We start from the raw sequence: 57,671 nt of genomic DNA, 5'->3' as shown, positions 1-57,671 counted from the left end.
GTGCCCTCGCGCAGCGGGAACGTGTGGTCGTAGTAGCGAAGCGTCTCGCCGTCGACCGTCAGGTCCTCCAGCTCGTCACCGAGCCGGTGCGCCAGGACGGGCAGCAGCACCTTGCCGCCGCCGCCCTCCCAGTCGATGTCGAACCACCGGGCGTACGGCGATCCCGGCCCCTCCCTCAGCACCTCCCACAGCGGTCGGTTCAGGCTCTCGGGCGCCGGTACGGCCATATGGTTCGGCACGATGTCCAGAATCAGGCCGAGACCGTGCGCGGCGGCCGTGCGGGCCAGCGCCCGCAGTCCCTCCTCGCCGCCGAGTTCGGCCCGCACGCGCGCGTGGTCGACGACGTCGTACCCGTGCTGGGAGCCCGGCACGGCTTCGAGCACGGGTGACAGATGCAGATGCGAGACCCCGAGAGCGGCCAGATGGGGCACCGCCTCCTCGGCGGCCGAGAAGGGGAAGTCGGAGTGAAGCTGCAGACGATAGGTGGCGGTGGGCGTCATGCGAACGTACGTACCCGCATTGGGGCCATCTGTGACATCGGCCCATGCGTACGTGTGATGAACCGGTAGTACGTTCACCTGCAGCCTGCCGTCGGGGTGGTGGCGGCCACGCTCTGCGCCGTACTCGCGTGGACCGCCCGCCCCGCTCCCGCGGCCGCCCCTAAGCAGGCCGCTGCAACACCACCAGACTGCGCCCGATCAGCGTGACGTGTTCGCCCGCGCCCACCTTGGGACCGCTGCCGGGCGGCACCCCTTCGGGCCGCGCCGTGTCGACCACGACCTGCCACTGCTTCCCGTGGTTGACGGGAACGGTGAAATGGAGATCCTTCGCGCTCGCGTTGAACATCAGCAGGAAGGAGTCGTCCGAGATCCGCTCGCCGCGCGGCCCCGGCTCCGAGATCGCGTGACCGTTCAGGAACACCGTCAGCGCCTTCGCGTGCGCCGCCTGCCAGTCCCGCTGGGCCATCACCTTGCCGTCCGGTGTGAACCACGCGATGTCCGACAGATCGTCGTGCGTGCCCTCCACCGGACGCCCGTGGAAGAAGCGCCTGCGCCGGAAGACCGGATGGTCCCGCCGCAGCCACACCATCGTGCGCGTGAAGGCGTGGAGCGAACCCTCCTCGGCCTCCTTGTCCGGCCAGTGGACCCACGACAGCTCGTTGTCCTGGCAGTACGCGTTGTTGTTGCCGCGCTGCGTCCGGGCGAACTCGTCCCCGTGCGACAGCATCGGCACGCCCTGCGACAGCATCAGCGTCGCGATGAAGTTGCGCATCTGACGGGCGCGCAGCTCCAGGATCGCGGGGTCGTCCGTGTCGCCCTCCGCCCCGCAGTTCCAGGACCGGTTGTGGCTCTCGCCGTCCCGGTTGCCCTCGCCGTTGGCCTCGTTGTGCTTGTCGTTGTACGAGACCAGGTCGGCCAGGGTGAAACCGTCGTGGCAGGTGGCGAAGTTGATGGACGCGAGCGGCCTGCGGCCGTCGTCCTGGTAGAGGTCCGACGACCCGGTCAGGCGCCCCGCGAACTCGGCGATCGTCCGGGGCTCACCGCGCCACAGGTCCCGCACGGTGTCGCGGTACTTGCCGTTCCACTCGGTCCACAGCGGCGGGAAGTTCCCCACCTGGTAGCCGCCCTCGCCCACGTCCCACGGCTCGGCGATCAGCTTCACCTGGCTGACCACCGGGTCCTGCTGCACCAGGTCGAAGAAGGACGAAAGCCGGTCCACCTCGTGGAACTGCCTGGCCAGCGTCGCCGCCAGGTCGAAACGGAACCCGTCGACGTGCATCTCCGTCACCCAGTACCGCAGCGAGTCCATGATCAGCTGGAGTACGTGCGGCGAGCGCATCAGCAGCGAGTTCCCGGTCCCCGTGGTGTCCATGTAGTACCGGGGATCGTCGGCCAGACGGTAGTACGAGGCGTTGTCCAGGCCGCGGAAGGAGAGCGTGGGACCCAGATGGTTGCCCTCCGCCGTGTGGTTGTAGACGACGTCGAGAATGACCTCGATGCCGGCCCGGTGCAGCGCCCGTACGGCCGTCTTGAACTCCAGGACCTGCTGGCCCCGGTCGCCCCAGGAGGCGTACGCGTTGTGCGGGGCGAAGAAACCGATGGTGTTGTAGCCCCAGTAGTTGCTCAGATTCGCGTCGACCAGCCGGTGATCGTTGACGAACTGGTGCACCGGCATCAACTCGAGGGCGGTCACCCCCAGTTCTGTCAGGTGCGAAATGATCGAGGGATGCGCCAGCGCCGCGTACGTACCCCGGAGCTCGTCGGGGAGATCCGGGTGCATCATCGTCAGGCCCTTCACATGGGCCTCGTAGAGGATGGTGCGGTGATAGTCCGTGCGCGGCGGGCGGTCGTCACCCCAGTCGAAGTACGGGTTGACCACCACCGAGGCCATCATGTGCGGCGCCGAGTCCAGGTCGTTGCGCGAGTCCGGCTTCCCGAAGTGGTAGCCGTACACCGCCTCGCCCCAGTCGATCTTGCCGCTGATGGCCCGCGCGTACGGGTCGAGCAGCAGCTTGGCGGAGTTGCACCGCTTGCCCTCCTGCGGGGCGTACGGGCCATGGACCCGGTAGCCGTAGCGCTGGCCCGGCATGATGCCGGGCAGGAAGGCATGACGTACGAACGCGTCGGACTCGCGCAGTTCCACCGCCGTCTCCGAACCGTCGTCGTGCAACAGGCACAACTCGATCCGGTCCGCGGCCTCCGAATAGACAGCGAAATTCGTTCCGGCGCCGTCGTACGTGGCGCCGAGGGGGTAAGCCTCTCCCGGCCAGACCTGCATGCGATCGACTCTTCCACTTCTGATCCGGGTTCTGCGGGGCACTTCGCACAGATCTTCTCCGAAAGCGGGGCAACCTCCTAGGACTTCGCACCGTCCTACCGGGTGACCACGCATACCCGGTATGCCAGTTGCTGTCGCGCGTGACGCGCGGAGCGACGGAGGGCTCTCGGGAGAGTAGGGGGGCATTGTGCACAGGACAGTGCGCCGGCATCTGGGGAAGATGCTGGCGGGGGCCGCGATAGCGGTGACCGGAACCGCGGTGATGATCGGGGTGACGCTGCCGGACCCGGCAGGTGCCGCCGACGACACGCGCGGCGGCCGGACGGGGAGCGCGGCCGTCACCGGGGCCGACCGGGGCGAGCAGAGCGCCCGGGGGAACCGGGACGCTGGGAGCGCGGCGCCGGGGCAGGCCCCGGCGCCCGGGGTCGTCGAGGACGCCCCGGCCGAGGGCGAGCAGGGCATCGGCCGGGACCCCCTGACCGACGCCGAGCTGGAACGGGTGGAGAAGCTCGCGCTGACGCCGTCGCAGTTCGCCGCCGGCCGGGACGTCGAGGGGGACCGGGGCCCGCAGCACCTCGCCACGAACCTGAGCGAGACGCAGCCGTCGGAGGCCGACGACGCCGCGCCGCCGCGCCGCGCGGAAATCTCGTACTACGACTACAAGAGCGACGAGCTGGTGACGAAGACCGTCAACCTTGCCACCGGCAAGGTCGAGCGGACCGGCGTGCTGAAGGGCGTACAGCCGTCGCCGACCCGCGAGGAGAACCGTGAGGCCACGGAGCTGATCCTGGCGAGCCCGCTCGGTCAGGGGCTGAAGGACGATTACCAGGACGCCATGGGCAAGCCCCTCACCTCGGTGGACCAGCTGTGGGTGAACGGCGGGATCTTCCGGGCGGACCTGGAGAAGACGGTGCCGCGGGCGCTCGCGAAGTGCGGCGTGCACCGCTGCGTCCGCGTCACGTCCAAGGTCGTGAACGGACCGTGGATCGACACCCGTGATCTCGTCGTCGACCTGAGCGCGAGGACGGTCGGCCGCGTCGGCTGACCCTCCCGACTCACCCGTCCGACTCATCCGCTTCAGTCCCTTCCCGCACTTCCGTACGAGGGAGTTCATCCTCATGCACATCAACAGAACTTCTGGTGCCCGCAAGCGGGCCGCTGCAACCCTCGCGGCCGCCGCCCTGATGGGCGGCCTCGCCACCGCGGGCGGTTCCGCGGCCTCCGCGGCGCCCAAGACGGCACCCAAGACGGCGCCCAAGGCCGCGCCCGCGGCTCCCGCTCCGGCCCCGGCCGACTGCAGCGCGGCGTACCGCATCGAGCAGAAACTCGACGGCGGCACCACCTGGCGCATGTGCTGGAACTACAACAGCGACGCCGGCCTGGTGCTGGAAAAGGTGACGTACCAGCCCAAGGGCGAATCCAAACCGATCCGCGTCCTGACGAGCGGCAAGCTCGCACAGGTGCACGTGCCGTACGACAACGGCGAGGCGGAGTACGACGATCTGACCAGCTACGGCTTCGGTCAGGGACTCCAGAACCTGAATCCGGCCGAATGTCCCGGCGGCACCATCCGGACCGTCCGGCTCCGCGAGGTGGGCAACGTCAAGGGGATCTGCGCGACCACGCGTGCGCGCGGGCACGCGTACCGCCTCGCCAGCGACGAAGGCACCAAGGTCTGGCAGGCCCAGGGCAAGGACCTGCTCGTCTACACCGTCAACAAGGTGTCCTGGTACGAGTACATCACCGAGTGGCGCTTCTCGTCCGACGGCACCATATCCGCCAACGTCGGTGCCACCGGCAGCCTCGCGCCGGGAGATTACGACGCCACCGACGGCCGGGGCTGGCCGATCGGCAAGGGCGCACGCGACTACGCCACCAGCCACAGCCACAACGTCTTCTGGCGGCTGAACTTCGGTCTCGACGGCAGCTCGAAGAACCGGATCGAGCAGTACGACTCGAAGGTCACCCCGCCGCGTGGCAACGGCAGCCCCACCACCAAGACCACCCGTACCCCCATCACCAAGGAACTCGCGGGCGACGCCAAGAGCATGCGGTGGTGGCGGGTCGTCAGCGCGACCGGCAAGAACAAGGACGGACACGCGCGCTCGTACGAGATCGTGCCGGGGCCTTCCAACAAGCACCCCGGACGCAGCTTCACCCAGCACGATGTCTACTTCACGAACTACCGTAAATGTGAACAGTTCGCGAGCAACAACATCCGCGACTGCGGTGGCGCGAACGCGCCGAACAGCGTCGACAAGTGGGTGAACGGCGAGACCCTCAAGAATCCGATCACCTGGGTCAACATCGGTTTCCACCACGTGGCCCGCGACGAGGATCAGCAGCCCATGCCGGTCCACTGGCAGGGTTTCCAGCTCGCGCCCAGGGACGTAACCGCTATGAATCCGCTCACTCCGGCTGATCTCGCAGGACAGAACGGGAACTACCAGCAGGGGAGTTGAGAAAGGAGCCTGCGGATCGGCTGCACCGCCTCCCGCTCGCGGAGTACCCTTCCTTGATCGTTGGAGACGGGGCTTCCAGGAGCTGAAGGCGGTGCGTGGGTGAGCTCGGGAGGGCTGGAACTGCCCCCCGGTGACGCAGGTCACGAGGGGGGTTCCGCAGGCGTCCCGCCCGGAGCGGTCTCGCTCGCGCGTCCGATGGAGATCGGCGCGGAGCTGGACTGGGGCGCGGACGACTGGAGCGAGGTGCGTACGCGCGCCCAGCGGGCGGGGCGGGCCTACATCTGGCTGAACCTCGTGGAGCAGCGGCTGCGTGCCGTGGTCGCCGCCGTGCTCCGGCCCATCTACGAGCCGGTGCACGGCGAGGACGACTGGGTGGTGGCGGCCGCGGGGCCGGCCGGGCAGGAGTGGGTGCAGCGCGCCGTCGCGGTGCGGGAGGTGTCCCGCAGGAAGGGCTACCTGCTCGACCCGGCCGACGACAACGTCATCAGCTTTCTTACGCTGCCGCAGTTGCGCGAGCTCATGGTGCAGCACTGGCCGTGCTTCGAGCCGTACTTCGACGACCGGCGCGAGGTCGAGCTGGCCCTGGACGAGCTGGAAGTCACCCGTAACGTCGTCTCGCGCAACCGTGCGCTGTCCGAGGCGGTCCTCGCCCAGGCGGAACGGGCGTCCGCGCGGCTCCTCGAAATCCTGGGCAGCGGGGCCGGCGTGCAGTCCGGCGGCCGGCTCAAGGTGGACGCCGTCGAGGAACTGGTGGGGGACCGGTACGCCGATGTCGTCAGCGTTCACCCGGACCGGGTACGCCTCCAGCGCCAGTTGCCCGCCGAGGACCTCTTCGGCGGCGCGCGGCGCCTCGACGCGATCGGCATAGGCCTGAACCTCCTCGTCCAGAACTTCTCCGGCAGGCGGCTGGTGCGGCTGGCGGAGTCCGGCTGCCGCATACGTCTGCTCTTCCTCAATCCGGCGAGCAGCGCGGTCAAACGGCGCGAGCGCGAACTGGGGCTCAAGAAGGGCGAACTGAGCCGTTCGGTGGAGATGAACATCCTCCACATGCGGCGCGTGCGCTCGAAGCTCCGCGATCCCGGCGCGTTCCAGATCCAGGTCTTCGACGAGACACCGCGCTTCACGGCGTACCTCGTGGACGGGGACGGCTCGGACGGACTGGCCGTTGTCCAGCCGTATCTGCGCAAGGCGCGTGGCATGGAGGCGCCGGTGCTGGTGCTGCGGGGCAGTGGGCGTGGCGTGGTCAGGCACGGACAGGACAGTCAGAACAGCGAACACGGCCTTTTCGAGACGTACCGGGAGGAGTTCGAAGCCGTGTGGACGGACTCCCGGCCGGTGTCCTGACCGGTTCCCGACCGCTGTCCTGCCCGCCTCCGAGGGCGTTGTCAGTGGTGCGTGCGAGGGTGGTTCTCCACCGGGGAGCTTCCGGGGGAGCATCACGAAGGAGGTCCCACGATGGGATGGCACGGGGAACCGCTGGTCGGATTCGACCTGGAGACGACCGGCACGGAGCCGCTGGAGTCCCGCATCGTCACCGCCGCGATCGTCGGCGTGAAGGACGGCAGGGTGTCCCGGCAGCGCGACTGGCTGGCCGACCCGGGCATCCGCATTCCGGCGCAGGCGTCGGCGATCCACGGGATCAGCAGCGAGCGTGCCGGGGCGGAGGGCAGGCCGGCCCGTGAGGTAGCCGACCAGATCGCGGAGACCCTCACCGGGTACTGGGCGCAAGGGGTGCCCATCGTCGCCTACAACGCCGCATTCGATCTGACGCTGCTCGCGGCCGAGTTGCGCAGGCACGGGCTGCCGTCACTGAGTGAGCGGCGGGGCGGCGCCGGCATCGGCCCCGTCATCGATCCGTACACGATCGACCGCGCCGTCGACCGCTACCGCAGGGGCAAGCGGACGCTGGAAGCCGTCTGTGTCGAGTACGGCGTGGTCCTGGACGGCGCCCACGAGGCCTCGGCCGACGCGCTCGCGGCGGTCAGGGTCGCCCGCGCGATAGCCGAGCGCCACCCGTCGATCGCGGCGCTGACCCCTGCCGAGCTGCACGACAAGCAGATCCAGTGGTACGCCGACTGGGCCGCCGACTTCCAGGAGTTCCTCCGCAGGAAGGGCTCCCCGGACGCGGTCATCGATCCCCGGTGGCCGCTGCGCGAACTCAACCCGGTCGCGCTCTGACCCGGATCGAGAGGCGGCTGCCCCGCATCCGGAGGCGGCTGACCGCGCCTCAGAACGGATACCAGCGGACCTCCGGGTCGCCGTCGCGCAGGGACGCCACCCGCCGGCGGAACTCGGCGAGCGCCGCCGGGCTGGACGGGGCGTGCTGCGCCACCCAGGCGGCGCTGGCCGTCTCACGGGCCCCGCGCAGCACCGCGAAGCCCGCCCATTCGCGTACGTCCCAGCCGTACGCCGAGGTGAACGTGTCGTACGCCTCGGGCGCCAGGCCGTAGCGGTCGCGCGAGAGGGCCATGACTACCAGGTCGTGCTCGCGGAAGTCGGCGGCGAAGGTCTCCAGGTCGACCAGGGCCGGCCCTTCGGGACCGACATGGACGTTGCGGGGAAGCGCGTCGCCGTGGATCGGCCCCTGAGGCAAGTGCGGGGTGAGCGCGGCCGACGCCGCCGCGAAGCCGTCGCGCCGCTCGCGCAGGTACGCGGCGTCGGCCGGGTCGATCGCGTCCCCGGCGAGCCGCAGCCACCGCTCGACGCCGCCCAGCAGCTCACGCCGGGGGAGGGGGAAGGGGGGTGCGGGCAGGGCGTGGACGAGGCGCAGCAGCGCTGCGAGATCCTGCGGGCCCGCAGGCCGTACGGACTCGGGCAGCCGGTGCCACAGCGTCATCGGGTGGCCGTCCACCACACGGGGCTTCGGCTCGGCGGCCCGTACGGCGGGGACGCCCGAAGCGGCGAGCCAGGCCGCGACGGCCAGCTCACGCTCGGCCCGCGCCACCAGCTCCGGGTCGCGGCGGCCGACCTTGACGACCATGGCGCCGGCCGCGAACACCGCGTTCTCGCCCAGCGCCAGCAGCTTCGCGTCGGCGGCGGAGGCGGGGAGTCCGGCAGTGGCCAGAACCTTGCGTGCTCGTGTCTCGTCCATGAGCACCGATTCTCGCATTCCTGCAGGTGGGGTTGACGAACCGATGACCCGTCAGCACGATGACGGGGGCCGCCGGGGCGGCCGGGCAGTCCAGATCGGCCGAGCCGCCCGAAGGAGTCGATTCCGTGACATCGAAGACCGCGAAGGCGCGGTCCGGCAGAAGCTCCAGCAGTGGTGTGGCGGACCGTGGCGCCTGGTTCCTGGTGCTGCCCGCGCTCATCCCGATCCTGATCCTCAGCGTCGGCCCGCTGCTCTACGGCACAGCCCTCGCCTTCACCGACGCCCAGTCGGGCCGCACCACACCCACCCAGTGGATCGGGCTGCTGAACTTCCAGGACCTGCTGCACGACACGCTCTTCTGGGACTCGTTCCGGATCGGCCTGCTCTGGGCGGTCGGGGTGAGCGTTCCCCAGTTCCTGCTGGCGCTCGGCCTCGCCCTCCTGCTCAACCAGAACCTCCGCTTCCGCTGGCTGGCCAGGGCGCTCGCCATCATCCCGTGGGCCATGCCGGAAGTGGTCGTCGGCATCATGTGGCGCCTCGTCTACCACCCCGACGCCGGGATCCTGAACGAGACCGTCCGCGACCTGGGCCTGGGCGACGGACGCGACTGGCTGACCGGCCTCGCCACCGCCCTGCCCGCCGTCATACTCGTCGGCATCTGGGCGGGCATGCCCCAGACCACGGTGGCCCTGCTCGCCGGCCTCCAGAACACCCCGCACGAGCTGCACGAGGCCGCCGCCCTCGACGGCGCCGGTGCATGGCGCCGCTTCCGTACCGTCACCTGGCCCGCCATCAAACCGGTCGCCCTCGCCATCACCGCGCTCAATTTCATCTGGAATTTCAACTCCTTCGCGCTGGTCTACGTCCTGACCAGCGGCGGCCCCGGCGGCCGCACCCGGCTGCCCATGCTCTTCGCGTACGAACAGGCCTTCCGGTACGGCCAGTTCGGTTACGCCGCCGCCATGGGCTGCGTCATGGTCGCGGTGATCTCGGTGATGCTCGCCTTCTACCTCGTGGGCCGCCTGAAGGGAGCCGAAGACCAGTGACGATCCGCACCAGCAGGCCGGCACGCGCCGGCCAGTACCTCGCGCTCCTCTGCTACCTGGTCTTTCTCGCCTTCCCCTTCCTCTGGCTGGTCTCGACGGCCTTCAAGCCGCCGCGCGAGCTGGGCTCCCTGCACCCCACCTGGATCCCGCAGAACCCGACCCTCGACAACTTCCGTCAGGCCTCCGACGAACAGCCCCTGCTGGAAGCGGCGCTCAACAGCCTCCTCGCCGCCCTCTCGGCGGCCCTCATCGCCGTCGTCATCGCGACCCCGATGGCGTACGTCATGGCCCGCCACCGCAACAAGCTCTCCGCCGCCGCCACCGGCTGGGTCGTGATCAGCCAGGCGTTCCCCTTCGTCCTGGTGATCATCCCGCTCTTCCTGATCCTCAAGAATTTCCACCTCATCAACTCCCTGGTGGGCCTGATCATGGTGTACGTCGTGTGGTCGCTGCCCTTCGCGCTGTGGATGCTGGTCGGTTACGTCCGGGCCGTACCGCCCGAGCTGGAGGAGGCCGCCGCGGTCGACGGCGCGAGCAGGCTCCGTACGCTCGTCTCCGTCACCGCCCCGCTGCTGGCCCCCGGCATCGTCGCCACCGCGCTGTTCGCGTTCATCACCGCATGGAACGAGTTCTTCTTCGCGCTCGTCCTGCTCAAGACCCCTTCCCTGCAGACGTTGCCGGTCGTGCTCACCCACTTCCTCGGTGCCGAGGGCGTGGCCGACCTCGGCCCGCTCGCCGCCGCCGCGTTCCTCGCCACGCTCCCTTCTCTCGTCGTGTTCGCCGTGATCCAGAAGCGGATCACCGGCGGGATGATGGCCGGGGCGGTGAAGGCGTGATGCGACGTATCGCCCGGCTCACGAAGGCGAAGCGGCTCACGGCCACCGCGCTCGCCTCGCTCCTGCTGCTCACCGGCTGCTCGGACGGCGGCGGCGGCCGCGACACCGATGGGAAGATCACGCTCCGCTTCCAGTCCCTCGCCTGGCAGAAGGAGTCCGTCGACGCCAACAAGGAGCTCGTCGACGAGTGGAACGCCGCGCATCCCGGCGTCCGCGTCGAGTACGTCCAGGGGAGCTGGGACAGCGTCCACGACCAGCTTCTGACGTCCTTCGAGGGCGGCGAGGCGCCGGACATCATCCACGACGCCTCCGACGACCTGGCCGACTTCGCGTACGGCGGCTACCTCGCCGATCTGCGTGAGCTGCTGCCCGCCCGGCTCAAGAGCGACATCCCGCCGCGAAGCTGGGAGACAGCGACGTTCGGCGAGGGGGTGTACGGCGTGCCGTTTCTCCAGGAGCCGAGGGTCCTGATCGCGAACGAGAAGATCCTCAGGGAATCGGGCGTACGCATCCCGACTCCCCAAAAGCCGTGGAGCTGGCCGGAGTTCCGGCAGATCGCCAAGGAACTGAGCGGCGGCGACGGCAAGCGGTTCGGCGTCGCCTGGCCCCTGAAGGACCCCGTCTCCGCCACCCTCAACCTCGGGCTCTCGGCGGGCGGGCAGCTCTTCCACCGCGACGCCGACGGCAAGGCGAAGGTGCGCTTCACCGAGGGCGACGCCGTGGTCCCCGCCACCGTCCACGACCAGGTCAACACCGACAGGAGCGCATCGGCGGCCACCCTCGGCATGGGCGGCTCCGACACCCTGCCCGGCTTCTTCGGGGGCAAGTACGCCATGGTGCCGCTCGGCTTCTCCTACCGGCAGCAGATCGTGCAGCAGGCGCCCGAGGGCTTCGAGTGGACGGTGCTGCCTGCCCCGGCGGGCGCCGGGGGACCGGCCCAGGGCGTGAGCCCCCAGACGCTGTCGATCGCCGAGGACAGCCCGTACAAGAAGGAGGCGATGGAGTTCATCGACTTCTTCCTCCGGCCCGCCAACATGGCGCGCCTCGCCAAGGGCGACTGGATGCTGCCGACCGGCACCCGGGCGCTGAAGGACCCGGCCCTGCGCGCCGAGAAGGACGGCTGGGCCACCGGCACCGCGCTCGCCGGGCATCTGGTGCCGGCGCCGGCACAGTCGGTGCGCGGCTATCCCGAGTGGAAGGACAAGGTGGCGACCCCCGCCTACCAGGAGTACTACAGCGGCGCGATCGACGCCGAGGAGCTGGAGAAGCGCCTGGTCGAGGACGGCAACTTGGTACTCGCCCGCTATCAACGCTGATTCAGATTGCACGAGACGTATCGTCTCGCTTATGGTCGGGGCGTGACTTCACGCAAGCGTGCCCACATCGCCATGTTCTCGATCGCCGCCCCCGGGCACGTGAACCCGAGCATCGAAGTGATCCGGGAGCTCGTCGCCCGTGGTCACCGCGTCAGTTACGCGATCCCCGCCTCGTTCGCCGAGAAGGTCGCCATCACCGGCGCGACGCCCGTGATCTACCGCTCGACGCTGCCCACGGACGACGATCCCGAGGCGTGGGGAACCGAGCTGATCGACAACATCGAACCGTTCCTCAACGACGCCATCCAGGTGCTGCCACAACTGGCCCGGGCGTTCGAGGGGGACGAGCCGGACCTCGTCATCCACGACATCACGGCGTACCCGGCGCCCGTGCTCGCCCACCGGTGGGGCGTGCCCGCCGTCTCCCTCTGGCCCAACCTGGTCCCCTGGGAGGGGTACGAGGAGGAAGTCGCCGAGCCGATGTACGCCGACCTCAAAGCGTCCGGGCGCGGCAAGGCGTATTACGCCCGCTTCGAGGCGTGGCTCGCGGAGAACGGCATCGACACGCACCCCGACCGGCTGATCGCCTGCCCCCGCCGGGCGGTCGTCCTCATCCCCAAGGTCCTCCAGCCCAACGCCGACCGCGTCGACGAGTCCGTGTACACCTTCGTCGGAGCCTGCCAGGGCGACCGCGCGGACCAGGGCGACTGGCAGCGCCCGGCCGGGGCGGACAAGGTCCTGCTGGTGTCGCTCGGTTCGTCGTTCACCAAGCAGCCCGGCTTCTACCGCGCGTGCGTCAAGGCCTTCGGTGACCTGCCCGGCTGGCACGTCGTGCTCCAGATCGGCAAGTACGTGGACGAGTCGGAGCTGGGCGAGGTACCGGCCAGCATCGAGGTGCACAACTGGGTGCCGCAGCTCGCCGTCCTCAAGCAGGCGGACGCCTTCATCACCCACGCGGGCGCGGGCGGCAGCCAGGAGGGCCTCGCCACCGGTACGCCGATGGTCGCCGTCCCGCAGGCCGTCGACCAGTTCGGCAACGCCGACATGCTCGTGCCGCTCGGCGTCGCCCGCAGGCTCGACACCGAGGACGCCACCGCCGACGCACTGCGCGCCGCCGTCCTCGGCCTCCTCGACGACCCCGAGGTGGCCCGCAGGGCCGAGGAGATCCGTCTCGGCATGGCGTCCGAGGGCGGCACCCGGCGGGCAGCCGACCTCATCGAGGCCGAACTGCCCACTCGCTGACGCCGGTTCAGTAAAAGCGGGTCGTCACGATCCGCGCGCGGGTTCGTGCCTGACTTGACGGGCTATGCCCCATTCCTTATTAAGAAAGCTTGTTGACTAAGTAACAGGCACATGAAGGTCTTGATCTGAGCGTGTCAATCCGTCAGGGTTTCGAGGCAGCCCCCGGAGATCTTCCGGTCCGGAGGCGAATCCCCCCACATTTTGACGAGGAGACACCCTCTTCATGGCAATTCACCAGCGTTCCAGCCGGCTGAAGCTCACCGCGGCGATAACCGCCGTGGCGGCAGCGGCAGGCGTGACCGTACTCAACTCCTCCTTCGCGGGAGCGGCTCCCGTTGCCCAGGGGCATGTGTACGGAACCGACGCCAAGGGCGCAGTCGCGGGCAGCTACATCGTGATGCTGGACGAGAAGGCCGACAAGCAGGACCTGGCCAAGGAGTACGGCGGCAAGCTGCAGCGCGACTACAGCTCCGCCATCAACGGCTTCTCCGCCAGCGGCCTTTCGCAGACCGAGGCCAAGCGCCTCGCCGCTGACCCGTCCGTCGCCAAGGTCGTCCAGAACAAGACGTTCACGATCAGCGCGACGCAGGACAACCCGCCGTCCTGGGGCATCGACCGCATCGACCAGACCGGCACCGCCGGCGACAGCACGTACACGTACCCGGACAGCGCGGGCGAGGGCGTCACGGCGTACGTCATCGACACCGGAGTCCGCATCTCGCACAAGGACTTCGGGGGCCGCGCCACCCACGGCTTCGACGCCGTGGACAACGACAACTCCGCCGACGACGGCAACGGCCACGGCACGCACGTCGCCGGAACCATCGCGGGCGCCGCGCACGGTGTAGCGAAGAAGGCGAAGATCGTCGCGGTCCGTGTCCTGGACGACCAGGGCTCGGGCACCACCGAGAGCGTCGTCGCCGGCATCGACTGGGTCACCAAGAACCACCAGGGCCCGTCCGTCGCCAACATGAGCCTGGGCGGCGGCGCCGACGAGGCCCTCGACGAGGCGGTACGCAAGTCCATCGCCTCCGGTGTCACCTACGGCGTAGCGGCGGGCAACGAGTCGAGCGACGCCGGCCAGGGCTCGCCGTCCCGCGTGAAGGAGGCCATCACGGTCGCCTCCAGTACCAAGGACGACGCGCAGTCCGACTTCTCCAACTTCGGCTCGGTCGTGGACATCTACGCGCCCGGCTCGGACATCACCTCGTCCTGGAACGACAGCGACACCGGCACGAAGACCATCTCTGGTACGTCCATGGCGACCCCCCACGTCGTGGGCGCCGCCGCGGTCTACCTGGCGGGCCACAAGGACGCCACCCCCGAGGCCGTCGCGACGGCGCTGACCGGGGGCGCCACCCTCGACAAGATCAGCAACCCGAGCACCGGCACGGCGAACAAGCTGCTGAAGGTCGTCGAGTAAGGACTCGGCCCCAGCACCGAACGGGCGGTCGCCGTGCCCTCCCCCACGGGGTGCGGCGGCCGCCTATCGTGTGGCGCATGACGACGACGTACGCCGCCCTGCTGCGCGGAATCAATGTGGGCGGGCACAGACGAGCGCCCATGTCGGAACTCAGGGCGCTGCTGGCCGGACTCGGCCACCGGGATGTCCGTACGTACCTCCAGAGCGGCAACGCCGTCTTCACCACCGACGCCGCCGGCCCCGGCGCCTCCGACGAGGACGCGCTCGCCGCGGCCCTTGAGCAGGCCATCGAAACCCGCTTCGGTTTCACCGTCGACTGCCTGGTCCGCAGCGGCGCCTACCTGAAAGCCGTCGCGGACGCCTGCCCCTTCCCCGCTGCCGAGTTGGCGGGCAAGCAGCTCCACGTCACCTACTTCTCGCGGCCGCTCACCCCCGACCGGTTCGCTTCCGTCGACCCGGCGGCGTACCTCCCCGAGGAGTTCCGCCTCGGTGACCGCGCCCTCTACCTCTACACGCCGGACGGCCTCGGCCGCTCCAAGCTCGCCGAGGTGCTGGCGAGACCGGCCCTCCTCAAGGGGATCACCGGCACCAGCCGCAACTGGAACACGGTCGTCAAGCTCGTGGAGATGACCCACCAGGGCGCCCCGTGAGCCGCTCCGCGATGCTGCTCACAGCTCGGCCATCTCCTCCGCGCTCAGCCGCAGCGCCGCCGCGTCCATGTTCTCCTCCAGGTGTACGAGCGACCCCGTGCCCGGCGTCGGGCACAGCACCGGCGAGCGGTGCAGCAGCCAGGCCAGCGCGAGCTGCCCACGCCCCCCCAACTCACCGTTGGCCAGCGGGAACCAGGGCAGGAAGGCGATCCCACGCGCCTCGCACAGCTCCAGCACGTCCTCGGACGACCGGTCCACCAGGTTGAACCGGTTCTGTACGGACGCGATCTCCGTCAGCGCGAGCGCCTCCTCCAACTGCCCGACGGTGACACAGTCCAGGCCGATGTGCCGGATCTTGCCCGCCGCGCGCAACTCGTCGAGGGCGCCGAGCTGTTCGGCCATGGGGACGTCCGGATCGAACCGGTGCAGCTGATACAGATCAATGGTCTCGGCCCGCAACCGCCGCAGGCTCGCGTCGCACATCGCCCGCAGATCCTCGGGCCGCCCCGCGATGTGCCAGGCGTCGGCGCTCGTACGGACCACCCCACCCTTCGTCGCGACGACGAGCCCCTCCGGGTAGGGATGAAGCGCCTCGGCGACCAGCTCCTCCGCGAGGCCCGGCCCGTAGTTGTCCGCCGTGTCGATGAGCGTCACGCCGCGCTCGACCGCACGCCGCAGCACCGCGACGGCGTCCGCCCGCTCGCCGCGCGGGCCCCAGTAACCGGGCCCGGTCAGCTGGGCCGTACCGAACCCCAGGCGGCGTACGGGAAGGTCCCCGCCGATGGTGAAGGTGTCCGAGATCGAGATCATGTACGGACGCTACTCGGTGCCCACTGCACACCACACGCGGGGTGTGGCAGGCTCACGCCCATGCGCTACATCATCATCGGAGCAGGGGCGGTCGGCGGCACCATCGGCGGACGCCTGGCCGAGGGCGGCCACGACGTCGTCCTCGTCGCACGCGGAGCGCACTACGAGGCTCTGCACGCCCGCGGCCTGCGCCTGACGACGCCGGAGGGCACACGGACGCACCGACTTCCGGTCGTGCGGCGCCCGGAGGACCTCGGTCCGTGCCTGCGCCCCGACGACGTACTGATCCTCTCCGTCAAGACGCAGGACAGCACGGCCGCGCTCGACGCGTGGAGCGCACGCCCTGTGTCCACGGGCGGTACGGCGGGCGAGGTCCTGCCTCTCGTGTGCGCGCAGAACGGCGTCGAGAGCGAACGCCTCGCGCTGCGCCGTTTCCGCCACGTCTACGCCATGTGCGTGTGGCTGCCGGCCACCCACACCGAGCCGGGCAGCGTCCGTGCCGCCGGCGCTCCCGTGTCCGGCATGCTGCACCTCGGCCGCTACCCGGCAGGGGCCGACGACACGGCGCGGGCAATCGCCGCCGACCTGGAGAAGTCGCGGTTCCTGGCACCGGTCGTGCCGGACGTGATGCGGTGGAAGTACGCCAAGCTGCTGAGCAATCTGGCCAATTCGATCGAGGCCGTCTCGGGGGTCGTCGTGAGCGAGGAGGCGAAGGCGCTCGTCCAGCGGGCCCTCGCGGAGGGGCAAGCGGTGCTGGCCGCGGCCGGCATCGAGGCCACGCCCCCGGCGGAACAGGCCGAAGCCCGCGACGGCCGGATCACTTTCGAACCGCTCGACGACTCCGAGCGGGGTGGCGGGTCGTCCTGGCAGAGCCTCAGCCGGGGCACGGGCACGATCGAGGCGGACTACCTCAACGGCGAGATCACCCTGCTGGGCAGGCTGCACGGCGTCCCGACCCCGGTGAACGACGCGCTGCGGCGCATAGCGAACGAGTTCGCGCGGGAACGGCGGGCGGCGGGGTCGCTGGGAGTGGCGGAACTGACGGCGCTCGTGGACGCGAGCTAGACCACTCTCCCAGGCCCGGCAAAGCCCCGCAGGGTCCGAACGCACACACCCGCTACGCGCCGGCCCTACGCGCTGACCGCCGCCAGCCGCACCGGCACCCGTGCCTCGTCGTAGCGCGTCAGCAGCAGCCGGGCCACCTCCGGGGACGCGCCCAGGACATCACCCAGTACGTCCGCGCCGGATTCACGCGCGCCGCGCGCGATCCGGTCCGGCAGGAAGCCGGGGGCTATGACGTACGGGGCGACGGCCACACGCCGTACCTCCGGCACGGTCCGCAGCAGCCGGACCGCGTCCTGCGTACGAGGAAGAGATGCGGAGGCGAACGCAGGCCGCACGGCGCACCAACCGGTGTACCGCAGCTCCCGCGCGATTTCAGCGATCACTGCGATCGCCTCCGGGTCTGTGGAGCCCGCCGAGGCCAGGACGACCCCGGTCGAGCTTTTGTCGCCGGGGGTGAGCCCGGCTTCGTACAGCCGCCGCTCCAGCGCGGTGAGCAGCAGCGGCGACGGGCCGAGCACCTCCGCCTGGTGGATCCGCAACCGCGGCAGCCGCGCCGACGCCTCGTGGAGTACGGCGGGGATGTCGGCCTTCGCGTGAAAGGCGCGGGTCAGGAGCAGGGGCAGGGCCACCACGTCCCGCACGCCCTCGGCCGCGAGGCCTTCCAGCACCTGCGGAACAGCCGGGGCGTTGAAGTCCAGGAACCCGGTCTCCACGCGCAGCCCCGGCCGCAGCGACCGCACCCGCGCCACGAGGGCGTGCACGGTCGCGGCGTGCCGCGGATCGCGGCTGCCGTGGGCTATGACGAGAAGGACGGGACGGACGAACATGGTGATCAGCCCTTGGTCAGGAGGCCACGGCTGCGCAGCACGCGGCGCTCCAGCGGGGAGAAGAACAGCAGGTCGATACCGATGCCGACGATCAGGATCAGGATGATGGTGGCCAGCACACCCGACATGTCGCTGTAGGTGCGGAAGTTCTCCATGAGCTGCCCCAGACCCGTGCCGAGGTCCGGCGAGTTGGCGATCAGCTCGGCCGCCATCAGCGAGCGCCACGAGAAGGCCCACCCCTGCTTCAGCCCCGCCAGGTAGCCGGGCAGCGCGGCGGGCAGCAGCACGTGCCGGATGCCGTTGACGCCGGTGGCCCCGATGGTGCGGCCCGCTCGCAGATACAGCGGCGGGATCTGGTCGACACCGGCGACGAGGCCGTTGGCGATCGACGGTACGGCGCCCAGCAGCACCACCGCGTAGATCGTCGCGTCGGTCAGCCCGAACCAGATGATCGCGGCGGGCACCCAGGCCACCGAAGGCAGCGACTGGAGCCCGGACAGGATCGGCCCGATCGCCGCCCGCACCACCTTCACCCGGGCCACGAGCAGACCGAGCGGCGTACCGATGGCGACCGAGACGGCGAAGCCGAGGGCGCCGCGCGAGATGCTGGTCCAGATGTAGCCGAGCAGGGTCCCTTCGAGCCACATCTGCTCGATGGAGTGCCATACGTCGACCGGGCCGGGCAGGACGTAGTCCGGCTTGAGGTCCGAGGCCGCGGCGAGGTGCCACAGGGTGATGACCAGGGTGATGGCCACCAGCGGCGGCACCACCTTGGACAGCAGGATCCGGCCGAGGCCGACCCGCTCGGTGGAGTGGGTGGTCTCCAGTGCGTCCAGGCCGGCCTCAAGACCGGCGAGGTCGTTCCTGGGACGCGTGTCCCTCGTATCAGTGCCTGTATCAGTGCTGGCCATGTCGGCGGATCTCCCCCCGCAGCTGTTCAGTGATCTCTACGGACAGGTCGGCGACCGCGGAATCCTCGATCCGGCGCGGCTGCGGGATGCCGACCTTCCATTCGCGCGCGATGCGTCCGGGACGGGACGACAGCAGCACCACGCGCTCGGCGAGGCGGACGGCCTCGCGGACGTTGTGGGTGACGAAGAGGACCGACACGCTGGTCTCGGACCAGATCCGCGTCAGTTCCTCGTGCAGTACGTCGCGGGTGATGGCGTCCAGCGCCGCGAACGGCTCGTCCATCAGCAGGAGCCTGCTGTCCTGGGCCAGGGCACGCGCCAGCGCGACGCGCTGACGCATACCGCCCGACAGCTCGTGCACCCGCTTCCCGAACGCCCCGCCGAGCCGCACGAGTTGAAGCAGCCGCTCCGCCTCGCCGCGACGCTCCGACTTGGCCATGCCCCGCATCTTCAGGGCGAGTTCGATGTTCTTGCCCGCGGTCAGCCACGGGAAGAGCGCGTGCTCCTGGAACATCAGGGCGGGCCGCCCGCCGGGCACGTCGATCGTGCCCGCCGACGGCCGGTCGAGGCCCGCGACCAGGTTGAGCAGCGTCGACTTGCCGCAGCCGGAAGCCCCCAGCAGGGTAACGAACTCACCCGGCGCGACATCGATGCTGATGTCGTCCAGTACGAGCTGCTGCGCGCCGGGCCGGCCGAACGACTTCGACACGTGGTCGATCCGTGCGGCGTACTGCGCCGTGTCTACGGGCGCGGCGGCCTGCTTGACGAGTGTGGTGGCCATGAGCCTCACCTCCTGAGGGCGTTCCGGTTGCGGGAAGGGACGGTTACTTGGCGCCGAGTCCGGCGTCCTCGACGGCGGGCCGCTTCTCGTCCTTCAGCACCTTGTTGAGGAGCGTCAGGTCGTAGATGCCGTCGAGCAGCGGGTCTTTGAGGAGACCGGCCCCGACCGCGTGAGCGGCCTCGTCCCGCAGCGTCGAAGCGAGCGGGTCGTCGGTCGTCTCGACGTTCTTGAAGGCCGGGTCGAGCACCTCGGCGGGCAGTGCCTTGCCGGAGTCCGCCTTCAGCTTCGCGTTGACGGCGGCCTTCGCCTCGTCGGGGTTGGCCTTGATCCAGGCGTTGCTCTTCACGGAGCCGCGCAGCACCGCCTCGACGACCTCCGGGTGCTCCTTGAGGAACTTCTGGGAGACGATCACGTTCGTGAGGACGAACCTGCCGTCCTTCCACAGCTTCTTCTCGTCGAGCAGCACCTTGCCGCCGCCGGCGACCAGCTTGGACGCGGTCGGCTCCGGCACCCAGGCACCGTCCAGCGCGCCCGACTCGAAGGACGCCGGGATCTCCTTGTTGTCCTGGCGGACGACGCTGACTTCGCCCTTGCCGGTGTTCGCGTCGACCTTCAGGCCCTTGCCCGACAGATAGTTCAGCAGCGCCACGTCCTGGGTGTTGCCGAGCTGCGGGGTCGCGATGCGCTTGCCCTTCAGGTCGTCCAGGGACTTGATCTTCTTCGGGTCGACGACGAGCGAGACGCCGCCGGAGGCCGAGCCGGAGATGATCCTGAGGTTCTGGCCCCCGGACTTGGTGAAGCCGTTGATGGCGGGGGAGGGGCCGATCCAGCCGATGTCGATGGCACCGGCGTTCAGGGCCTCGATCTCCGAGGGGCCGGCGTTGAAGGGCTGTGCCTTGACCAAGGTGCCGCCCAGTTCCTTCTGGAACAAACCCTTCTGGAGGCCGACCAGTGCGGTGGCGTGCGTGACGTTCGCGAAGTACCCGATCCGCACCTCGTCGACGCCGCCGGTCTTCTTGCCCTTGGCGACGTAAACGGTCTGGTCGCCCTTCTCGGCCTGCGAGCCGTAACCGCAGGCGCCGAGCACGCCGGTCAGCAGCGGCAGCGCGGCGGCAGCGGCGAGGCTGCGGCGAAGGGTGGCACGGGGGGCATGCACGGGAGGTGTTCCTCTCGGTGGCCCGGCGTCACACCCTTCGCGTGGAGCGGGGTGTGTCCGGGAAATCGGCAGGTCTTCGTCGGTACGGCGGCAGGGCGCGCAAGCGGTGCGCGTACGTCAGCGGGCACATCGCGCCACCCCGCCCGTGCCCGCGCCGACGGTGCCGCTGCCGATGCGGCCGCCTTCCTTCGCGAACAGCCCGTACATGTCGACGGTCATGGTCAGAAGTCCCAGCCCTCGTCGTCCGCCACGGCCTTCACGGCCTCGGCGGCGAACGAGTCGCCCGCCATGCCCGCCGCCAGCGTCGTACCGTCCGCCGGGTCGATCAGCAGGAACGATCCGGTACGGCGGGAGTCGCGGTACGCGTCGAGCGCGAGCGGCTCGGCGGTACGGACCTTCACCCGGCCGATGTCATTGGCGACGAGCTGACCCGGGTCCGGATGTTGAGACAGGTCGTCCAGCGTCAGCCGCGACGGGATCTCCTTGACGATCGCCTTGACCGTACGGGTGGTGTGCTTGAGCAGCACCCGCTGACCCACGGTGAGCGGCTGGTCCGCCACGTGGCAGACGGTCGCCTCGACGTCCTGGGTGGTGCGCGGCGCGGAACCGCTCGGCGCGATCAGGTCACCGCGCGAGATGTCCAGGTCGTCGGCGAGCGTGACCGTCACCGACTGCGGCGCCCACGCGATGTCGACCGCCTCGCCCAGCGCGTCGATGCCGGTGATCGTCGACGTACGGCCGGACGGAAGGACCGTCACGGCCTCGCCCACGCGCAGCGCGCCGGACGCGATCTGGCCGGCGTAACCCCGGTAGTCGGGGTGCTCGGCGGTCTGCGGGCGGATGACGTACTGGACCGGGAAGCGGGCCTTGCAGCTCGCCAGGTCGTGGCTGACCGGGACGGTCTCCAGGTGCTCAAGCACCGTCGGGCCGCCGTACCAGTCCATGTTGGCGGAGGGCTCCACCACGTTGTCGCCGGCCAGCGCGGAGATCGGGATCGCGGTGATCTCCGGGACACCGAGCGAGGCGGCGTACGCCGTGAACTCCTCGGCGATGGCGGCGAAGACGGGCTCCGCGTACGCGACGAGGTCCATCTTGTTGACGGCGAGCACCACGTGCGGGACGCGCAGCAGCGCGGCGACGGCCGCGTGGCGGCGGGTCTGCTCGACGACACCGTTGCGGGCGTCGACCAGGACGACGGCCAGCTCGGCGGTGGACGCGCCCGTGACCATGTTCCGGGTGTACTGCACGTGGCCGGGGGTGTCGGCGAGGATGAACCGGCGGCGCGTGGTGGCGAAGTACCGGTACGCGACATCGATCGTGATGCCCTGCTCGCGCTCGGCGCGCAGACCGTCGGTCAGCAGCGCCAGGTCCGGCGCCTCCTGACCGCGCTTGAGGGACGCCGCCTCGACGGCCTCCAACTGGTCGGTGAGGATCGACTTGGAGTCGTGCAGCAGCCGCCCCACGAGGGTCGACTTGCCGTCGTCGACGGAACCGGCCGTCGCGAAACGCAGCAGGGTGGTGGCCGACAACTGCTCGGTCAGCCCAGTAATGGCAGTCATGTTTAGAAGTACCCCTCGCGCTTGCGGTCTTCCATCGCGGCCTCGGACATTTTGTCGTCGGCGCGGGTCGCGCCCCGCTCGGTGAGCCGGGAGGCGGCGATCTCGGCGATCACGGCGTCGAGCGTCGTGGCGTCGGAGTCGACGGCGCCGGTGCAGGACATGTCGCCGACCGTGCGGTAGCGGATCAGCCGCGTCTCGACCTTCTCCGACTCCTTCGGGCCGCCCCACTCGCCTGCCGTCAGCCACATGCCGTTACGGGCGAAGACTTCGCGCTCGTGGGCGAAGTAGATGCCCGGAAGCTCGATCTTCTCGCGGGCGATGTACTGCCACACGTCCAGCTCGGTCCAGTTGGACAGCGGGAACACGCGCACGTGCTCGCCCGGAGCGTGGCGGCCGTTGTAGAGCTGCCACAGCTCGGGGCGCTGGCGGCGCGGGTCCCACGCGGAGAACTCGTCACGCAGCGAGAACACCCGCTCCTTGGCGCGCGCCTTCTCCTCGTCGCGCCGCCCGCCGCCGAACACCGCGTCGAACCGGTGCTGCTGGATGGCCTCGGTCAGCGGCACGGTCTGGAGCGGGTTGCGGGTGCCGTCGGGCCGCTCGCGCAGCTTCCCGGCGTCGATGTACTCCTGTACGGACGCGACGTGCAGCCGCAGCCCGTGCTCGGCGACCGTGCGGTCGCGGTACTCCAGCACCTCCGGGAAGTTGTGCCCGGTGTCGACGTGCAGCAGCGTGAAGGGGACCGGCGCCGGCGCGAACGCCTTCAGCGCCAGGTGCAGCATGACGATCGAGTCCTTGCCGCCGGAGAAGAGGATCACCGGCCGCTCGAACTCGCCCGCCACCTCGCGGAAGATGTGGACGGCCTCGGACTCCAGGGCGTCCAGGTGGCTGAGCGCGTACGGGCTGTCGGTGCCGTTGACGGTTGCGGCGGTCGTCGTCATGCCAGACCCCTTTCGGTGAGCAGCGCGTGCAACGCGGCTGCGGACTCCTGCACGGTCTGCTGGTGCGACTCGATCCGCAGGTCGGGCGACTGGGGTGCCTCGTAGGGGTCGTCGACCCCGGTGAGTCCGGAAATCTCGCCGGCCGCCTGCTTGGCGTACAGACCCTTCACATCGCGTACGGAGCACACGTCCACCGGCGTGGCGACGTGCACCTCCAGGTACGCGGTCCCCTCGTTCTGGTGGCGCTTGCGGACGGCCTCGCGGCTGTCGGCGTACGGCGCGATGACGGGTGCCAGGGCCAGCACGCCGTTACGGGCGAGCAGCTCGGCGACGTAACCGATCCGCTGGACGTTGGTGTGCCGGTCCTCGCGGCTGAAGCCGAGGCCCGCCGAGAGGAACTCGCGGATCTCGTCGCCGTCCAGCACCTGGACACGGCGGCCTTCGGCCTTCAGCCGTCCCGCCAGCTCGTAGGCGATGGTGGTCTTGCCGGCGCTCGGCAGACCCGTGAGCCAGATGGTGGCCCCAGTCACGTCTTTCTCCTGATCGTTTCTCGTCATCAGCCGTGCAGCCCGCATTCCGTCTTGTTGCGCCCCGCCCAGCGGCCGGCGCGGGCGTCCTCGCCCTCCTCGACCCTGCGGGTGCAGGGGGCGCAGCCCACGGACGCGTAACCGTCCATCAGCAGCGGGTTGGTGAGGACGCCGTGCTCGGCGACGTACGCCTCCACGTCCTCCTGCGTCCAGCGGGCGATCGGCGAGATCTTGACCTTCTGGCGCTTCTCGTCCCAGCCGACGACGGGGGTGTTCGCCCGGGTCGGGGACTCGTCGCGGCGCAGGCCGGTCGCCCAGGCGCTGTAACCCTTCAGGCCGTCTTCCAGCGGCTTGGCCTTGCGCAGGGCGCAGCACAGGTCGGGGTCGCGGTCGTGCAGCTTCGGACCGTACTCGGCGTCCTGTTCCTCGACGGACTGCCAGGGCAGGAGAGTGATGACGTTGACGTCCATGACGGCCTCGACAGCGTCCCGCGTCCCGATGGTCTCCGGGAAGTGGTAGCCGGTGTCGAGGAAGACGACGTCCACGCCGGGCTTGGCGCGGGAGGCGAGGTGGGCGACGACGGCGTCCTCCATGGAGGAGGTCACGCAGAAGCGGTCACCGAAGGTGTCGGCGGCCCACTTGAGGATGTCGAGGGCGGAGGCCTCTTCGAGGTCCCGCCCGGCTTGTTCCGCCAGTGACTTGAGATCTTCCTGAACCGTGGTCATATCTCGTCCCCTCCACCGTCGTTGCGCTGAATCCCACGGGCGAGCAGCCCGAGGAACTTCAACTGGAAGGCGCGGTTGCATGCCGCGCATTCCCACGCGCCGTGACCGGTCTCGTTGGGCCGCAGGTCCTCGTCGCCGCAGTACGGGCAGTGGAACGGCGCCGCACGCTCGCTCATACCAGGTCTCCGTCGCTCGCCCGCGCCACCCAGGTCGCGAAGCGCTCGCCGGCTTCCCGCTGCTCCTGGAAGCGGAGCAGGACGCGCTCGACGTAGTCGGGCAGCTCGGCCGAGGTGACCTTCAGGCCACGCACCTTGCGGCCGAAACCGGCCTCAAGGCCGAGCGCGCCGCCCAGGTGCACCTGGAAGCCCTCGACCTGGTTGCCGTTGTCGTCCAGGACCAGCTGGCCCTTGAGACCGATGTCCGCCACCTGGATACGGGCGCAGGCGTTCGGGCAGCCGTTGATGTTGATGGTGATGGGCTCGTCGAACTCCGGGATGCGCCGCTCCAGCTCGTCGATGAGCGAGGCGCCGCGCGCCTTCGTCTCGACGATCGCCAGCTTGCAGAACTCGATGCCGGTGCAGGCCATCGTGCCGCGCCGGAAGGGCGACGGCGTGACCCGCAGGTCCAGCGCCTCAAGCCCGGCGACGAGAGACTCGACCTGAGCCTCCTCCACGTCGAGCACGATCATCTTCTGCTCGGCGGTGGTGCGCAGCCGGCCCGAGCCGTGCGCTCCGGCCATGTCGGCGATCTTCGTCAGCGTGGCGCCGTCCACGCGGCCGACGCGCGGGGCGAAGCCGACGTAGAAACGGCCGTCCTTCTGCTTGTGCACGCCGAGGTGGTCGCGCCAGGTGCCGGTGGGCTGAGCAGGCGCGGGGCCGTCGACGAGCTTGTACTTGAGATATTCGTCTTCCAGGATCTGGCGGAACTTCTCCGGGCCCCAGTCGGCGACGAGGAACTTCAGGCGGGCGCGGGTGCGCAGGCGGCGGTAGCCGTAGTCGCGGAAGATGCCGATGACGCCGCCGTAGACGTCCGGCACTTCGTCGAGCGGCACCCAGGCGCCGAGCCGGACACCGAGCTTGGGGTTGGTGGAGAGCCCGCCGCCGACCCAGAGGTCGAAACCGGGCCCGTGCTCGGGGTGGTTGACGCCGACAAAAGCGATGTCGTTGATCTCGTGCGCGACATCGAGCTGGGGCGAGCCGGAAACGGCGGACTTGAACTTGCGGGGCAGGTTGGAGAAGTCCGGGTTGCCGATGAAGCGGCGCTGGATCTCGTCGATGGCGGGGGAGCCGTCGATGATCTCGTTCTCGGCGATGCCCGCGACGGGGGAGCCGAGGATGACGCGGGGCGTGTCGCCGCACGCCTCGGTCGTGGACAGCCCGACCTCTTCGAGCCGCCGCCAGATCTCCGGTACGTCCTCGATCCGGATCCAGTGGTACTGGACGTTCTGCCGGTCGGTGAGGTCGGCCGTCCCGCGCGCGAACTCCTGCGAGATCTCACCGATGACGCGCAACTGCTCGGTGGTCAGCCGCCCGCCGTCGATACGCACGCGCAGCATGAAGTACTCGTCGTCCAGCTCCTCCGGCTCCAGGATCGCGGTCTTGCCGCCGTCGATGCCGGGCTTGCGCTGGGTGTAGAGGCCCCACCAGCGCATGCGTCCGCGCAGGTCGTTGGGGTCGATGGAGTCGAACCCGCGCTTGGAGTAGATCGTCTCAATGCGTGTCCGCACATTGAGACCGTCGTCGTCCTTCTTGAACTGCTCATTGCCATTGAGGGGGGTGAAGTGACCTACGGCCCACTGACCCTCGCCACGGTGGCGTCCGGCCTTGCGGCGGGGCGTGACGGCAGCGGGCTTGTCCGGCGTGGCGGCCATGGTTGTTCGTCCTTCTCTGGCGGCTCAAGGGGTGGCGGATCGCGCCAGCCGCCCCCTGTGACCTGCGAAAAGTCGGTCGGACACGCCAGACCGGAGTGCTCCGCCCGGTGGGCGGAGATCACGTGCGTATCGGGGTGGCCGGCTCGTCCGCGACGGCGGGGACGGCTAGTAAATGCGGCGGTGCTGTGCTGTCAGCCCACCAAACAGATGGCGCTGGACATGCGGCCGAGGTCGACGTGCCGCCGACTCACCAAGGCAACTCCAGCTGAAGACATGACGGAAGCGTGTCACGCGGATCTCCGGCCAGTCCACCACCGCCCACAATGTGGACAACTCTGTCCCGAATCGCGAGACGGTGTGTCACCGGTCACTCTTCGGCCACTCCCCGGCCGCCCTCCGGGCGGGTGCCGTGCCGTCGCTCAGACGTGCGCTCCGGGCCACGGGCCGGGGCTCGCCACGTCCTCCTCCTCGGCCGTCTTCGTCTCGAAGAGCCGGAACCCGCGGCGCAGGTAGTTGTCCATGGCGTGCGGCCCGTCCTTGCTGCACGTGTGCAGCCACACCCGCTTCGTGCCGGGGCGCTCCGGCCACCGCTCGGCGAGATCCCAGGCGCGCGCGACTCCGCAGGAGAGCAGATGCCCGCCGATCCGACGCCCCCGGAAGGCCGGGATCAGACCGAAGTACATGATCTCGACGACGCCCTCGTCCTGCGGGTCCAGCTCCACGTACCCGGCCGGAGTGCCGTTCTCGTACGCGACCCAGGTCTCGACACCGGGCCGGTCCAGGGCCGCCTGCCACTGCTCGTACGTGAGCCCGAGCCGGTCGGTCCACCCGATGTCACCGCCCACCGCCGTATAGAGGAAGCGGCTGAACTCCGGGGAGGGGATCTGCGCCCGCACGATCCGGATGTCCCCCGCCGGCTCGGCGGCCGGCCGCAGGTCGTCGGGGGAGGTCTGTTCCAGGGACCAGGTGGTCACAGTGACGGTGCTCATGCGGCAAGCGAACCACGGGCCCGTGCCCTGGCCAAAGCCAGGCTCGATAAAGGGCCGGACGGGCTGGATGGTGCCGCGTACGGAACCTCTCAGCGCCTCCGGCGCTTGAGGAGCGAGGCGTGGGGCAGCGCCGAGGGCGGGGCGGATCGCGGAGGCGGGTCGGGGCACAGCCCCCGCATGACACGGAGCCGGTGACGTCGGTCGACTTCAGCCGGTCCGGGCGACTGGCCCCGGCTGCACGCCGCCGGCCTGCTCGGCGGCGGGCTCGGCGGCCTGACCTGGCGGCAGGCGGAGGACGCGGCGCGGTTCGGGGCGGAGGTCGCGGCGGCGACGTGTGCGGTGCGGGGCGCGAATCCGCCGTGGCGTGCCGGTGCCGGCTCGGAGGCCGGCCCCGGCTCGGTACCGGCGTACGGCTAGGGCGAGCCGCTGCGCGGGCTATTTCTCCACCCCGCCGGTCCGCGCTACGACACTTTGCCGCTCCGGCGCGTGTGGGGCTCCGCCCCAGACCCGCTTCTCAACCGCCGCAGCACATTCAGCCCGTCCGGGGTCTGGGGCTCGCCCCCCGCGCGGCGGAGCGGGAAGGGGAGAAGGAAGGGGTCCCACGCAGCGGCTCGCGTCGCCGCCTAACCCTGCGCCGGCAGCCGTCGCGCCGCCGTGATCGCCGGGGCCGTGGAGTGGGGGAGCAGGTCCGCCGGGTGGGGCGGGGGGACCACCTCCACCTCCACCTCGTCCACGAAGCGGTACGGACGGTGGGCCAGGACCTGGGCGAAGTGGCGCCGAAGCCGGGATATTTCGGCCCGTACCGTCACCGTCCGCGTCCGGTCGCCGAACAGATCCGCCGCCAGCTCGGCCGCGCTGCGCCCCTCCCGGTGCACACACAGTACGTACAGCAGCTCCGCGTGCCGTGGACTGAGCTCGTGCGTCCAGCGCCCGGCCGGTCCCGAAACGGTCACCGACGAACGCCGCCGACTGCTCAGGTCCAGTACGACCCGGCTCACCGCGCTCTCGGCCACGTCCGGCCCAGCCGCCGCCGCCTCCTCCACCCGCACCAGCCACCCGCCCGGCAGCGGCTCCACCGCGCACATGCCCAGCGAAGGCAGCCATCTTCGGCCCGCCCGGAACGACTTCGGCAGCGGCAGCCGGTCGACCGGCGGCATCCCTGTCACCGCCGCGAGCCAGCCGTGCGAGTCGACCGCGAGCGCCCGGCCGCCCACCCGGCACAGGATGGGCGACGCCACCGACCGCAGCCGCTCGACGGACATGAGGTGCCGGTCGCGCAGTTCGGCCTCGGCGAGCCGGGCCACGGATTCCACGAGGGCGAGCGTGGCCGGGTGGAACGTGGAGTCGGCCCCGCTCACATCTATGACGCCGAGGAGCCGCCCGTCCCGCGGATCGTGCACGGGCGCGGCCGCGCACGTCCAGTCGTGGAGCGTACGGACGAAGTGCTCGGCGGAGTGCACCTGGACGGGTCTGCGCAGTTCCAACGCGGTGCCGATGCCGTTCGTGCCCGTCGTGTCCTCGCTCCAGGCCGCGCCCGCCTCCAGGCAGATGCCGTCGGCCTTGCGCATCACCCCACGGTCGCCGTCGCGCCACAGCACGCGGCCCTCCTCGTCGGTCACCACCATGATCTGCTGCGACGCCTGCACGACCGAGATCAGCCCCTGGCTGAGCGAGGGAAGCAGCTCACCGAGCGCGGTGGACCGGCGCCGGTGCTCCAGTTCACCGGCCGGCAGGAGGTCGCTGGCGGTGCTCCGGTCCGGGTCGATCCCGATACGCATCACGCGTTGCCAGGACGCGTCGATGACGGGACGCGGCGCGACGTGCGGCGTCTCGCCGGCGAGGGCGGCTGCCCGTACCCGGGCCAGCAGCCGGGTCCCATCGGCGCTGGGCCCGGTGCCCGGAGGTGACAGGCGGAGGGGGTCGAGAGGCTGGATGTTCACTGGGCGTACCCCGTAACTCACGTGAGGGTCACTGGCTGTGAGGTGGTCACTCCTCATCGTGCACCGTCGTGGGCGCGCGCGCCTGTAGTCCGGACAACTTTGCAACGGTCTGCAACTCTCGTGCGCCGGGTCGCGTTTGTACGAAGGTGGAGACGTTCAGCCGGGGTGATGCCGTGTCGGCGCAGCATCACCCCGGCGGCTCCCATCTCCCGGCGGGTCGTTCCCCCGGCGGCCCGCCGGGTCGGGCAGCGGAACGGGCCCGGCGGCCGGGCGGTGTTCCGCCTCCCGGCCTGACCGGCCGGACCTGATCAGCCCCGATCGACCCCCGATCAGCCCCGGTCAGTCCCTGTGGGTCCCGCCCTCGCCGCTCCTCACACCTCCACCCGCGCCCTCTCCACCACCGCCGCCAGGTCGAGGCTGTGCGGCAGCGTGCCGAACGCCGCGCCCCAGTCCCCACCGAGCCGCGACGCGCAGAACGCGTCCGCGACCTCCGGCGGCGCCCACCGCACCAGCAGCGAACCCTGCAGCACGAGCGCCATCCGCTCGACGACGCGGCGCGCCCGCCCCTCCATGCCGCCCAGGTCGGCCAGTTCGGTCAGCAGATCCTTGATCGCCCCGTCGAGGCGGTGGTCGGCGCCGCGCGCCTGACCGATCTCGGTGAGGAAGGCGTTCAGCGCCTGCGGTTCGCGCTGGAGCGCCCGCAGCACATCCAGCGCCTGTACGTTCCCCGAGCCCTCCCAGATCGAGTTGAGCGGCGATTCGCGCAGCAGCCGCGGCATGCCCGACTCCTCGACGTACCCATTGCCGCCCAGGCACTCCAGCGCCTCCGCCGCGACCGGCGTACACCGCTTCGTCACCCAGTACTTGGCGGCGGGCACCGCCAGCCGCAGGAAGGCACGGTCCTGCTCGGTGTCGCTGTCGTACGCCGCCGCCAGCCGCATCGCGAGCGTCGTCGCCGCCTCGGACTCCAGCGCCAGGTCGGCCAGCACGTTGCGCATCAGCGGCTTGTTGATCAGCTTGGAGCCGAAGGCGCTGCGGTACGCCGCGTGATGCGTGGCCTGGGCCACGGACTGGCGCATCAGCGCCGCCGAGCCGAGCACACAGTCGAGCCGGGTCGCCGCCACCATCTCGATGATGGTGCGCACCCCGCGCCCCTCCTCACCGACGAGCCGCGCCCACGTCCCGTCGAACTCGACCTCGCTCGACGCGTTGGACCGGTTGCCCAGCTTGTCCTTGAGGCGCTGGATCCGGAACACATTGCGCGTCCCGTCGGCCAGCACCCTCGGCACCAGGAAGCAGCTCAGCCCGCCCGGCGCCTGCGCCAGCACCAGGAAGCCGTCGGACATCGGCGCCGAGCAGAACCACTTGTGCCCGGTCAGCAGGTACTCGCCCGCCCCGGCTACCGGCTCCGCCCGCGTCGTGTTGGCGCGTACGTCGCTGCCGCCCTGCTTCTCCGTCATGCCCATCCCGAAGAGCGCCCCGGCCTTGAGCGACGGCGTCGTCAGCCCCTCCTCGTACACATGAGAGGTGAGCCGCGGCTCCCACTCGGCGGCCAGAGCCGGGTCGGTGCGCAGCGCCGGCACCGCCGCGTGTGTCATGGACACCGGGCAGCCGTGCCCCGCCTCGGCCTGCGTCCACACCAGGAAGCCCGCTGCTCGCCGCACATGCCCGCCGGGCCGTCCCCAGGCGTCCGTGAGCCCCGCCGCGACGGCCCTGTCGAGCAGCCGGTGCCAGGCCGGATGGAACTCCACCTCGTCGATCCGATGGCCGTAGCGGTCGTGGGTCCGCAGTTTTGGTGGGTTCTCGTTGGCCTGCACCCCCCATTCCTGAGCCTGGAAGGACCCGGCGGTGCGGCCGAGGCCCGCCAGTTCTTCCCGTACTTCCTCGGCGAGTTCGGGCGCGACGTGCCGTTCCACACCCTCCGACAGGGCCCGGTCGGACGTGAAGACGTCGTACTCCACCAGGGGCGGAGCCTGATTGGTCACTGTGTGAGTGGTGGCTGCCATGCCGCTACGGTAAGGAGGTGCAGGCAGCAAAAGAAACACCCGAACGGCCCGAGGGCCGGCTTCACCGGGCAAGAGTCCTCTACCGCAACGTCTCGAAGCGCAAGTTGGTCTGGTTGCTGCTGAAGGACACCGTCAACTCGTGCATCGAGTACCGCATCCTCGGTCTCGCCGCCGAGGCGGCGTTCTTCACCCTGCTGTCCCTGCCGCCCCTCCTGCTCGGCATGATCGGCCTGCTCGGTTACGTCGACGCCTGGACCGACACCGACACGGTCGCGTCCATCGAGCGCAACATCCTGACCGCCGCCGAAACGGTCCTGTCCGACCGCGGCGTCAACGACTTCGCCAAACCGCTCATCGCCGACGTCACCCAGGGCGCCCGCCCCGACATCATCTCCATCGGCTTCGCCATCGCCCTCTGGTCGGGCTCCCGTGCGGTCAACGTCTTCATCGACACGATCACCGTCATGTACGGGCTCGACGGCCACCGCGGCATCGTGAAGACCCGGCTGCTCGCCTTCCTGCTGTACGTCATCGCACTGATCATCGGCGCGGTCGTTCTTCCGCTGATGGTGGTCGGTCCCGACCGGGTGGTGGACCTGGTGCCGTTCGGGACGGAGGTCGTCAGCATCCTGTACTGGCCCGTCGTCATCGTGCTGTCGATCGTCTTCCTCACGACGCTGTACCACGTGTCCGTGCCCGTGCGTTCGCCGTGGGTGGAGGACGTGCCGGGGGCGCTTATGGCGCTCGCGATGTGTGTGCTCGGGAGCTTCCTGCTCCGGATCTACCTCACCAGCACGGTCGAGGGCCCGACGATCTACGGCTCCCTGGCCGCCCCCATCGCGGTCCTGCTGTGGATCTGCATCTGCGCTTTCGCGGTCCTGGTCGGTGCGGCGGTCAACGCCGCGATCGACCGGGTCTGGCCCTCGGTCGCCACGGCCGCGGCCCGTGAGGCCAACGACCGGGTACGGACGGCCCAGGCGGCGGCTGTCATCGCGCGGGCGGAAGCGGCGCGTGCGGCGGCGGGGGACGGGGACGCGGACGAGTCCGACCCGGACATGCCGTCGGAGTTCCCGGAGCGGTGGTCGCGCTTCCTGCCGCCGGACGATGTGAAGTCCCGCCTGCACACCAGCCGGGAGAAGGAACCGAAGGACACGTCACGGCCGGCACGCGAGCCACGGGACTCACGCCAGTAGGCGCGGCGGGAGGAGGGTGCGGCCGGGGCTGCGGCCGGGGGTGCGGCCGGGGGTGCCCTGCGGGGCGACTTCCCCACCCCGCCCCTTCCCGACCCGGGGGCCAGCCCCGGACCCCGACGCCCTACGGGCCTGTCCTCAAACGCCGGACGGGCTGGGAGATGGTTGCCGCGAGGCGGACCAAGTCGCGCGGCCTGGTCGCAGCGGCCGGGCCGCTGGTGCGGCCCAGATCGGCACAGCTCGCCCCTGCCCGCACATCCAGCCGTCCGGCGTTCGAGGAGCGGGGACCGGGGCGGCGCCCCAGGCATCCCCGGTCAGCTCCAGCCCGTCCGGCGTTTGAGGACCGGGGGCTGGGGCGGGCCCCAGTTCGGGAAGGGGCGGGGTGGGGAAAGAGCACCCTCCCTACCCTGGGGACCATGTACGCCGAACGCGCGTCCCGGCTCGACGGCGCCGTCGTCTGGACCCGCACCGTGCCGCCCCCGGCCTCCGGCCCCGCCGCCCACCCCGTCCTCCCGGACGGCTGCATGGACCTGCTGTGGACCAACGGCAAGCTGTACGTCGCAGGACCCGACACCCACGCCCACCCGCCCGGCGAAACCCCCGCAGGCGCGAACGCCCGCTACGACGGAGTGCGCTTCGCCCCCGGCGCGGCCCCCGCGTTCCTCGGCGTACCCGCGCACGAGCTGCGCGACCAGCGCGTGGACCTGGCCGAGTTGTGGCCCGCAGCCAGGGTGCGCGCCCTGACCGGTCTGGTCAGCGGCGCGGCGGACCCGGCGGCCGCCCTGGAGAAGGCCGCCCTGCGGCACGCGGCCGACGCGCCACCGCCCGACCCGGCGCTGCGCGCCATCGCCCGCCAACTGGCCGCCGGCCGCACCGTCGCGGCGACCGCCGACGCCGTCGGCCTCGGCGCCCGGCAGTTGCACCGCCGTTCACTCGCCGCCTTCGGGTACGGCCCCAAGACGCTGGCCAGGATCCTGCGGCTCCAGCGCGCGCTCGCGCTCGTACGGGGCGGAATGCCGTATGCCGAGGCCGCCCTCGCCGCCGGTTGCGCCGACCAGGCGCACCTCTCGCGCGAGATGCGCGACCTGGCCGGCACGACGCTGGGTGCCTACGTGGCGTCGGCGAACAGGGAGATCCCGCAGCCGTCGGGGTCCAGCACCACGGCGTAACGCTGTCCCCAGAAGGCGTCCCAGGGCTTGAGGTGCCCACGGTGCCCGGCGGCGGTCAGCGCGTCGTACACCGCGTCGACCTCGGCGGGACTGTCGCAGCGGAAGGCGAGGCCGACCCGGTCGCCGCCGACCTCGGGCCTGCTCCACTGCGGGTCGAACGAGCGGATGGTCTCCTCCGTGTCCCACAGGACGCGCAGGCCACTGGGCAGCGTCGCCTCGGCGTGCGGGGCGGTGTCGGCGTCGGCGGGGATGTCCAGGCCGAGGAGCCGGTAGAAGGCGAGCGAGGCGGCCATGTCGGCGGCCACAATTCCGATGGCGTCAAGTCGTGGAGTCATGCGTTCAACGTAGGCGGGGCGCCGGGTCCCGCTCTTGAAGGAATCGGACAACCGGCGAGCACCGGCGGACCGTCCGGTCGTCACCGCTTCGTAAGGGCCCGAACGGCCGTCGCCGCCCGTACGTCGGCGAGACTTTGTCCATGCAGAACATCCTGGTCGTCGACGACGATCCGACCGTCGCCGAGGTCGTCACCGGCTACCTGGAACGTGCGGGTTTCATCGTGACGCAAGCCGCCGACGGCCCCACCGCGCTGCGGCAGGCGCGGGACCACCGGCCCGATCTCGTGGTCCTGGACCTCATGCTGCCCGGCATGGACGGCCTTGAGGTGTGCCGCGAACTGCGCGCGCACGGTCCCGTCCCGGTCATCATGCTGACGGCGCGCGGTGACGAGGACGACCGGATCCTGGGCCTGGAGGTCGGGGCCGACGACTACGTGACCAAGCCGTTCAGTCCGCGCGAGCTGGTGCTGCGCGTCGAATCCGTACTCCGCAGGGCCACCGCCCAGCACCGGCACCGGGGCCCGCAGGTGCGGGCCGCCGGGATCGTCCTCGACCCCACGGGCCGCCGTGCCACCAAGGGTGGCCACGAACTCGCCCTCACCCTGCGGGAGTTCGACCTCCTCGCGCACCTCATGAGCCACCGGGGTGAGGCCATCGGCCGTGAGCAGCTGATGCACGACGTCTGGGGCTGGGAGTTCGGGGACCTGTCCACCGTCACGGTCCATGTGCGGCGGCTGCGCGGCAAGATCGAGGACGACCCGGCCCGGCCCCGCCTCATCCAGACGGTCTGGGGCGTCGGCTACCGCTTCGACGACCACCCCGCCCCCGATGACCCCGGCGCGGAGGGTCACTACGGCGCCGATAACCCTGGCGCGGAGGGTCACCACGGCGCCGAAGCCCCCGGCGCGGGTGGTCGCCTCGGCGCCGATGACCCCGGTGCGGTGAGTCGCCCTGGCGTGGTTGGTCGTCCTGCCGCCGCCGATCGCCCCGGCTTTGAGGGCTGTCCCGCTGCGGCCGACGGTCCCGGCGCCGACGACTCCGCCGCTGAGGGTCGTCCTGGCGCCGATGACCCCGGTGCGGTGAGTCGACCTGGCGTGGTTGGTCGTCCTGCCGCCGCCGATCGCCCCGGCTTTGAGGGCTGTCCCGCTGCGGCCGACGGTCCCGGCGCCGACGACTCCGCCGCTGAGGGTCGTCCTGGCGCCGATGACCCCGGTGCGGGTGGTCGACCCCGCTTTGGTGAACGCCCCGGCGCCGCCAACCGCCCCGGTTTCGAGGGCCGTCCCGCTGCCGCCAACGGTCGCGGCTTCGGTGAACGCCCCGCCGCCGCTCACCGTCGTACCGGCGAAGAGCGGGGTGGCAGCCGTGCGTGATCTGCCGCTCATCGCCCTCATCGCCTTTTTCGGGGCCGCCGCCGCCGGGCTGCTCGGCGCCGTGGTGCTGCGTCTGCTGCGCAGGCGTTCGGTCGTCGTCTCGCTGACGGTCGTCGCCGCCGTCACGGTCACTGCGATGTTTGCCGGCACCCTCGCCGTGTGCAAGGCGATGTTCCTGTCGCCGCACGACCTGACGGTGGTGACCATGGTCGTGGCGATGGCCGCCCTGGTCTCCCTGGCGACCGCGCTGATCCTGGGCCGCTGGGTCGTCGCCCGCAGCAACGCGCTGACGCTGGCGGCCCGTACCTTCGGTGACGGCGGTTCCTTCGCCGCCCCCACCGGCTCGTCCACCGCCGAACTCGACGCGCTGGGCCGTGAACTGGCCGCGACCAGCGCGAAACTGGCCGCCTCGCGGGAACGCGAGCGCGCCCTGGAGACCTCCCGCCGCGAACTCGTCGCCTGGATCTCCCACGACCTGCGCACCCCGCTCGCCGGGCTGCGCGCCATGTCGGAGGCGCTGGAGGACGGCGTCGTAGCCGACCCGGCCCGCTACCACCGGCAGATGCGCACCGAGGTCGACCGGCTCAACTCCATGGTCGGTGACCTCTTCGAGCTCTCCCGCATCCACGCGGGCGCGCTCGCCCTGACGCCGGTACGCATCTCCGCCCACGACCTCATCGGCGAGGCGCTCGCGGGCGCCGACCCGCTCGCCCGTGAGCAGGGCGTACGCCTCGTCGGTGACACGGCGGAAGCCCTCGCCCTGGAGGTGGACGCACGCGAGATGACCCGCGTCCTCGCCAACCTCCTCGTCAACGCGATCCGCCGTACCCCTGCCGACGGCACGGTGGCCGTCGGCGCCGAACAGTGCGAGGACCGCGTGGTCCTGTCCGTCACGGACGGCTGCGGCGGCATTCCAGCCGACGACCTCCCGCGCGTCTTCGACACCGGGTGGCGCGGCACCGAGGCCCGTACGCCACCGGGAGGCGCCGGCCTCGGGCTCGCCATCGTCCGCGGCATCGTCGAGGCCCACGCGGGGCGTGCCGACGTACGCAACGTGAAGGGCGGCTGCCGCTTCGAGGTCACGCTCCCGGCAGCGCCGCTGTAAGAGGCCGCGGCTCCTGCGACGGCTCCGACGGCTCCGACGGCTCGTGCTCGCACGCGTCGTCGATGCCGTACGTGTCCCAGGCGGGGAACGGGTCGTCCGCCGGGGCGTCTTCGCCGGCCGTGACCAGGCACGCCGTGAGCGCGGCGTGCAGGGCCCCGGCCCTCAGCCCCGTACCGATGAACACGAGCTCCTGCCCCTGCTCGGTGTCCGCGTCGCGCGCCCCCGAGGGCTCGAAGCGGGCTACGGCGCCCGCCTGGGACCACAGGCCGGTGACGCGGGGCCGGGTGGCCAGCCAGAAGAAGCCCTTGGAACGCAGGACCTGCCCGTACGCTCCACTGTCGAGCCCGCGGGTGACGAAGTCCCACAGGCGCCCCGGATGGAACGGGCGGTCCGCGCGGAAGACCGTGCTGGAGATGCCGTACTCCTCGGTCTCCGGCACATGGTCGCCGTTCAGCTCCCGCACCCACCCCGGCGCCTCCTGGGCGCGCTCCAGGTCGAAGAGCCCGGTGCCCAGTACGTCGGCGGGGGAGACGCGGCCATGGGTGGCGGCCACGATCCTGGCCGCCGGGTTGAGGCGGGACAGTGCCGCGCGCAGGCGGTGGGCCGTCTCCGGATCGACGAGGTCGAGCTTGTTGAGCACGATGACGTCGGCGAACTCGATCTGGTCCACCAGCAGGTCACTGACGGTGCGGTTGTCGTCCTCGTACTGGTCGAGCCCGCGCTCGGCGAGTCCGTCGCCGCCGGTCAGTTCGGGCAGGAACCCCGCGGCGTCCACGACGGTGACCATGGTGTCGAGCCGGGCCAGGTCGCCAAGCGTCGCGCCGTCGTCGCGGGGGAACGCGAACGTGGCCGCCACCGGCATGGGTTCGGAAATGCCGCTCGACTCGATGAGGAGATAGTCGAAGCGGCCCTCCCTCGCCAGCCGGTCGACCTCTTCGAGCAGGTCGTCGCGCAGCGTGCAGCAGATGCACCCGTTGGTCATCTCGACCAGGCGCTCCTCGGTGCGCGAGAGCGCCGCCGTGCCGCCCCGCACGAGCGCGGCGTCGATGTTGACCTCGCTCATGTCGTTGACGATCACGGCGACACGCAAGCCGTCCCGGTTCCCCAGGATGTGATTGAGCAGGGTCGTCTTGCCGGCCCCGAGGAACCCGGAGAGCACGGTCACGGGCAGCCGGTGGAAGGCGGGGACGGTCTCGCCTGTCGTTCCGGTCGCAGCGGTCACACCGGTCATGCCGGTCAGCCCTCCGGGCGCAGGAGCCCGCGCTCGTACGCCTTGGCCAGCCGCTGCGGCACGCGGTACACCGAGCCGTCGACGGTGACGGGGACGAGCTGCGGCGTGGTGGCCTTCCACTGCGCGCGCCGGTGACGGGTGTTGCTGCGGGACATCTTCCGCTTGGGTACGGCCATGGGGTCCTCCTGTGGGAGTGGACGAAGGTGCGAGGTCACCGAACGCTACATGCAAATGGATTCCATGTTCAATTAACGGCCGCTGGGTCGCGTATCGACCGGGGTGGAATTCCGGGCGTATCGTGACAAATAAGATGCGTTTGGACCCATGGGGGTCGTGATGCTCGACGAGCTTCTGGCAGTTGGGGCGGCCACGGGAGCGGCCGCCGTGGTGTACGTCGCGGCGGCGGCGCGAGTGGTGCGGCAGTACGAGCGAGGCGTGGTCTTCCGCCTCGGGCGGCTCCGCAAGGACATCCGGGGCCCCGGTTTCACCCTGATCGTTCCTGTGGTGGACCGGATGCGGAAAGTCAACATGCAGATCGTGACGATGCCGGTGCCGGCGCAGGACGGCATCACCCGCGACAACGTCACGGTCCGGGTCGACGCGGTGATCTATTTCAAGGTGATGGACGCCGCCGACGCCGTCGTGAGGGTGGAGGACTACCGGTTCGCGGTCTCGCAGATGGCGCAGACATCACTGCGGTCGATCATCGGCAAGAGCGATCTCGACGATCTGCTGTCCAACCGGGAGAAGCTTAACCAAGGACTTGAGCTGATGCTCGACAGCCCCGCTGTGGGGTGGGGCGTATCGATCGACCGGGTCGAGATCAAGGACGTGTCGCTGCCGGAGACGATGAAGCGGTCCATGGCCCGGCAGGCCGAGGCCGACCGGGAACGGCGGGCGCGCGTCATCAACGCGGACGCGGAGCTTCAGGCGTCGAAGAAGCTGGCGGAGGCGGCCGGGGTCATGTCCGACCAGCCGGCGGCTCTCCAACTGCGGCTCCTCCAGACGGTGGTGGCTGTGGCGGCCGAGAAGAATTCGACGCTGGTACTGCCGTTCCCCGTGGAGTTGCTGCGGTTCCTGGAGCGGGCGGCGCAGCAGCAGGGTCCGCCGCAGGTGGGGCAGGCCCAAGGCCAGGCCGAGGGACAGGCGCAGCCCCAAGGACCGGCGCAGCCGCCGCCACAGGCGCAGGCGCAGCCCGAGCCGCAGCTGCCGCGTGTGGACGAGGCACCCGGCCTGACGGCCCAGCAGCCGCCGGCGGTGACCGGCTAGGACCGGCTGGGGAGTGTGTCCGCAAGGTACGCGTCGGCACTTCCGGCTGTGTGTGCTGCTTGCGCTGCGAAAACCGGCCCGTCCGGGCGCCTGTGGGCCGGGGCGGTGCGGAGCCGCAGAGGGCGTCAGCCGGTGGTGAGGCCTGTCGCCGCCTCTGCCAGTGCGCCCAGTACCGGGCTGATCAGGGGATGACGCTCCGCCCCCCGCCGCACCGCGGCGAACACCCGGCGGGTCGCCGCCGGGCCCGATACCGGGCGTACGACCGTGTCCTTCAGCTCCATCCCGCGCAGCGCCGAACGCGGTACCAGCGCCACCCCCGCCCCGGCAGCCGCCAGCGCCACCACCGCGCGGAAGTCGTCCGACGAGTGCACCAGCCGCGGCTCGAAGCCGGCGAGTTCGCAAGCCAGCAGCATCACGTCGTGGCACGGATTGCCGGGGTACGGGCCGATCCAGTCGCTGTCGGACAGGTCGGCGAGCGCGACCTGCGGGGCCTGGCCGAGCGGGTGCGACGCCTGCAGTACGGCGTCGAACGGCTCCGCGTACAGCGGTACGCGCGCGAGGCGCTGGTCGTCCTCGCGCGGCGCGCCCCGGTACTCCACCGCCAGGGCGACGTCCGCCTCACCGTCCAGCACCAGCGGCAGGCTCTCATCGCCCTCGGCGTCCCGGACGCGGACGCGGATGTCCGGGTGGCCGTCCGCGAGACGGGCGATGGCCGGGGCCAGGACCTCCGCGATGCCCGTCGCGAAAGCCACCACCCGCACCTCACCGGCCGCCCCGCCCGCGTACGCCGCCAGCTCGGCCTCGGCCCGCTCGAGCTGCGCCAGTACGGCGTTGGCGTGGGCCAGAAGGATGTCGCCGGCCGCCGTCAGGCGTACGCCCCGGCCGCTGCGGGTCAGCAGGGTGTGGCCGGTCTCCTGCTCCAGCGCGGCGAGCTGCTGGGACACGGCGGAGGGCGTCAGATACAGCGCAGCCGCCGCGGCGGTCACCGTCCGGTGGTCCGCCACGGCCCGTAGGATGCGCAGTCGTCTGGGGTCGATCACCCAGCCATTGTCGCCCGTGCGTCGACGAAGGCCGCCACGGCCCGCTCCACGTCGGCGGTGGAGTGCGCGGCCGAGAGCTGGACCCGGATGCGGGCCGCGCCCATGGGGACGACGGGGTACGAGAAGCCGATCACGTACACGCCACGCTCCAGGAGGAGCTCGGCCATGCGGCCCGCCTCCGCCGCGTCGCCGATCATGACGGGGGCGATGGCGTGGTCGCCGGGGAGGATCTCGAAGCCGGCCTCGGTCATCTTCGTACGGAAGAGCTTGGTGTTCGCGGTGAGGCGCTCGCGCAGCTCACCGGCGGATTCGAGGAGGTCGAGGACCTTGATCGACGCGGCGGCGATCACCGGGGCGAGGGAGTTCGAGAAGAGGTACGGGCGTGAACGCTGGCGCAGCAGCTCGACGACCTCGGCGCGAGCGGCGACGTAACCGCCGGACGCCCCGCCGAGCGCCTTGCCGAGGGTGCCGGTGATGATGTCGACGCGGTCCATCACGCCGTGGAGTTCGGGGGTGCCGCGGCCTTCCGGGCCGACGAAGCCGACGGCGTGCGAGTCGTCGACCATGACCATGGCGTCGTAGCGGTCCGCGAGGTCGCAGATCTCGGCGAGCGGGGCGACGTAACCGTCCATCGAGAAGACGCCGTCGGTGACGATGAGGCGGCGGCGGGCGTCCTGCGTGTCCTTGAGCTGCTGCTCGAGGTCGGCGAGGTCGCGGTTGGCGTAGCGGTGGCGGCGGGCCTTGGAGAGGCGGATGCCGTCGATGATCGACGCGTGGTTGAGGGCGTCGGAGATGACCGCGTCCTCGGGGCCGAGGAGGGTCTCGAACACGCCGCCGTTGGCGTCGAAGCAGGAGGAGTACAGGATCGTGTCCTCCTGGCCCAGGAAGGCGGAGAGGCGCTGCTCCAGCTCCTTGTGGATCTCCTGCGTGCCGCAGATGAAGCGGACCGAGGCCATGCCGTAGCCCCAGCGGTCGAGGGCGTCCTTGGCGGCGGCGACGACTTCGGGGTGGTCGGCGAGGCCGAGGTAGTTGTTGGCGCAGAAGTTGAGGACGTCGCCGGAGGGGACGGTGACGGAGGCGTTCTGGGGGGTGCCGATGACGCGCTCGGGCTTGTAGAGGCCGGCGGTCCGGATTTCGTCGAGGGTGGTGCGGAGGTCTTCGCGGACGGAGGTGTACATGGGGTGAGCGTCTCCTTGCGGTGCGGTGCGGTGCGGCGGGCGGTGGGTGGTGGGCGGTGCGTGTAGGTGGGTGTGGTGGCGGTCCGGGCGGGTTGCCGCTGCGCGGGGCTTTCCCCGACCCGCCCCTTCCCGAACTGGGGCTCCGCCCCAGACCCCGGTCCTCAAACGCCGGACGGGCTGGAGGGGTCGGGGGGCTGCCGGGGCTTCGCCCCGGTCCCCGGTCCTCCAGCGCCGGGTGGGCTGGGGGGCCGGGGGGTGTTGCTGGGGCTTCGCCCCGGTCCCTGGTCCTCCAGCGCCGGTCGGGCTGGTGGGGCCGGGGGTATTGCGGCTTTGCCCCGGTCCCTGGTTCTTCAGCGTCGGGTGGGCTGGTGGGGCCGGGGTGCTGCCGGGGCTTCGCTCCGGCCCCCGGTCCTCCAGCGCCGGGCGGGCTGGTGGGGCGGGGGGTGTTGCTGGGGCTTGCCCCGGTTCCTGGTCCTTCAGCGCCGGGTGGGCTGGTGGGCTGCGGCTTTGCCCCGGACCCCCGGTCCTCCAGCGCAAACGGGCTGGTGAGGCCGGGAGCGCTGCTGCGGGCTCCGGCCCCGACCCCGGTCCTCCAGCGCCGGCGGGCTGGCCTTGCCGCTGCGCGGCAAGGCCAGCCCGTCCGGGGTCTGGGGGCTTGCCCCCAGTTCGGGAAGGGGCGGGTCGGGGAAAGCTCCGCGCAGCGGCAACGGGCTCAGGTGGTCCAGTCGAGGATGATCTTGCCGCTGCGGGCGGTCGCCGCCTCGTCGAACGCCGCGTCGAAGTCCTGGTGGGCGTAGCTGCCCGTGATGACCGGGCTCAGGTCAAGACCGCCCTCCAGCAGCACCGTCATGGCGTACCACGTCTCGTACATCTCACGGCCGTAGATCCCCTTCACGGTGATCATCGACGTGACGATCTTCGACCAGTCGACGGCGAACTCCTCGGCCGGCAGCCCGAGCATGGCGATCCGCCCGCCGTGCGTCATGTTCGCGACCATGTCGCGCATCGCTTCCGGCCGGCCCGACATCTCCAGGCCGACGTCGAAGCCCTCCTTGAGGCCCAACTGCCGTTGCGCGTCGGCGATGTCCGACTGCGCGACGTTGAGGGCGAGCGTCGCGCCGGCCTTGCGGGCGATCTCCAGGCGTGACTCGCTCACGTCGGTGATCACGACGTTGCGCGCACCGGCGTGCCGGGCCACGGCCGCCGCCATAATGCCGATCGGGCCGGCGCCGGTGATCAGCACGTCCTCGCCGACCAGGGGGAAGGAGAGCGCGGTGTGCACGGCGTTGCCGAACGGGTCGAAGATCGCGGCCACGTCGAGGTCCACCTTCGCTCGGTGCACCCACACGTTGGAGGCGGGCAGGGCGACGTACTCCGCGAAGGCGCCGTTACGGCCCACACCGAGCCCGACGGTGGAGCGGCACAGGTGCCGGCGCCCGGCGAGGCAGTTGCGGCACTTCCCGCAGACCAGGTGGCCCTCGCCGCTCACCAGGTCTCCGACCGCGATGTCCGCGACGCCGGCGCCGACGGCCGCGACCTCGCCCACGAACTCGTGGCCGAGGACGAGCGGCGTGGAGACGGCCTGCTGGGCCCAGCCGTCCCAGGATCTGATGTGCAGGTCCGTGCCGCAGATGCCGGTACGCAGCACCTTGATCAGCACATCGCCGGGGCCCGTCTCCGGCTCCGGCACATCCATCAGCCACAGCCCGGGCTCGGCGTACTGCTTGACAAGTGCCTTCATGGCTTCGGCTCCAGCCGGGAGGGGAGGTGATCCTGAACGCGTACCAATCTGTCGCCCCGGCGCCGCCCGGTCCATCGAGGATTTCTTAACCGGGCCAACAGCGGAGCTTCACGCGTGTAGAAAAGATCATCCGCGACCGTTGGGACGTCGGGATGCTGGGACGTTCGACCGTGGGAAGGAACACCCGAATGACCGACGACTCCGTACTCCTGCGCACCGAAGGGCACACCGCGTACCTCACCCTCAACCGGCCACGGGCCATCAACGCCCTGAACCACGCGATGGTGAACCGGATCGCCCGCGCCCTCGCGGCCTGGGAGCAGGACCCGGCCGTCGCGACCGTGGTGATCACGGGGGCGGGCGAGCGCGGCCTGTGCGCCGGCGGGGACATCCGGTCGATCTACGAGGACGCCAGGGCGGGCGGCACCGCCTCGGCGGCGTTCTGGAGCGACGAGTACCGGCTCAACGCGCACATCGCCCGCTTCTCGAAGCCGTACGTCGCCGTCATGGACGGCATCGTGATGGGCGGCGGCGTCGGGGTCTCCGCCCACGGCAGCGTCCGCGTCGTCACGCAGCGCTCGCGGGTGGCCATGCCCGAGACCGGCATCGGTTTCGTGCCCGACGTCGGCGGCACCTGGCTGCTGTCGAGGGCGCCCGGAGAGCTGGGTACGCACCTCGCGCTCACCGGGGCGGCGGTCGGCGCGGGGGACGCGTTGCTGTGCGGGCTCGCCGACCACTTCGTACCGGCGGACCGGCTGCCCGCCCTCCTCGCGGATCTCGCGACGGACGGGGCGCGGGACGTGATGTCGCGGTACGCCCGCCCGGCGCCCGAGGCGGAACTCGCCGCGCACCGCGCGTGGATCGACCACTGCTACGCGGCGGGCACGGTCGAGGAGATCGTCGGCCGTCTCTTCGACTGCGGCGAACCGGCGGCGAAAGAGGCCGCCGAGACGATCCTCGTCAAATCGCCCGTCGCGCTCAAGGTCACCCTGGCCGCGATGCGCCGGGCGGCGGAGCTCGGCACGCTGGAACACGTCCTGGAGCAGGAGTACCGCGTCTCCTGCGCGGCGCTGTCCACACCCGACCTGGTCGAGGGTGTCCGGGCCCAGGTGATCGACAAGGACCGCGCACCGCGCTGGTCGCCGGCCACCCTCCAGGAGGTCACGGCCGGGCACGTGGCGCGCTTCTTCGCGCCGGGTGGCGGGGAGGAGTGGACAGTCGGAGCGTAATTCGTACGTTTGTTTGAGTAGGGGTACGCTGGGTTCATGGCCGTACACCTCCAGGGCTCGCTCTTCGACCAGGGGGACGACATCGCGCTGGGCCCGCTGGACGGGCTGCGCCGTACGGAACTCGGGCACGGCGCCTGGATCGACGTACTCCCGCAGTGGGTCACCGGCGCCGACGCGCTCTTCGACGTACTGGCGCGCGACGTCGAATGGCGCGCCGAGCAGCGGGTCATGTACGAGCGCGTGGTGGAGGTGCCGCGCCTGCTGTCGTTCTTCGGCGCGGACGACCCCCTGCCGCACCCGAGCCTCGAAGAGGCCCGTACCGCACTGAACGCGCATTACGCCGCCGAACTCGGCGAGCCGTTCGTCACGGCCGGGCTGTGCCTCTACCGCGACGGACGGGACAGCGTCGCCTGGCACGGGGACACCATCGGCCGGGGCAGCAGTGAGGACACCATGGTCGCGATCCTGTCTCTGGGCGCGCCGCGGCAACTGGCGCTGAGGCCGCGCCGGCGCGACGCGGCCACCGTGCACAAGCCACTGGGGCACGGCGATCTCATCGTCATGGGCGGCAGTTGTCAGCGCACGTGGGAACACGCGATCCCCAAGACGTCGCGTGCCGTGGGGCCGCGCATCAGCGTTCAGTTCCGCCCCGAGGGCGTGGGCTGACCAACTGGCGAGGAATTGCGGTGCCATTGTGCCGGACGGACAATGGGAGAGACCCCGCTTCGGGCCCGATGCTCCTTCCTTCATCCCTTCCCCACAGCCGTTTGCCGCGCTGATTCGGGAGCACTCATGGACCGCGACGACCTTGAGACGGCGTTTTACGGGGAAGGGCGGTTTCCCATTCCGTGGGCGACCGACTGCCCCGTGCGCTTCGACGCCTGGCTGGCACTCGCCCAGCCGTCGCCGCCGGGGCCGGAACACCGCGAGGACCTGATCCTCGCGATCAACGAGGAGCACGGCGTACAGCGGGTGCTGCAGCACTTCAGGGAGCTGGGCATGACCGACTGCCAGCCGGTCGCGGCCGGCAGTTTCGTGGCGGCGCGGCTGACGCTCGGCGAAGTGGTGCGGGCGGTGCTTCCCATGACCAACCTGCTCAGCCTCATCCGCCTCGCGAAGGAACTCGCCGGACAAGTAGGACCCAAAGGCATCGAGGCCGCACTCCTCGGCCACTTCAAAAGCCCGCCGACCAGCGACGTTCACGACAACATCGAACGGCGCCAGGAACGCAGCAGGCACCTCATGTGGTTCCTCGGCCTGCTGCGCACGGTCATCGCCGCGACACAACCGGACCTGCGCCGCACCCCGGCGGACGAACCCGCACTGATCGGTGCGATGACCGGCATGCTGAAGGACGTTGCCCTGGAGTCACCGCTGACGCGGCCGGCCGACGCACCGTCCAGGGGCGTCATCGACCGCAGGAAGCGGCACCCGATCACGTCCGTGACGACGAACCGCCAAGCCGCGCCCGCCGTCGTCCGGTCCAGGTCCACGATCAAGGCCGACGCCGCCGAGCAGGTCTTCTCCGTGGACTGCGGTTCGATCGGCTGGGCCATCGTCGACAGCGGCATCGACGCCCGGCACCCGGCGTTCTACGACTGGGACACGGCCGGCACCCCCGCGGAGCAACTGGCGTCACGCGTCGTCCGCGCGTTCAACTTCGTCGGCGTACGCGGAACTCTCTCCGCCGACGCGCTGGAGAACGGCCTCATCGACTGGTCGCGTGCCCTGCCGTACGTCGAAATGGAGCTCCCCACCCCCCAGAACCGCGCGACGCGGACCGACCTGCCGTACACCACCCCCGGCGACCCGCACGGCACCCACATCGCCGGAATCCTGGGCGCCTGGTGGCCCGACCGCAGATTCCGTGGCATCTGCCCGACGATCCGGCTGTACGACTTCCGGGTCCTCGACGACAAAGGGGAAGGCGACGAGTTCTCCATCGTCACGGCGCTTCAGGCCGTGCGGCACATCAACGAGCAGGCGGGCAGGTTCGTCATCGCCGGGGTCAACATCAGCCTGTCCGTACCGCATGACGTCGCGACCCACTCCACCGGCTGGACGCCCGTATGCATCGAATGCGATCACCTGGCGCGATCAGGGGTCGTGGTCGTCGCTGCCGCCGGGAACGCCGGGTTCAGCGGGGCGATGCGAACCCTGGGCGCCGACTACCGCAGCATCAGCATCTCCGACCCCGGCAACGCGGAGTCCGTCATCACCGTCGGCTCGACACACCGCAGCAACCCGCACCGGCACGGCGTCAGCTACTTCTCCAGCCGCGGCCCCACGGGCGACGGCAGGCCCAAACCCGACCTCCTGGCACCGGGGGAGGACATCGACGGCCCCATCCCCGGAGCGGGCATCTCGGCCATGCACGGGACGAGCCAGGCGGCGGCGCACGTCAGCGGAGCCGCGGCCATGCTGCTGGCCCGCAACCGGGAGCTGCTGGGGCGTCCCGAGCGCGTGAAGCAGATCCTGTGCTCCACGGCGACGGACCTCGCCAGGGAGCGGGACTTCCAGGGACACGGACTGGTCGATGTCCTGCGGGCGATGCAGTCCGTCTAGGGAAGCAGGAGACCGTCATGTTCACCTTCGATTTCCTCGACGCCCGGCACGGAGACTGCTTTCTCGTACGGTGGGGAGCACCGGACCAGCGCGTCATGCTCGTGGACGGCGGGCCCGGCGGGGTCTACGAGGCCTCGCTGCGCGACCGGTTGACCCACCTGGCGCCGGGCAGCGACGGCGCCCCGAGGATCGACGTCGTCTGCCTGTCCCATGTCGACGACGACCACGCCGCCGGACTGCTCAGGCTGCTCGCCGAAATACGCCGGGCACGACGTGAAGAGCTCCCCGATCCGTTCGACGTGACGAGACTCTGGTTCAACTCGGTGGAGGAACTCGTCGACCGGCGGGCTCCCGGACTGAGCGCGTCCGTCCAGCCGCTCGTCGACCAGGCCCTGACCAACAGCGGCGCCGTCAAAGCGAGTTACGGCCAAGGGCGGGCCATCCGCGACGAAGCGACGGCGCTGGGCCTGGCCGGCAACCCGCTGTTCGAGGGGCCACTGACCGAGGGCGCCGAAACAACGCTCGACGACCTGAACGTCACCGTCGTCGCCCCCGACGACGTGGCTCTGGAAAAGCTGGAGAAGCGCTGGCGGGAGGCGAAGAAGCGGCGAGACCCCGATGTGATCACGGCGGCGTACACGGACCGCTCGGTACCGAACCTGTCGAGCATCGTCCTGTTGCTGAGCCACGACGGCCGGACCGCGCTGCTCACCGGAGACGCGCGGGGTGACCGCATACTCGCCGGGCTGCGGGCCGGCGGCCTGCTCACCGACTTGCAGCCGCTCCACGTCGACCTGCTGAAACTGCCACACCACGGCAGTGAACGAAATGTGGAACGCGACTTCTTCGAAAGCGTGCACGCCGACCACTACGTGGTGTCCGCCGACGGCGTCAAGCACCACCACCCGCACGAGGACACCCTGCGCTGGCTCGTCGAGTCCAGGGACGAGGACGACGAGTACGCCATCCACCTGACGAACGACATCGCCTTCGCGACCGACGCGCTCGCAGCCCTGCGGGCGGAGCGGAGCTTCGAAGTCGACGTACGGCCGTCCACGGACCCCGCGCTCGTCATAGAGGTCGGTGACCGGCGATGAACGCGGCCAAGCCTCCTGCCGGGGACACCTGGTTCGTGGACTCGCCCGCCGTGGGCACGGGCCTGCAGGCGCGGCCGTGCGGCGACACGCTCCGCCCGGCCGAACCTCCCGGCGCGGCCGACCCGGTCGCGCTCACCCTCTCCGGAGGCGGCTTCCGTGCCACGCTCTCCGCACTGGGTTTCGTACGCCTGCTGGCCGATGCCGGGCTGCTGCCCAGCCTGCGGTACGCCTCGTCGGTCTCCGGCGGATCGGTCGCCAACGGGTGCCTCGCCACTGCCTGGCCCGCCCTGAGGGAACGGGGCTGCACTGCCGGAGCCGTCGACGAACTCGTCGTGGAACCGGTCATCGAACGCGTCTCGTCCCGGTCGCTCAAGCGGTCGCTCGTCCGGGGACTGTGGCGGACGCTCGGCCCGATGACCCGTACCGAACTCCTGGCGAAGCGCCTCGACGAGTGGTTCTTCGACGGAATCGAACTGAAGGACCTGGACCCGGAAGTCCGCTGGGTCCTCAACGCGGCGAACCTCACCACCGGCGTCCGGTTCACCTTCGAACGCGATGTGTTCGGCGACTACACGACCGGACTGGCCCCGACCTCCGGTACGGGGCTGAGACTGAGCCTCGCCGTGGCCGCATCCGCCGCCGTTCCCGGCGCGTTCCCGCCCGTGGTCCTGGACAGCGCCCACTTCCCGTGCGCCACGCACCCGCCCGTCCTGCTGGACGGGGGAACGTACGACAACACCGGCCTGGAGGCCGTCGACAGCGAACGCTACCGCCACGCCTTCCTGTTCGTCCTCAACGCCGGAGGCCTCCTGCGGCCGGGCCCGTACGGCCGTATCCCGGTGATCCGCGACCTCGCACGGGCCAACTCCCTGCTGTACCGGCAGAGCACGGCCCTGCGGACCCGGGCGATCGTCGAGCGCTTCCAGCTCGGTCAGCGTGCCGACGGACAGGGGGAACCGCCCCCGCCCGGTGCTCGTCGCGGAGTCCTGGCCGGGCTCTCCACCGACTTCCCGGCGGACGGCTCGGCGCCGCTGCGCCGGTGGCGCGAGACATTCGGCGAACACCGCGGTTTCGACGGCCGGGACCTGGCGCTCGTGCCGACCGTCTTCGACCGCCTCGACGCGGGCCTGTGCCGGGCCCTGGTCTACCGGGGCTGGTGGCTCGCGGGCGCCGGGCTCGCCGCCTTCCATCCCCAGTACCTGCCGGACCCGGCATCGCTCGTACCGCCCCGGCTCTGACGGCCGGTGTTCAGTCGCGCTCGCGCGGTGTGATGCGGAAGTCGAACGCGGCCGTTCCGGGGTCGAGCGCCGTCACCCCGCCGTCGACGGTGAGCACCGCGCCGTTGACGTACGACGCGGCGGGCGAAAGCAGCCAGCTCACCGCCTCGGCGACTTCACGCGGTTCGCCGGGGCGCCGCCCCGGCAGCAGCCGCGTCGCCTCCGCGTACGCCGCTTCGACGCCGCCGTCCGCCGCCCCCGCTTCCCCGGCCAGCCCCGCCTCCTCGGCGAACCGGGCCATCCGCCGGTCGGCCATCTCGGTACGTACCCAGCTCGGGCACACGGTGTTGGCGCGCAACCCGTGCTGCCCGTAGTCGACGGCGAGGGAACGGCAGAGCTGGAGCAGCGCCGCCTTGGAGGTGGCGTACGCGGCGTTGGCCACGCCGTTGCGCAGCGCGGCCACCGAGGCGACCGCGACGACCGCGCCGCGCGCCTCCAGCAGGTGCGGGAGCGCGGCGCGCAGCAGCAGGAAGGGGCCGGTCAGGTTGGTACGCATGACGGCCTCCCAGTCCTCGTCCGACAGGTCGCCCACCGCTCCGGAGCGGCCGATGCCCGCGTTGAGCACCAGCCCGTCCACTCGCCCGTACGCCTTCACAGCCGCGTCCACCAGGCCACGTACGGCGTCCGGATCGGCGGTGTCGGACGGGTGCGCCAGGGCCCCGGTCTCCTCCGCGAGACGTCGCAGCGGCTCGGGCCGGCGTCCGGAGACGACCACGTGGTGCCCGGCCTCGCGCAGGAGCCGGGCGGTGGCGGCGCCGATACCCGTTCCCCCGCCGGTGACGATGACAACTCGCTGCTGCACCATGGCTGTTCGGACCTCCGCCGTCGTAGCTCACCGTGCCAGCGATCATAGGGACGCCCGCTGTCCTCGGAAGAGCCGGGGCCGCTCCCGTACTCGAAGGGGGCATTTCCCGCAGACTTCCCCTGTCGGCCGCCACCCGGCCGTACCGTAATGATGTAGTTGTAGATCTTGCCGCTGGGAGGGAACGCAAGCCCATGGAAGCTGTGGTTCCACGGCAGCGTGCCGTGTCCGGCCGGATTCCGCTCGCGGTCGTCGTGGTGGGCGGCGACGGCCTGGTCTCGCACTGGAGCTCCGGCGCGCAGCGGCTCTTCGGTCACCGCAGGGAGGACGCCGTGGGCGCCCCCGCCGCCGACCTGCTGCCCATCTCCGGTGCCCTGACCAGGCCTTACGCATATGACGCCCTCGCCCCGGCCCCCTACCGGCCGCCCGGCGGCGATTTCGCGGGCCACCTCACGTCCGGGCGTGCCAAGTGCGCGCGTCCGGACGGCGACCCGCACCCACCTGCCGATTCCGGTTCGCTGGACGTGCTGTGGTGGGCGTACCCGTTGGCCGTACCGGGACCAGAGCGGCTGCTGGTGCTGGCCGCCGACGCCTCCGGGCTGGGCGAGGAAGGGGACCCGCACGAGCGGGTCGCCCCCGGTTTCGCGCTGCACACGGAATTCCCCGGCGCGGCCAGGCTCGCCGACCGGCTGCCCGACATCCTCCCGCACATGGGTCCGGCCACGGCGAGCCGGATCGTGGCGCAGATGCTCGAACTGGGCTACCCCGTACTGGAGATGAGCACGTACGAGCGCGTCCCGGTCACACCGGACTGGGGGGTGCCGAAGTACCGTGAGCGCCGGAAACGGACCGCCGAGGCGGACGGCGGTCCCGCGGACAGTACGACAGCTCCCGGCAGCGGGCCGATGCCGGGCGCGGGCCCCGACCAGGAGCAGGGCCAGGACTTCGACCCAGACTTCGACCAGGACCTCGAACACGCCGCTGTCCGTGAGCGGCTGGAGTTCCTCAACGAAGTGAGCGGCGGCATCGGCAGCTCACTCGACCTGGCCCGGACGATCCGCGAGGTCACGAGCGCCGCCGTACCCCGCTTCGCGGACTTCGCGGGCACCCACCTGCGGGTGCAGATCCTCGCCGGCGAGGGATTCCCGGACGGCCCGCCGGACGTGAACACCGAATGGCGCCGGGTCTGGGTGGAGCACAACGACGAGCCGGGCCGCTGGGACGACACCGTCCCCGTCGGTGAGGAGATCACCTTCCCCGAGAAGACCCCGTTCTTCCAGTGCATGGTGACGGGGGAACCCGTGCTCCTGCCGCACATCGGGAACGAACTGAGCGAGCGCATCGCCGCCCAGTTCGAGAAGCGGGACCTGCGCCCGCTGATCGGCGGCCGCTCGCTGCTCGTCGTACCGCTCACGGCGCGCACGGTGGTGCTCGGCTTCATGGTGCTGATGCGCCGCCCGGGCCGCGAGCCGTTCACCGACATGGACCGCAGGACCGGCGCCGAGCTCGCCGCCCGCGCCGGACTCGTCCTGGACAACGCCCGCATGTACACCTACCAGGAGCAGGTGGCCGAGACACTGCAGGAGAGCATGCTCCCGCAGGTCCCACCCCGTATGGCCGGCTGCGACATCGCCACCCGCTACCTGCCGGGCACCGCGCTCGGCCGCGTCGGCGGCGACTGGTTCGACACCATCCGGCTCCCCGGCTCCCGTACGGCGCTGGTCGTCGGCGACGTGATGGGGCACGGGCTGAACGCGGCGGCCATGATGGGCCAGCTGCGCACCGCCGTACACACCATGGCCGCACTGGACATCCCACCGGCGCGCCTGCTGCGCAACCTCGACGACCTGGCACACCAGCTCGGCGACCACTATCTCGCCACCTGCCTGTACGCCGTCTACGACCCGGTCGCCGGCGAGCTGCTGATCTCCAGCGCCGGGCATCTGCCTCCCGTGCTCGTACGGGCCGAGACCGGCCGCTCGGAGCTGATCGACGTGCCCGGCGGCGCGCTGATCGGCCTCGGAGGTGTGGCGTTCGGGACCGCACGGGTGCCGGTGTCACCGGGCGACCGGCTGGTGCTGTGCACGGACGGGCTGGTCGAGGTGCGCGGCGAGGACATCGGAACCGGCCTGGCGGCACTGTGCGAATCGGCGGCGCACCCGGCCGCCTCCATGGACGAGGCGTGCGACACGATCATCCGGGCACTGGCGGTGTCGACGACCGCGGAGTCCGGCGGGCGCAAGGACGACATCGCGCTGCTGATGGCCCGGCTGAACGGCATGCCGCCCGAGGACATGGCGGCCTGGCGGCTGGAACCCACGGCGGCCGACGTACGCCGGGCCCGGCGGCTGGTGGACGGCCAACTGGCGCGCTGGGGGCTGCCGGAACTGGCCGACACCACCCTGCTGCTGGTGAGCGAGGTCGTCACCAACGCGGTACGGCACGGGGGCGGGCGGCCCGTGGAACTGCGCCTGGTGCGCTCGGACACTCTGCTGTGCGAGGTGTCGGACGAGGACCACACGCTGCCCGTGCTGCGCGAGGCGGGGCCGGAGGAGGAATGCGGGCGCGGTCTCGGGCTGGTGAGCCGGCTCGCCCACCGGTGGGGAGCGAGCCACTTCGGGCCGGGGAAGGTGGTCTGGTTCGAGCAGGAACTGCCGCCGGGAGCGCACTGAGGCACGGGAAGCGGATGACGTCAGATCAGGGCGTCCGGACGGCGCCGCCGGGGTAGGAACCGGGCGGCGAAGGGCATCAGCGCCGGGGCGACATCACCGTGTCCTCCGGTGCGTCGTTCGTCCGTCCGTCCGTCCATCCGCACCGGGGGGCATCAGATGACTCTGACCGGCCGTTACATACACGCATGGGAAAGCTACTGGGGCGACACCCCGGACGCGCCCGGCGAAGCGATCTGGGACAGCGATCCGTCGCTGACCGCCGCGCCTCACCTGAAGCTGTTGGCACCGTACGTCGACATGGCACTTCCCGTGGTCGACCTCGGTTGCGGGAACGGTACGCAGACCCGCTACCTGGCACGCCACTTCCCCCGTGCGGTGGGCGTAGACGTCTCGCACGCGGGGATAGCCCACGCGCGACGGGCGGACCCCGCGGGCACGGTCGAGTTCCGGCAGCTCAACGCCACCGACACGGAGGCCGTGCGGGAGCTGCACAAGCGGCTCGGTGACAGCAACGTCTACCTGCGGGCCGTCATCCACCAGAGTGATCCGCCGGACCGGCCACTGATCGCGGCGGCGGTCGCGGAGCTGGTGGGGGAGCGGGGGCGTGCCTTCGTGGTGGAGCTGACCGCCGAAGCGAAGACCGTACTGGCGGACATCATGCGGGAGCCCGGCGGACCGCCGCCCAAGCTGGCACGGGTCTTCGCGCATGGGCTGAAACCGGCCGAGTCCGAGGACCACGAAGTGCCGGATCTCCTGCGCGCGTCGGGGCTCACCGTCCTGGCGGACGGCCGTACCACTCTCGCCCAGACGGAGTTCCGGGCGGACGGCACCCGCATCGAGCTGCCCGCACAGTGGCTGATCGTGGGCCGCACCGGCTGAGCGCGCCCCCGTCAACGCCGTACTTCGCCTCGCGCGAGCCGTCGTGTGAGCCGTCGCGTGAGCTGCCTGGTGGGCGCCGGGCGGACGCACCGCGGTTGTGCCTGTCCCGGCCACAGCGGATTCTGTAGGGGATGAACCGGGCTGGTGTGGCGCCATGAGTGCGTGGAACGCGGCGCAGAGTGCCGACTTCCGTGGTCCCCTCGACGTCACCGGGGCGGCCACGGTGGTCGTCGACGCCCGGGACACGGTCATCGGATGGAGCCCCGCCGCCGAGGAGTTCCTCGGCTACCGGCCGCAGGACGTCGTCGGACAGCCCCTGGCGACGTTCCTGCCGGCCCGCCCGGCCCCTGCCCTCCCCGTTCCTGCGGCGGAGGACTCCGCCCCCGCTCCGGCCGGGCCGGAGCGGGGAAACGCGATTCGCGTCGCCCGGCACCGGGACGGGCGAGAGCTGCTCGTCGCGACCGCGGTGTCCGCGCTGCCGGGCCCCGGCACGGCCGAGCGCGTCCTCGTGTTGACGGAGCTGAAGGACCTGAGGGCGTGGGAATCCCGGCTGGCACTGTTGCACGGTCTGGCCACCCAGTCGCCCGTCGGCCTGGCCATCTACGACACCGATCTGCGCCTGACCTGGTGCAACACGGCCTACGAACGCGAGATAGGGCGGCCGTTCGCCGACTTCAGCGGCCTGCGGGCCGATGAGCTGTACTCCGGGGGCAGGTTCGTCACGCAGGGGTACCCGCACACGCTCGACGCGGTGATGAACCTCGTACTCGGCACCGGCGAACCCATCCTCGACCTGCACTTCCTGGGCCGGCCTCCCAGCGACCCGGAAACGGACCATCTCTGGTCCTGCTCCTACTACCGGCTCCAGGACGCCGACGGGCACGTGCTCGGAGTGTGCGAGGACGCTTTCGACATCTCCGACCGCTACCGGGCCCAGCAGCGGCTGGCCCTGCTCGTCGAGGCCGGCCGAGGCATCGGCACCGCCCTCGACGTGCTGGTCACCGCCGAGAAGATCACCGAGGTGGCGGTCCCGGAGTTCGCCGACACCGTTACGGTCGACCTCGCGAGGACGGTACTGGAAGGCGAGGTGCCGGCCACCGGCGGCTCGGCGGCGATGGCTCTCGTACAGGTCGCCTGCCGGTCGGCCGGGGCGGCAGGCGAGGCGGTCGATGCCGGGGAGGGCGGCCCGCCGGAACCGGGGGTGACGGGGCAGGCCGGAACGCCGCCCGAGCCCGGGCCGTCGTGGCAGGCGGGACCGCCGGGGCAGCCGGGACCGTCGGGACCGCCGGGGCAGCCGGAACCGCCGCCCGAGCCCGGACCGTCGGGGCAGCCGGTGCGGTCCAGGGAGCCGGGGGAGCCGGTGTGGTCCGGGGAGCCGCGGGAGCGGTGCCGGCGGCCTCTTCCCCCGGTCGCATACCTGCCGGGCTCACCGCAGGACCGCAGCCTCTCCTCGGGTGGCCTCGTACTCGACGACACCACCCTGGTCGTGCCGCTGCGGGCCGGGAACAGCGTCCTGGGACTCGTCACCTTCGTCCGTGGTACCGACGCGGCCACCTTCGACAGCGGTGAGATCGCGCTGGCCGACGAGCTGGTCGCCCGTACGGCGGTGTCCATCGACAATGCCCGCCGCTTCACCCGTGAACGCACCGCGGCCCTCGCCCTCCAGCGCCAGTTGCTGCCGCAGCACGTGCCGCGCCAGTCGGCGGTCGATCTGGCCTACCGCTACCTGCCCGCGGACGACCTGTCAGGCGTCGGCGGCGACTGGTTCGACGTCATCCCGCTGTCCGGAACGCGGGTCGGACTCGTGGTCGGGGACGTGGTCGGCCACGGCCTGCAGGCGGCCGCCACCATGGGACGGCTGCGCACGACCGTACGCGCGTTCGCCCAGTTGGACATGGCCCCCGACGAGCTGCTGACGCGGCTCGACGACCTGGTGGGGCAGTCGGCGGAGGAGCAGTGGGGCGAACTGGGCACACTCGACGGCACCTTCGACGACGTGACCACCGGGGCGACCTGTCTCTACGCGGTCTACGACCCGGTCTCGCGACGGTGCGTCATGGCCCGGGCCGGGCACCTGCCCCCGGCGGTTGTGCACCCGGACGGCCGGATGTCCTTCCCCGACCTGCCGGCCGGCCCGCCCCTCGGGCTCGGTGGCTTGCCCTTCGAGTCCATGGAGGTCGAGCTGCCGGTGGGCAGCCTGCTGGCCCTGTTCACCGACGGCCTGGTCGAAGCCCGTGACCGCGACATCGATCACGGACTCGACACCCTGGCCCGCGTACTCGGCGACCGGCAGGCGTCGCTGGAAGAACTGTGCGACCGCGCCGTGGCGCGACTCCTGCCGGGTGGCACCACAGCCGACGACACGGCCCTGCTTCTCGTCCGCACCCGCGAACTCGACACCTCGCAGGTCGCCGAATGGGAGCTCCCCGCAGAACCGGTCGCGCCGGGCCGCGCCCGGGAACTGGCCACCGGACAGCTTCGGCAATGGGGCCTGGAGGAACTGTCGTTCGCGACGGAGCTCGTAGTCAGTGAGCTGGTCACCAACGCGGTCAGGTACGCCGCCGGGCCGCTGCACCTGCGCCTCATCCGCGACCGCACGCTCCTGTGCGAGGTCGCGGACACGGGCCACACCTCACCGCACCTGCGCCACAGCGGGGACGACGACGAGGGCGGCCGGGGACTGTTCATCGTCGCGCAGCTCGTCCAGCGCTGGGGCACGCGCTACACCCGCTCCGGGAAGACCATCTGGACCGAACAGGCCTTCCCTTCCACGTGATGATGCCGACCGCGAAACTTGCCCGGCCCGGAGAATGCCCGGCCCGGAGAATGCCCGGCCCGGAGAAAGCGCGGCGCGGAAAATGCTTGGCGCGGTGCGCGAGGGCCGGTCTAGGCTGTGATCGTTCTTCGCGGTGGCCGGTGGCTGCCGTGTTCAGCGGTGTGTGATCCGGGAGGTGTGACTGATGGCTGTTTCTTCGATGGGCGCTGCCCTCATCCAGAACTGCGTCAATTCCACTTCCGTGGCCACCGGCTGACCTTCCTCTCTTCCCGCGCCTGTGTGCGCGGTGCCGGGGCCACCCTTGTGAAGGGTCACCCCTTGTCTTTCCCGCATGCCTCTTCCTCCTCCTCTTCCGCTTCCGCCTCGTCGACGTCCGTGGTCTCCGCCGCGTCGCACCCTCTCGCCCAGTGCGGCTGGGACGAGGTGTGGGAGGCGGAGTTCGCTCCGTACGCCGCCCAGGGCTTGCTGCCCGGCCGTGTCGTACGGGTCGACCGCGGCCAGTGCGACGTCCTCACCGCCGACGGCGTCGTCCGCGCCGACACCACCTATGTGACCCCGCACGATCCGCTGCGTGTCATCTGCACCGGCGACTGGGCCGCTGTCGACCCCGCCGGCGACCCGCAGTTCGTACGGGCGTACCTGCCGCGCCGCACCGCGTTCGTACGCTCCACCTCCTCCACCCGGTCCGAGGGGCAGATCCTCGCGGCCAACGTCGACCACGCGATCATCGCAGTCTCGCTCGCCGTCGAGCTGGACCTCGGACGGATCGAGCGCTTCCTGGCACTGGCCTGGGAGTCGGGCGCACAGCCGCTGGTGGTCCTCACCAAGGCCGACCTGGTGCCGGACGCCACCGGGCTTTCGTACCTCGTCGAGGACGTGGAGACCGCCGCGCCGGGCGTCCAGGTGCTGCCCGTCAGTTCCACGACGGGCGACGGCATCGACGTACTCACCGCTGTCGTGTCGGGCGGTACGAGCGTGCTGCTCGGGGTGTCCGGCGCCGGAAAGTCGACGCTGGCCAACGCGCTGCTCGGCGAGGACGTCATGGATGTGCGGGCCACCCGTGAAGTCGACGGCAAGGGCCGGCACACCACCACCACGCGCAACCTTCTCGCCCTGCCCGGCGGGGGAGTGCTCATCGACACGCCCGGACTGCGCGGCGTGGGACTGTGGGACGCCGAGGCCGGTGTCGGACAGGTCTTCTCCGAGATCGAGGAGCTGGCGGCCCAGTGCCGGTTCCACGACTGTGCCCATGAGTCGGAGCCCGGCTGCGCCGTGCTGGCCGCGCTGGAGGAGGGCTCGCTGTCGGACCGCCGGCTGGAGAGCTACCGCAAACTGCTGCGGGAGAACCGGCGCATCGTCGCCAAGACCGATGCGCGGCTCCGCGCGGAGATGGGTCGCGAGTGGCGGCTGAGGTCGGCGCAGGGCCGCGCCAACTTCAACGCCAAGCGCGGCGGCAGCCTGGCGCTAGGGGCTGTCCGGAAAGTCATGGGAGCCAGAGCCTGAGGCAGGCGAGGGTGACCATGGCTTGGTAGTGGACGGCGCGTTTGTCGTATCGGGTGGCCAGGGCCCGGTTCTGCTTGAGTCGGCTGAAGCAGCGTTCGACCACGTTGCGTCGTCGGTAGGCGGTCCGGTCGAGCCGGCAGCGTGCCTTGCCACGGCGGATGCGGCCGTTGATCTGGTCGATCCGCTCGGGAATCGTCGCGGCGATGCCGCGCCGGCGGAGGTAGGCACGGATCTTCCGGGCCGAGTAGCCCTTGTCCGCGACGACCCGGTCGGGCCGTGTCCGGGGGCGTCCGGG

Annotated in this window: 50 protein-coding genes and 1 pseudogene (1 of these 51 running past the window's edge); 25 read left to right on the top strand and 26 right to left on the bottom strand. The window is 71.0% G+C overall.

Annotation, left to right across the window (positions count from 1 at the left end; all coding sequences use genetic code 11):
- Both treY and glgX read right to left on the bottom strand, forming a co-directional pair.
- A protein-coding gene (gene treY, locus G412_RS0127510; RefSeq protein ID WP_028814886.1) for a malto-oligosyltrehalose synthase crosses the window boundary here: on the bottom strand, positions 1–500 show its 5' end (the start). 1,858 nt of this gene lie to the left of the window's left edge; 500 of the gene's 2,358 nt are visible here — the first part of the coding sequence; it begins with the start codon at positions 498–500; the stop codon falls past the left edge of the window.
- A 160-nt stretch (positions 501–660) separates the two neighbouring features.
- Positions 661–2,778: a glycogen debranching protein GlgX gene (gene glgX, locus G412_RS0127505; RefSeq protein ID WP_028814885.1), complete on the bottom strand. Its 2,118-nt coding sequence runs from the start codon at positions 2,776–2,778 to the stop codon at positions 661–663.
- Between the two features lie 187 nt (positions 2,779–2,965).
- Here glgX and G412_RS0127500 point away from each other — a divergent pair, with 187 nt between their 5' ends.
- From G412_RS0127500 to G412_RS0127485, 4 genes are all read left to right on the top strand, one after another.
- Entirely contained in the window at positions 2,966–3,823 is an 858-nt protein-coding gene (locus tag G412_RS0127500) for a TrbL/VirB6 family protein (protein ID WP_028814884.1), read from the top strand.
- A 73-nt stretch (positions 3,824–3,896) separates the two neighbouring features.
- On the top strand, positions 3,897–5,240 hold the full coding sequence (locus G412_RS0127495; protein ID WP_028814883.1) for a copper amine oxidase: 1,344 nt from the start codon (positions 3,897–3,899) through the stop codon (positions 5,238–5,240).
- A gap of 99 nt (positions 5,241–5,339) precedes the next feature.
- On the top strand, positions 5,340–6,584 hold the full coding sequence (locus G412_RS0127490) for an SAV2148 family HEPN domain-containing protein (protein WP_028814882.1): 1,245 nt from the start codon (positions 5,340–5,342) through the stop codon (positions 6,582–6,584).
- Positions 6,585–6,695: 111 nt separating this feature from the next.
- Positions 6,696–7,418, top strand: coding sequence for a 3'-5' exonuclease (locus G412_RS0127485; protein ID WP_028814881.1), 723 nt, complete (start codon positions 6,696–6,698; stop codon positions 7,416–7,418).
- A gap of 49 nt (positions 7,419–7,467) precedes the next feature.
- Here G412_RS0127485 and G412_RS0127480 read toward each other — a convergent pair whose 3' ends face one another.
- Entirely contained in the window at positions 7,468–8,331 is an 864-nt protein-coding gene (locus tag G412_RS0127480; protein ID WP_028814880.1) for a phosphotransferase enzyme family protein, read from the bottom strand.
- 125 nt (positions 8,332–8,456) lie between these two features.
- On the opposite strand from G412_RS0127480, the gene G412_RS0127475 reads away from it, so the two are divergent.
- The 6 genes from G412_RS0127475 to G412_RS0127450 all read left to right on the top strand — a co-directional run bounded on the left by G412_RS0127475 (position 8,457) and on the right by G412_RS0127450 (position 14,844).
- Positions 8,457–9,377, top strand: coding sequence for a carbohydrate ABC transporter permease (locus G412_RS0127475; RefSeq protein WP_028814879.1), 921 nt, complete (start codon positions 8,457–8,459; stop codon positions 9,375–9,377).
- 2 nt (positions 9,378–9,379) lie between these two features.
- A complete protein-coding gene (locus G412_RS0127470) occupies positions 9,380–10,213 on the top strand; it encodes a carbohydrate ABC transporter permease (protein ID WP_037650046.1) in 834 nt (277 codons plus the stop codon).
- A complete protein-coding gene (locus G412_RS0127465; protein WP_037650035.1) occupies positions 10,213–11,529 on the top strand; it encodes an ABC transporter substrate-binding protein in 1,317 nt (438 codons plus the stop codon). The genes G412_RS0127470 and G412_RS0127465 overlap by 1 nt, the downstream gene beginning before the upstream one ends.
- Before the next feature lie 6 nt (positions 11,530–11,535).
- Positions 11,536–12,771, top strand: coding sequence for a macrolide-inactivating glycosyltransferase (gene mgt, locus G412_RS0127460; RefSeq protein ID WP_425274518.1), 1,236 nt, complete (start codon positions 11,536–11,538; stop codon positions 12,769–12,771).
- 223 nt (positions 12,772–12,994) lie between these two features.
- Positions 12,995–14,194, top strand: a complete 1,200-nt coding sequence (locus tag G412_RS0127455) for a S8 family peptidase (RefSeq protein ID WP_028814875.1) — start codon at positions 12,995–12,997, stop codon at positions 14,192–14,194.
- 77 nt (positions 14,195–14,271) lie between these two features.
- A complete protein-coding gene (locus tag G412_RS0127450) occupies positions 14,272–14,844 on the top strand; it encodes a DUF1697 domain-containing protein (RefSeq protein WP_028814874.1) in 573 nt (190 codons plus the stop codon).
- A gap of 18 nt (positions 14,845–14,862) precedes the next feature.
- On the opposite strand, the gene G412_RS0127445 is transcribed toward G412_RS0127450, so the two are convergent.
- Positions 14,863–15,654 carry an aldo/keto reductase gene (locus G412_RS0127445; RefSeq protein WP_028814873.1) on the bottom strand — a complete coding sequence of 264 codons (792 nt, stop codon included), beginning with the start codon at positions 15,652–15,654 and terminating at the stop codon, positions 14,863–14,865.
- Between the two features lie 60 nt (positions 15,655–15,714).
- Here G412_RS0127445 and G412_RS0127440 point away from each other — a divergent pair, with 60 nt between their 5' ends.
- Positions 15,715–16,719, top strand: a complete 1,005-nt coding sequence (locus G412_RS0127440; RefSeq protein WP_028814872.1) for a ketopantoate reductase family protein — start codon at positions 15,715–15,717, stop codon at positions 16,717–16,719.
- 65 nt (positions 16,720–16,784) lie between these two features.
- Here G412_RS0127440 and G412_RS0127435 read toward each other — a convergent pair whose 3' ends face one another.
- The 14 genes from G412_RS0127435 to G412_RS0127370 all read right to left on the bottom strand — a co-directional run bounded on the left by G412_RS0127435 (position 16,785) and on the right by G412_RS0127370 (position 30,948).
- A complete protein-coding gene (locus G412_RS0127435) occupies positions 16,785–17,546 on the bottom strand; it encodes a sirohydrochlorin chelatase (protein ID WP_037650033.1) in 762 nt (253 codons plus the stop codon).
- 5 nt (positions 17,547–17,551) lie between these two features.
- Positions 17,552–18,457: an ABC transporter permease gene (locus G412_RS0127430; RefSeq protein ID WP_028814870.1), complete on the bottom strand. Its 906-nt coding sequence runs from the start codon at positions 18,455–18,457 to the stop codon at positions 17,552–17,554.
- Positions 18,444–19,247, bottom strand: a complete 804-nt coding sequence (locus tag G412_RS0127425; RefSeq protein WP_425274517.1) for an ABC transporter ATP-binding protein — start codon at positions 19,245–19,247, stop codon at positions 18,444–18,446. Before G412_RS0127425 ends, G412_RS0127430 begins: the two co-directional genes overlap by 14 nt.
- Before the next feature lie 34 nt (positions 19,248–19,281).
- Positions 19,282–20,394 carry an aliphatic sulfonate ABC transporter substrate-binding protein gene (locus G412_RS0127420; protein WP_028814868.1) on the bottom strand — a complete coding sequence of 371 codons (1,113 nt, stop codon included), beginning with the start codon at positions 20,392–20,394 and terminating at the stop codon, positions 19,282–19,284.
- A 221-nt stretch (positions 20,395–20,615) separates the two neighbouring features.
- Complete coding sequence (locus G412_RS0127410) at positions 20,616–21,944, bottom strand: sulfate adenylyltransferase subunit 1 (RefSeq protein ID WP_028814866.1); 1,329 nt, start codon at positions 21,942–21,944, stop codon at positions 20,616–20,618.
- Between the two features lie 11 nt (positions 21,945–21,955).
- On the bottom strand, positions 21,956–22,891 hold the full coding sequence (gene cysD / locus G412_RS0127405) for a sulfate adenylyltransferase subunit CysD (RefSeq protein ID WP_028814865.1): 936 nt from the start codon (positions 22,889–22,891) through the stop codon (positions 21,956–21,958).
- Positions 22,888–23,466 (bottom strand): adenylyl-sulfate kinase, encoded by a 579-nt coding sequence (gene cysC, locus G412_RS0127400; RefSeq protein ID WP_208857940.1) that lies wholly within the window; start codon positions 23,464–23,466, stop codon positions 22,888–22,890. The genes cysD and cysC overlap by 4 nt, the downstream gene beginning before the upstream one ends.
- Entirely contained in the window at positions 23,448–24,143 is a 696-nt protein-coding gene (locus G412_RS0127395) for a phosphoadenylyl-sulfate reductase (RefSeq protein ID WP_028814863.1), read from the bottom strand. Before G412_RS0127395 ends, cysC begins: the two co-directional genes overlap by 19 nt.
- Positions 24,140–24,319, bottom strand: coding sequence for a hypothetical protein (locus G412_RS0127390; RefSeq protein WP_028814862.1), 180 nt, complete (start codon positions 24,317–24,319; stop codon positions 24,140–24,142). The genes G412_RS0127395 and G412_RS0127390 overlap by 4 nt, the downstream gene beginning before the upstream one ends.
- Positions 24,316–26,013, bottom strand: a complete 1,698-nt coding sequence (locus tag G412_RS0127385) for a nitrite/sulfite reductase (protein ID WP_028814861.1) — start codon at positions 26,011–26,013, stop codon at positions 24,316–24,318. The genes G412_RS0127390 and G412_RS0127385 overlap by 4 nt, the downstream gene beginning before the upstream one ends.
- A 191-nt stretch (positions 26,014–26,204) precedes the next feature.
- Positions 26,205–26,288 (bottom strand): putative leader peptide, encoded by an 84-nt coding sequence (locus G412_RS41820; protein WP_355714235.1) that lies wholly within the window; start codon positions 26,286–26,288, stop codon positions 26,205–26,207.
- A gap of 144 nt (positions 26,289–26,432) precedes the next feature.
- Entirely contained in the window at positions 26,433–27,002 is a 570-nt protein-coding gene (locus G412_RS0127380) for a GNAT family N-acetyltransferase (protein WP_028814860.1), read from the bottom strand.
- 623 nt (positions 27,003–27,625) lie between these two features.
- A complete protein-coding gene (locus tag G412_RS0127375) occupies positions 27,626–28,942 on the bottom strand; it encodes a GAF domain-containing protein (RefSeq protein ID WP_425274516.1) in 1,317 nt (438 codons plus the stop codon).
- Between the two features lie 371 nt (positions 28,943–29,313).
- Positions 29,314–30,948: an acyl-CoA dehydrogenase family protein gene (locus G412_RS0127370; protein WP_028814858.1), complete on the bottom strand. Its 1,635-nt coding sequence runs from the start codon at positions 30,946–30,948 to the stop codon at positions 29,314–29,316.
- Positions 30,949–30,965: 17 nt separating this feature from the next.
- Between G412_RS0127370 and G412_RS0127365 the strand changes: the two genes are divergently transcribed.
- Entirely contained in the window at positions 30,966–32,141 is a 1,176-nt protein-coding gene (locus tag G412_RS0127365) for a YihY/virulence factor BrkB family protein (RefSeq protein WP_078607430.1), read from the top strand.
- 413 nt (positions 32,142–32,554) lie between these two features.
- Positions 32,555–33,307 carry a helix-turn-helix domain-containing protein gene (locus G412_RS0127360; protein WP_208857939.1) on the top strand — a complete coding sequence of 251 codons (753 nt, stop codon included), beginning with the start codon at positions 32,555–32,557 and terminating at the stop codon, positions 33,305–33,307.
- On the opposite strand, the gene G412_RS0127355 is transcribed toward G412_RS0127360, so the two are convergent.
- Positions 33,247–33,642, bottom strand: coding sequence for a VOC family protein (locus G412_RS0127355; protein WP_028814855.1), 396 nt, complete (start codon positions 33,640–33,642; stop codon positions 33,247–33,249). The genes G412_RS0127360 and G412_RS0127355 overlap by 61 nt on opposite strands.
- Positions 33,643–33,782: 140 nt before the next feature.
- Here G412_RS0127355 and G412_RS36225 point away from each other — a divergent pair.
- A pseudogene (locus G412_RS36225) lies at positions 33,783–34,511 on the top strand (response regulator transcription factor); the annotation flags it as partial.
- A gap of 493 nt (positions 34,512–35,004) precedes the next feature.
- Positions 35,005–36,117, top strand: coding sequence for a sensor histidine kinase (locus tag G412_RS0127345; RefSeq protein ID WP_028814854.1), 1,113 nt, complete (start codon positions 35,005–35,007; stop codon positions 36,115–36,117).
- Here G412_RS0127345 and G412_RS36220 read toward each other — a convergent pair.
- Both G412_RS36220 and rpmF read right to left on the bottom strand, forming a co-directional pair.
- Entirely contained in the window at positions 36,092–37,348 is a 1,257-nt protein-coding gene (locus G412_RS36220; RefSeq protein ID WP_051338649.1) for a GTP-binding protein, read from the bottom strand. The two genes, G412_RS0127345 and G412_RS36220, sit on opposite strands and share 26 nt — an antisense overlap.
- 5 nt (positions 37,349–37,353) lie before the next feature.
- Entirely contained in the window at positions 37,354–37,524 is a 171-nt protein-coding gene (rpmF, locus tag G412_RS0127335; protein ID WP_028814853.1) for a 50S ribosomal protein L32, read from the bottom strand.
- Positions 37,525–37,684: 160 nt separating this feature from the next.
- Here rpmF and G412_RS0127330 point away from each other — a divergent pair, with 160 nt between their 5' ends.
- The gene (locus tag G412_RS0127330; protein ID WP_028814852.1) at positions 37,685–38,617 is read left to right on the top strand and encodes a slipin family protein; all 933 of its coding nucleotides are present in this window, start codon (positions 37,685–37,687) and stop codon (positions 38,615–38,617) included.
- 125 nt (positions 38,618–38,742) lie between these two features.
- Here G412_RS0127330 and G412_RS0127325 read toward each other — a convergent pair whose 3' ends face one another.
- From G412_RS0127325 to tdh, 3 genes are all read right to left on the bottom strand, one after another.
- Complete coding sequence (locus tag G412_RS0127325; protein ID WP_028814851.1) at positions 38,743–39,657, bottom strand: LysR family transcriptional regulator; 915 nt, start codon at positions 39,655–39,657, stop codon at positions 38,743–38,745.
- Positions 39,654–40,835: a glycine C-acetyltransferase gene (locus tag G412_RS0127320; protein ID WP_028814850.1), complete on the bottom strand. Its 1,182-nt coding sequence runs from the start codon at positions 40,833–40,835 to the stop codon at positions 39,654–39,656. The genes G412_RS0127325 and G412_RS0127320 overlap by 4 nt, the downstream gene beginning before the upstream one ends.
- A gap of 712 nt (positions 40,836–41,547) precedes the next feature.
- Positions 41,548–42,576: an L-threonine 3-dehydrogenase gene (gene tdh, locus G412_RS0127315; protein WP_028814849.1), complete on the bottom strand. Its 1,029-nt coding sequence runs from the start codon at positions 42,574–42,576 to the stop codon at positions 41,548–41,550.
- 188 nt (positions 42,577–42,764) lie between these two features.
- Here tdh and G412_RS0127310 point away from each other — a divergent pair, with 188 nt between their 5' ends.
- From G412_RS0127310 to G412_RS41130, 5 genes are all read left to right on the top strand, one after another.
- The gene (locus G412_RS0127310) at positions 42,765–43,805 is read left to right on the top strand and encodes an enoyl-CoA hydratase/isomerase family protein (protein WP_028814848.1); all 1,041 of its coding nucleotides are present in this window, start codon (positions 42,765–42,767) and stop codon (positions 43,803–43,805) included.
- A gap of 36 nt (positions 43,806–43,841) precedes the next feature.
- Positions 43,842–44,471: an alpha-ketoglutarate-dependent dioxygenase AlkB gene (locus tag G412_RS0127305; protein ID WP_028814847.1), complete on the top strand. Its 630-nt coding sequence runs from the start codon at positions 43,842–43,844 to the stop codon at positions 44,469–44,471.
- A gap of 126 nt (positions 44,472–44,597) precedes the next feature.
- Positions 44,598–46,370, top strand: a complete 1,773-nt coding sequence (locus G412_RS0127300) for a S8 family serine peptidase (RefSeq protein WP_028814846.1) — start codon at positions 44,598–44,600, stop codon at positions 46,368–46,370.
- 17 nt (positions 46,371–46,387) lie between these two features.
- A complete protein-coding gene (locus G412_RS41135) occupies positions 46,388–47,467 on the top strand; it encodes a ComEC/Rec2 family competence protein (RefSeq protein WP_028814845.1) in 1,080 nt (359 codons plus the stop codon).
- Positions 47,464–48,705, top strand: coding sequence for a patatin-like phospholipase family protein (locus tag G412_RS41130; protein ID WP_051338648.1), 1,242 nt, complete (start codon positions 47,464–47,466; stop codon positions 48,703–48,705). Before G412_RS41135 ends, G412_RS41130 begins: the two co-directional genes overlap by 4 nt.
- Positions 48,706–48,715: 10 nt before the next feature.
- Here G412_RS41130 and G412_RS0127285 read toward each other — a convergent pair whose 3' ends face one another.
- Complete coding sequence (locus G412_RS0127285) at positions 48,716–49,549, bottom strand: SDR family NAD(P)-dependent oxidoreductase (protein WP_028814844.1); 834 nt, start codon at positions 49,547–49,549, stop codon at positions 48,716–48,718.
- A 191-nt stretch (positions 49,550–49,740) separates the two neighbouring features.
- Here G412_RS0127285 and G412_RS0127280 point away from each other — a divergent pair, with 191 nt between their 5' ends.
- The 4 genes from G412_RS0127280 (at position 49,741) to rsgA (ending at position 57,376) form a co-directional block, all read left to right on the top strand.
- A complete protein-coding gene (locus G412_RS0127280) occupies positions 49,741–52,218 on the top strand; it encodes an ATP-binding SpoIIE family protein phosphatase (protein WP_028814843.1) in 2,478 nt (825 codons plus the stop codon).
- 156 nt (positions 52,219–52,374) lie between these two features.
- Positions 52,375–53,097, top strand: coding sequence for a class I SAM-dependent methyltransferase (locus tag G412_RS0127275; protein WP_028814842.1), 723 nt, complete (start codon positions 52,375–52,377; stop codon positions 53,095–53,097).
- 154 nt (positions 53,098–53,251) lie between these two features.
- The gene (locus G412_RS0127270; RefSeq protein ID WP_028814841.1) at positions 53,252–55,873 is read left to right on the top strand and encodes a SpoIIE family protein phosphatase; all 2,622 of its coding nucleotides are present in this window, start codon (positions 53,252–53,254) and stop codon (positions 55,871–55,873) included.
- 318 nt (positions 55,874–56,191) lie between these two features.
- Positions 56,192–57,376: a ribosome small subunit-dependent GTPase A gene (rsgA, locus tag G412_RS36210; protein WP_051338647.1), complete on the top strand. Its 1,185-nt coding sequence runs from the start codon at positions 56,192–56,194 to the stop codon at positions 57,374–57,376.
- Here the strand turns inward: rsgA and G412_RS0127260 are convergent.
- Positions 57,357–57,671, bottom strand: a 315-nt coding sequence (locus G412_RS0127260) for an IS5/IS1182 family transposase (RefSeq protein ID WP_028814840.1), incomplete at its 5' end; no start/stop codon positions are given. The genes rsgA and G412_RS0127260 overlap by 20 nt on opposite strands.

The sequence above is a fragment of the Streptomyces flavidovirens DSM 40150 genome (genome assembly GCF_000429085.1).
Lineage (GTDB): Bacteria > Actinomycetota > Actinomycetes > Streptomycetales > Streptomycetaceae > Streptomyces > Streptomyces flavidovirens.
Note: the sequence above shows the minus strand (reverse complement) of the source record. Positions and strands in the feature narration are given on the sequence as shown.

Coding starts and splice junctions, on each gene's coding strand:
- glgX (WP_028814885.1), bottom strand. CDS start 2,778: ATGCAGGTCTGGCCGGGAGAGGCTTACCCCCTCGGCGCCACGTACGAC.
- G412_RS0127495 (WP_028814883.1), top strand. CDS start 3,897: ATGCACATCAACAGAACTTCTGGTGCCCGCAAGCGGGCCGCTGCAACC.
- G412_RS0127485 (WP_028814881.1), top strand. CDS start 6,696: ATGGGATGGCACGGGGAACCGCTGGTCGGATTCGACCTGGAGACGACC.
- G412_RS0127480 (WP_028814880.1), bottom strand. CDS start 8,331: ATGGACGAGACACGAGCACGCAAGGTTCTGGCCACTGCCGGACTCCCC.
- G412_RS0127465 (WP_037650035.1), top strand. CDS start 10,213: ATGCGACGTATCGCCCGGCTCACGAAGGCGAAGCGGCTCACGGCCACC.
- G412_RS0127455 (WP_028814875.1), top strand. CDS start 12,995: ATGGCAATTCACCAGCGTTCCAGCCGGCTGAAGCTCACCGCGGCGATA.
- G412_RS0127450 (WP_028814874.1), top strand. CDS start 14,272: ATGACGACGACGTACGCCGCCCTGCTGCGCGGAATCAATGTGGGCGGG.
- G412_RS0127445 (WP_028814873.1), bottom strand. CDS start 15,654: ATGATCTCGATCTCGGACACCTTCACCATCGGCGGGGACCTTCCCGTA.
- G412_RS0127440 (WP_028814872.1), top strand. CDS start 15,715: ATGCGCTACATCATCATCGGAGCAGGGGCGGTCGGCGGCACCATCGGC.
- G412_RS0127435 (WP_037650033.1), bottom strand. CDS start 17,546: ATGTTCGTCCGTCCCGTCCTTCTCGTCATAGCCCACGGCAGCCGCGAT.
- G412_RS0127430 (WP_028814870.1), bottom strand. CDS start 18,457: ATGGCCAGCACTGATACAGGCACTGATACGAGGGACACGCGTCCCAGG.
- cysD (WP_028814865.1), bottom strand. CDS start 22,891: ATGACGACGACCGCCGCAACCGTCAACGGCACCGACAGCCCGTACGCG.
- cysC (WP_208857940.1), bottom strand. CDS start 23,466: ATGCGGGCTGCACGGCTGATGACGAGAAACGATCAGGAGAAAGACGTG.
- G412_RS0127395 (WP_028814863.1), bottom strand. CDS start 24,143: ATGACCACGGTTCAGGAAGATCTCAAGTCACTGGCGGAACAAGCCGGG.
- G412_RS0127390 (WP_028814862.1), bottom strand. CDS start 24,319: ATGAGCGAGCGTGCGGCGCCGTTCCACTGCCCGTACTGCGGCGACGAG.
- G412_RS0127385 (WP_028814861.1), bottom strand. CDS start 26,013: ATGGCCGCCACGCCGGACAAGCCCGCTGCCGTCACGCCCCGCCGCAAG.
- G412_RS41820 (WP_355714235.1), bottom strand. CDS start 26,288: ATGTCTTCAGCTGGAGTTGCCTTGGTGAGTCGGCGGCACGTCGACCTC.
- G412_RS0127380 (WP_028814860.1), bottom strand. CDS start 27,002: ATGAGCACCGTCACTGTGACCACCTGGTCCCTGGAACAGACCTCCCCC.
- G412_RS0127370 (WP_028814858.1), bottom strand. CDS start 30,948: ATGGCAGCCACCACTCACACAGTGACCAATCAGGCTCCGCCCCTGGTG.
- G412_RS0127360 (WP_208857939.1), top strand. CDS start 32,555: ATGTACGCCGAACGCGCGTCCCGGCTCGACGGCGCCGTCGTCTGGACC.
- G412_RS0127355 (WP_028814855.1), bottom strand. CDS start 33,642: ATGACTCCACGACTTGACGCCATCGGAATTGTGGCCGCCGACATGGCC.
- G412_RS36220 (WP_051338649.1), bottom strand. CDS start 37,348: ATGACCGGTGTGACCGCTGCGACCGGAACGACAGGCGAGACCGTCCCC.
- rpmF (WP_028814853.1), bottom strand. CDS start 37,524: ATGGCCGTACCCAAGCGGAAGATGTCCCGCAGCAACACCCGTCACCGG.
- G412_RS0127330 (WP_028814852.1), top strand. CDS start 37,685: ATGCTCGACGAGCTTCTGGCAGTTGGGGCGGCCACGGGAGCGGCCGCC.
- G412_RS0127320 (WP_028814850.1), bottom strand. CDS start 40,835: ATGTACACCTCCGTCCGCGAAGACCTCCGCACCACCCTCGACGAAATC.
- tdh (WP_028814849.1), bottom strand. CDS start 42,576: ATGAAGGCACTTGTCAAGCAGTACGCCGAGCCCGGGCTGTGGCTGATG.
- G412_RS0127310 (WP_028814848.1), top strand. CDS start 42,765: ATGACCGACGACTCCGTACTCCTGCGCACCGAAGGGCACACCGCGTAC.
- G412_RS0127305 (WP_028814847.1), top strand. CDS start 43,842: ATGGCCGTACACCTCCAGGGCTCGCTCTTCGACCAGGGGGACGACATC.
- G412_RS0127300 (WP_028814846.1), top strand. CDS start 44,598: ATGGACCGCGACGACCTTGAGACGGCGTTTTACGGGGAAGGGCGGTTT.
- G412_RS41135 (WP_028814845.1), top strand. CDS start 46,388: ATGTTCACCTTCGATTTCCTCGACGCCCGGCACGGAGACTGCTTTCTC.
- G412_RS41130 (WP_051338648.1), top strand. CDS start 47,464: ATGAACGCGGCCAAGCCTCCTGCCGGGGACACCTGGTTCGTGGACTCG.
- G412_RS0127285 (WP_028814844.1), bottom strand. CDS start 49,549: ATGGTGCAGCAGCGAGTTGTCATCGTCACCGGCGGGGGAACGGGTATC.
- G412_RS0127280 (WP_028814843.1), top strand. CDS start 49,741: ATGGAAGCTGTGGTTCCACGGCAGCGTGCCGTGTCCGGCCGGATTCCG.
- G412_RS0127275 (WP_028814842.1), top strand. CDS start 52,375: ATGACTCTGACCGGCCGTTACATACACGCATGGGAAAGCTACTGGGGC.
- G412_RS0127270 (WP_028814841.1), top strand. CDS start 53,252: ATGAGTGCGTGGAACGCGGCGCAGAGTGCCGACTTCCGTGGTCCCCTC.